The sequence below is a fragment of the Methylorubrum sp. SL192 genome (assembly GCF_026672325.1).
GTDB classification, from domain to species: Bacteria; Pseudomonadota; Alphaproteobacteria; order Rhizobiales; family Beijerinckiaceae; genus Methylobacterium; species Methylobacterium extorquens.
In genome coordinates this window covers 291,973-349,643 of record NZ_JAPPQV010000003.1, presented here as the reverse complement: position 1 = coordinate 349,643, position 57,671 = coordinate 291,973, and the positions used below count along the sequence as shown (strand labels likewise).

Genomic DNA, 57,671 nt, shown 5'->3' with positions numbered 1-57,671 from the left:
GTAGGGGCTCGTCATGGGGGCGCAGGCCGTCTTCGTCTTCATCGGTGGCGGGTTCGGCGCTCTCACCCGCGAATTCCTCATGCTGCTGATCCCTCAGCACAGCGGCGCCTTTCCGCTCGACATCTTCACCGCCAACGTCGTCGCCTCGTTCTGCCTCGGCGCCGCCTTCGAACTTCACCGCCTGAACCAAGTCTCGGACGAGTACCTGCTCCTGATCGGCACGGGCTTCGCTGGCGGAATGTCGACGTTCTCGAGCTTCGTCTACGGCATCACTTCCGAAGCCGCGTCGCCGGGCCAAGCCGGTCTTGCCGTCCTCTACTGTTTGTCCAGCCTGATCGTCGGCTACGCCGCGATCTGGCTCGGAATCGCATCCGGGAAACGCCTGCGCCGCGCGTGAGCGCGCTCCGTTGGGAGAGACGAATGATCCTCGTCGAACACAAACTCGGTCATCTCGGCGATCCGGTCTGGCAGGAGCGCGCGGGGCAGGCGCGCATCGATCCGCTGGTGCTGGAGCAATGGGAGGCGCCCAAGAGCCGCCTGCGCAAGGCGACCGAGAGCGGGATCGAGCTGGCGATCTCGCTGCCGCGCTCCGAGCACCTGCATGACGGCGACGTGCTCCACTACGACGCGGCGCAGGGGCTCATCGTCGTGGCCCGGATCGCCCTCAAGGAGGTGCTGGTCATCGAGCTGGAGGGGCTGGAGAGCCTCGCGCCGCACGAGATCCTGCGCGCCTCCTTCGAACTCGGGCACGGCCTCGGCAACCAGCACTGGCCCGCCGTGATCAAGGGATCGACGGTCTACGTGCCGCTTTCGGTCGATCAGAAGCTGATGGCCTCGGTCATGCGCACGCACGCCTTCGCCCATGTGAAGACCCGCTTCGCCCCGGGCGAGGAGGTGGCGGCCCAACTCGACGCGAAGGAGGTCCGGCTGCTGTTTGCTGGCGCCGACGCCACCCCGCATCACCATCACGACGGTCACGAGGCTGCACAGGCCCATGACCCCCATGATCACCACGACCACCCTGATCACGCGCACGATCATGGTCACCCGCACACTCATCACCACCATGATCCGGTGGCGTGATGCGGCACGGTGAGCCGAGGGCCCGTCTCGCACCGCGCGGCATGGCTCATCTCGCGCGCCTGCTGCAATTCTCGGATTCGACGCTGCCGATCGGCTCCTTTGCCTTCTCGAACGGCCTCGAATCCGCGCTGCAGACGGGGATCGTCACCGACGCGAGCAGCCTGCTGCATTTCGTCGAACTCGTCCTGCACCAGAACGCCCGGGTGGACGGCGTCGCGCTGCTGCACGCCCATCGCGCCGCCCTGGCGGAGGACTATTCCGGCATCGTCACGGCCGACCGAGAATTGCTCTGCCGCCGCGTCGGGGAAGAGCAGCAGCTGATGCTGACGCGGATGGGCAAGAAGCTCGCCGAGCTGGCGCTCAAGATCGGCCCCTCGCCGGTGCTGGAGCGCTGGCTCGCGGATATCCGGTCGGACACCACCCCCGGCTGCCTGCCGATCGGTCAGGCGATCACCCTCGCACATCTCGGCGCGGACGAGACGGACGCCTTCGTCGTCCACCAATACGGCATGGCCTCGATGATCCTGAGCGCCGCGCTTCGGCTGATGCGGATCGACCATTTCGAGACCCAGCGCATCCTGTTCGCCGCCCAGGGCCGCGTCGAGGACGACTACCTCGCGGTGCGCGATCTTGCCCTCGACGAAATGGCCGCCTTCGCGCCGGTCTTCGACGTGCTCGTTGCTCATCACACCACGGTCCATGTCCGCCTGTTCATGAATTGAGTGCGGCAAAGGAAATCGAGATGAAGAAGATCACCCGTATCGGCATCGGCGGCCCGGTCGGATCCGGCAAGACGGCTGTTATCGAGACCATCACGCCGCGCCTGATCGCGCTGGGGATCAAGCCGCTGATCATCACCAACGACGTCGTCACGACGGAGGATGCCAAGCAGGTGCGCCGGACTCTCCACGGCGTGCTGATCGAGGAGAAGATCGTTGGCGTCGAGACCGGGGCCTGCCCACACACGGCGGTCCGCGAAGATCCGTCGATGAACATCGCCGCGGTCGAGGAACTCGAAGACAAGTATCCCGACAGCGACGTGATCCTGATTGAATCCGGCGGCGATAACCTCACGCTCACCTTCAGCCCGGCGCTGGCGGACTTCTACATCTACGTGATCGACGTCGCCGCCGGCGACAAGATCCCGCGCAAGAACGGCGCCGGGGTCTGCCAGTCGGACATCCTCGTGATCAACAAGAAGGACCTCGCTCCCTATGTCGGCGCGAGCCTCGACGTCATGGCGCGCGACTCCAAGCTCATGCGCGGCAAGAAGCCGTTCCTCTTCACCAACTGCAAGACCGGCGAGGGTGTCGACGACCTCCTCCAGCTCATTCTCGACATGGCGCTGTTCGATGTGAGGACGCGTCCTCCGCTCGCGGCGAGCGCGTGAGACCATGACCCTGCACGAGCCCCTCGGCCTCATCGACGCGGCGCGCGAACTGCGCGGTTTCCAGACCGAGCCAGCGCAGATGCGGGCGGGCGCGCCCGGCAAGGTCGGCCGCTTGCGCCTCGGGTTCTCGCTGCGCGACGGGCGCTCCGTGCTCCACGACCTCTACCGGGTCGCCCCGTTGCTGGTGCAGCAGGCGCTCTACTGGGACGAGGCGATGCCGGAACTGCCGGTCTGCCCGATCATCTCCGTCGGCGGCGGCATCCTGCAGGGCGACCGCTACACGATCGCCATCGCGGTGGGGGAGGGCGCCTGCGCGCACGTCTCGACCCAAGGCGCCAACCGCATCCACTGCATGGACGCGAACTTCGCCTCGCAGCACCAGGCCGTGACCGTCGAGGCCGGCGGCTACCTCGAATACTTGCCGGACTTCACCATTCCCTATCGCGGCTCGCGCTTCCTCTCGCGCACGGACCTCGTCGTCGCCGCGGACGCCACCCTGCTCTACGGCGAGATGGTTCTCGCCGGCCGCAAGCATCATCATGTCGAGGAGCGGTTCGGCTTCGACCTGCTGTCGATGGATGTGAGCCTGCGACGGCCCGGCGGGCATAAGCTCTTCGCGGAAAAGATCCTGATCGAGAAGGGTGATCCGACGATCGCCTTCGCGGCGGTGATGCGCGGCTTCGACGCCTTCGCCAACATCCTCTGCGTCACCCCTCCCGAGACGGCCGCCCGCATCAAGGAACGGTTCGAGCCCCATTTCCCGATCGAGGCGCCACGGGCGCTGTCCGGTGTGAGCCGCCTGCCCAACGCCGCCGGGCTGATGCTGCGCGCCGTCGGCGTGGAGAGCTACGACGTGCGCCATGAGGTTCGCCGGTTCTGGCGCATCGTGCGCGAGGAGGCGCGCGACCGGTCTCTTCCCGCCGAACCCTACTGGCGCTGAGAGAGGACCGGACCCATGCCGCGAGCGAACAGCAACCTTCTCGTCCAGTCGCTGCGCGGGACGAGCCAAGTCTTCTTCATGGAGAATGCCCTGACGGGCGTGCTGTTCTTCGCCGCGATGGCCTACGCCTCCTCGGTGACGGGCAATTGGGCCACCACGGTCGGGGCGGCGATCGGCGTCCTCGTCGCAACGCTGACCGCCCGACTTCTGGAATGCGACGACCCTTCCGTCTCCTCCGGTCTCTACGGATTCAACGGCGTTCTCGTCGGGGCCGCGCTACCGACCTTCATCGCAGCCTCGCCCCAGCTCTGGGCCTCGATCGTGATCGGCGCGGCGGCGAGCACGGTCTTCACCGCCGCCTTCAGCGCGACGCTCACCGGCAAATGGGGCATTCCCGGCTCGACCGGCCCCTTCGTGCTGACGGGCTGGCTGATGGTCGCCGCGGCCTATTCCTTCGGCGGCCTGCACGTGACGGGCGACGCCCCCAAGCTCGCGGGTGACGTCGCGCCTAACCTCACCGGCATTCCGGCGCCAATGGACCTCGTCGCGATCTTTTTCCGCAACATCGCGCAGGTCTACCTGCTGGGTAGCGCCGTCAGCGGCGTCATCATCCTAGCCGGCATCCTGATCGCCTCGGTCCCGGCCGGGATCGCCGCCGCCGCCGGATCGCTGATCAGCATGATCGTCGCGATCGCGATGGGTGCCGATCCCAAGGCCGTGAGCCAGGGCCTCTACGGCTTCAGCCCGGTCCTGACGGCGATGGCCGTCGGCGTCGTCTTCCTGACGCCCTCGCCGCGGGTGGCCGTCTATGCCGGTCTCGCGACCGTGATGACCGTCTTCGTCCAGGGCGCCCTCGACGTCATGGTCGCGCCGGCGGGCATCCCGTCCTTCACCGCCCCCTACGTGCTGACGATGTACCTGTTCATCGCGCCGAAGAAGCTGATGGCGCCCCATCCGCACGGGCCCGTCGCCGATCCCATGATCGACGATCAAGGCAAGGCGCCGGGCAAGGTTTCGGGCAAGGCACCGGTCCACGCGGCCGGAACCGCACGGTGACACCCCGGAGCGTCCTGATCCGGACCGACGATGCCGCGCATCGCAAGCGCCGACACGCCCCTCTTCCGAGAAGCACAGATCTAGGAGCACGCGATGCAAGGCATCAATGCCGGCGACACGGCCTTCATCCTCATCTGCACCGCTCTGGTCCTCATGATGACGCCGGCTCTTGCCCTCTTCTACGGCGGCCTCGTCAGACAGCGCGATGTCCTGTCCGTCATGATCCAGAATTTCGTCTGCATCGGTGTGGTCGGCGTGATCTGGGTGTTCGGAGGTTTCAGCCTCGCCTTCGGGCCTGATATCGGCGGCACGATCGGTAATTTCGCGTATTACTTCGGCATGTACGAGGTCGGCATCGAGCCAAATCCGGTCTACGCTCCCAATATCCCCTTCATCATGGTCTTTGCCTACCAGATGATGTTCGCCATCATCACGCCGGCCCTGATGACCGGCGCCTTCGTCGGGCGCTTCCAGTTCGGCGCCTACCTGTTCTTCATCACGGCCTGGACCATCCTCGTCTATGTGCCGGCCGCGCACTGGGTCTGGGGCGGAGGCTTCCTGGCCAAGCTGGGCGTCGTCGATTTCGCCGGCGGGATCGTCATTCACACCTCCGCGGGTTTTTCGGCGCTGGCGACGGCGAAGTTTCTCGGCAAACGCAGGGTGGCGGCGGGCGAATCCGAATCGGCGCCGGCCAGCCTGCCCCTGGTCGCTCTCGGCGCCGGTCTGCTGTGGTTCGGCTGGTTCGGCTTCAACGCCGGTGGCGCCTACGCGGCGGATGCGCTGGCGGCCTACGCCTTCACCAACACCATGCTCGCCGGTTCCATCGCCATGCTGGTGTGGATGTTCTGGGAATGGCGCGAGACCAAGCACCCGTCCTTTTCCGGCGTCCTCGTCGGCGCCGTGGCGGGGCTCGCGACGATCACGCCGGCCTCCGGTTATGTCGAGCCCATCGCCGCCCTGGCGATCGGCGCCATCGGCGCGACGGCCTGCTACTTTGCGAAGTACGTCCAGAAGTGGCTGAAGATCGACGACACGCTGGAAGTCTGGCGCGCCCACGGCGTCGGCGGCCTCACCGGTGCCCTGCTCATCGGCATCATGGCCAGTTCGCATATCAACCAAGTCTCGGCGAGCCTGCAGCAGTTCGGGGTTCAGCTTCTCGCCGTCCTCGTCGTCGGTGCTTATGCCTCCTTCGTCACCTTCATGATCCTGACGGGCCTGGATCGCTTCGGCACGCTGCGGGTGCCGGAAAAGATCCAGGAAGAAGGCCTCGACACGATGCTCGGCGAGCGCGCCTTCAACCTGTGGAACATGGATCGCACCCTCCCGAAGTAGCCTCGCTGCTCCGATCGACCCGCAAGGCGGGACTGAGCATCGGGGACGTCTGTCTGAGCGACGGGTGCTGACCGTGGCCTGCGAGTCGCCCAGCTGCGCAGCGGTATCGAGCCGCGGGACGGCCGAACCTGCGGCCGGGCCCTCCCGCAACGGCTGGCCCAGCGGTCCCCAGGGAAGTGCGGTGGAAACCGGGGATGATGACGCAGAACAGGAACCGCGGGCAGGCCGTGTGGCGTTCCTGGGAGCCGACCCCGGAAGTCGTTCGACGGAATAGAAATGGCACAATCCAGGACCGCCAAGCCCCGAGACGATCAGGATGCGAGCCCGGATGGGGGCGTCGCTCCGCTCGTTCCGACGGGAGCCCTGGCGGTGGCTCTACTCGGTTTCGCGCAAGCCGCGCGGCCGTTGATCCACGTGGCCCGCGACGGGCGCCGCCTCGATGAAATCGCCGCGGTCCTGCGGGCGCTGGCGCCGGAGCGGACGGTGGCCGTTTATCCCGAATGGGATTGCCTGCCCTTCGACCGCGCTTCGCCCTCGCGCGGAGTCATGGGCGCGCGCACGGGCGTGCTGCGCTGGCTGACCGACGACCGGGCACAACCGGACATCATCCTGACCACCGCCCCCGCGCTGCTGCAGCGTGTGCCCCCGCCGGAGACGTGGGACTCCGCCCATATCGAGCTGCGCGTCGGCGAGCCGCTCGATTCGGAGCAACTGACGGCGCAACTGGCACGGCTCGGCTATATCCTCGACGATCGCGTCGATGAGCCCGGCGAGGTGGCGGTCCGGGGACGGACTATCGACGTATTCCCGGCCGCCGCACCGCTTCCCTGCCGGGTCGAGCATGACGGGGCGCGCATCACCGCGATCCGCTCCTACGATCCGGTGTCGCAGCGCTCGCGCGTCGAAACCGAGCGGCTGGTGATCGATCCGGCGACCGAAATCATCCTGGACCCGGATTCGAGTCTCGCCCTGGAGCCCTTCACCGGGCAGGAGCACCGGCTCGCCCGGTTCTATCCCGCGCTCGTGACCATGCTCGATTACGTGCCCGAGGCGCGCCTCGTGGTCGAGGCCGGGGTGGAGGAGCGGGCCGCGGCGTTCTTCGAGCAGATTGCCGAGGGCCGCGAGGCGGAAGGGGCGATGTCAGCTTCCGGCAGCCGACGGGATGACCGATCCCAACAGACGCCCGCACCGGATCTCTATCTCGCGCCCAAGGAATGGGCGAAATTGGTTGAGGCACGCAGCCTCGCGGCGGCGACGAGCGCCGAGGCGGAGCGGATCGCAGGGCCGGTTTTCGTCCGCGAGCGCCGCCCCGAGGCCGCCTTTGCCAAAGCCCTTCGCGCCGCGCTGAAAGCGGGCGAGCGCGCCGTGCTTGCCGGTCCCAAGGCGCCACTGCGCCGTCTCGTGCGGGCGGCCGCCGCGGCCGACGAGCGAACCGTGCGCCTGATCGATGGCTGGGCCGAGGTCGAGGCGGCGGAGCCCGGCGCGATGCTGGCGATCGAGATGCCGGTCGAAGCAGGGTTTAGCGTGCCGCAGGCCGGGGCGACGGTGATCGCCGCGGCCGATCTGTTCGGGCCTCTGGCGGCGGGCGCGGGTCGGCGGGCCGCCGTGCTGCCGATCGGCGAGGTCGAACTGCGGGTCGGCGACGTGGCGATCGACCGCGATCACGGCCTGTGCCTGTTCGAGGGGCTGGAGGCGATCCGCGCTAGCGAAGAGGACGAGGAAGACGCCCTGCGCCTGCGTTTTGCCGATGATGCCATCCTCATGGTGCCGGTGAGCCAAGCGGACCGGATCTGGCGCTACGGCTCGGAGGCCGAAGCCGTGACCCTCGACCGGCTCGACGGCGGCACCTGGGCCCGGCGGCGCCTGGAGGCAGAGGCGACGCTCGCCAAGGCGGCGCGGGCGATGCTGAAGGCCGCGCAGGAGCGCCGGGAGGCCCACGCCCCGCAGATCATGCCGCCCGAGCGCGAGATGGAGCGCTTCGCGGCCGGTTTCGGCTATCCGCTCACCGGTGATCAGGCCGGGGCGGTGGAGGAGACGCTGGCCGACCTCGCCCGCGAGATGCCGATGGACCGGCTCGTCTGCGGCGATGTCGGCTTCGGCAAGACCGAGGTGGCCCTACGCGCCGCGGCGGCGGCGATCTTTGCCGGACGGCAGGTCGCCGTCATGGCGCCGACCACGGTGCTGGTGCGCCAGCATGTCGAGACGTTCCGGCGCCGGTTTGCCCGGTTCGGCATTGAGGTGGCGCATCTCTCGCGCCTCGTCTCCCCCGCCGAGGCAAAGCGGGTGAAGCAGGGCTTGGCCGATGGCAGCGTCCGCCTCGTCGTCGGGACCCAGGCGCTCGCCGGGCGCGGCGTGTCGTTCCACGATCTCGGCCTTGCCATCATCGACGAGGAGCAGCGCTTCGGAGCCAAGACCAAGGCGAGCCTGCGCAAGGCGGCGGGCGACGCTCACATCCTCACGCTAAGCGCGACACCGATCCCGCGCACGCTCCAGGCGGCGATGGTCGGCCTGCAGAGCCTCAGCGTGATCGCCACGCCCCCGGCGGTGCGCCAGCCGATCCGCACGGTGATTGCCCCGTTCGAGGAGACGACGCTGGCCGCGGCTTTGCGGCGCGAGCACCGCCGCGGCGGACAGAGCTTCGTGGTCTGCCCGCGGATCGAGGACATCGCGCCGATGGCCAAGCGTCTGCGCGCGCTCGTGCCGGGGCTCGACGTGGTGACGGCGCATGGCGAGATGAAGCCCGCCGAGATGGACGACGCGATGGTCCGCTTCGCCGACGGCAAGGGCGATGTGCTGCTCGCCACCAGCATCATCGAGAGCGGGCTCGACGTGCCGCGGGCCAACACCATGCTGGTCTGGGACGCGGAGCGGTTCGGCCTCGCGCAACTGCACCAGTTGCGCGGCCGCGTCGGGCGCGGGCAGCGGCGCGGGGTGGTGTACCTGTTCGGGCATCCCGACAAGCCGCTCAGCCCCTCGACGGAGAAGCGGCTGCGCACGCTGGAGGCGCTCGACCGGCTCGGGGCGGGCTTTGCCATCTCCGCTCGCGACCTCGACCTGCGCGGGGCGGGCGACCTCGTCGGCGACGACCAGTCCGGCCACGTCAAGCTCGTGGGGCTCGGCCTCTACCAGCATCTGCTGCAACTGGCCCTGCGCGCGGCCAAGGGCGAGGCGGCCGAGGATTGGAGCCCAGAGGTGCGGATCGGCCTGAACGGCCGTGTGCCCGCCGACTACATCCCCGAACCCGAAATCCGCCTGAGCCTCTACACGCGTCTCCTGCGCCTGCGCGCCGAGGCCGAGATCGATGCGCTGCGCGACGAGATCGAGGACCGCTTCGGGCCGCTGCCGGAATCGGTGGACGCGCTGTTCACCCTGGCGCGTCTGCGGATCGGATGCCTCGCCCTCGGCATCATCCGCCTCAGCGGCGGCCCGCAGGGGATCGCGGCCGATTTCCATCCAGACCGGCAGGCACCGGTGATCCCGGTCTCCGACGAGATCACGGTTCGGGATCGGCGCATCGTCATCCGCGGGGGCTGCGACGACGCCGTCGAGCGCGGCGCACGCGCCGCCGTTTTCCTGCGCCGTCTCCAGGACGCCCGAGACCGGCGTGGCTGATCGGTAATCCAGGAATGGAAGCCCTCCCGGTTGTCGAAACCGGGAGGGCACGAGGCGGGGGAAGGCCGCGTCTTTGGGACGAGGGCTAGCCCGGAGCGAGGCCGAGGAGGGTGCCGAGCGGGACGACGAGGGTGGCGCCGGCGTAGAAGCCGTCCTTGGCCCGCCGCGCGGTGAAGGGGTTCCAGAACGAGTTCGGGTTGACCACGTACTGGACCACCGGCTCGATGATCACGCCCGCGCCGACATCGAAGTGCGCGTTGGCCTCGAATACGAACTTATCGCGCGAATACGGGGCGCCCGAGCCGCCCGAGATGAAGTTCGCGTCAGACAGGAACTGCGTGTAGTTCTCCGACAAACGCTGCCAGTTCATCTTCAGGCCGTAGCTGTCGTTGGGCCGGCTCTGGTCGGGCGCGTCGAGGCGCACGCCGACGAACGAGTTGAAGCGGATCGGCACCGTCGGGTCGAACGAATAGCCTGTGCCGGTATAGAGCGAGATCGCGGTCGGGTGCGGGTTGGCGACCAGGCCGCCATCGGCGCGCCAAACCGTCTGCGTGCCGGTGAGCACGATGCCGGACGTGCCCGATTTCTGCAGCACCGGGGCGCCGGGGTTCAGGCCCTTCGAGGTGCCGAACACCGTCTTGAAGTTGTCGTCGTGATCGGCCGTGTTGAAGAAGCCGGTGAGCGAGGCGCGGCCGGGATAGGCGGTCATGGTGTAGTCGGTCTTGGTGCCGATCTCGGTCATCACCAGCGCGCCCGAGAGCCGCTCGTAGCCGAAATCGTAGCCCGACAATGCGTTGGTGCCGGGGTTCACGGAGAAGGCGCCGGCCTGGACGTAGCTGGTGGGCGAGAGCTGGTAGGCGGCGTTTGCCCCCCAGACCGCGTAGAGCGGCGAGGTGAAGCCGGCATTGATGTAGAACAGGTCCTGGAAGCAGGAATTGATCGAGTTGCACGGCGGCAGGCCGTAGTAACGATCGGGGTGGGTGCGGCCGACCTCGATGACGAAGCGGTCGTCGAGGAGCTTCTGCTGGTAGGTGAGCAGCGAGAGGCGGTTGTTGTTGGGGTTGAACGGCGGCTGGTAGCCGACCGTGGTGTCGCCGATATCGGCGGCCATGTTGAGGTTGCGGACGTTGCCGAAGAAGGTCTGCGTGAACTTGATGGTGCCGCCACTGATGTTGGCGATGCGCTGCATGTCGGCGGTCATGGAGAGGACGAAGTAGGTCGAGTTCGACTGCTCTCCGGTGCGCAGGCCGGCCGAGGGGTTGGCCTGGTAGAAGTTGTAGATGTTGATGTCGAAGGTGAGCCCGCGCTCGGCCATGTGGGTGGCCCAGGGCGCCAGCGGGCCGACGCGAACGGGATCGCTGGGTTTCTCGGCGATGCGCGGATCGGTGCGCGGCTGGGTTTGATCGTTGAACTGGCCCACCGGTGAGGGCTGCTGCGCGGAGACGCTCACGGGCAGGCCGAAGGCCAGGGCGCCGAGGAGCGTGCCGGCCGCCCATGCCATTCGTCCGGGCTGAGCCGATCCCCGTTCCATTCCGTGTCCGCCGCGTCGCATCTTACATTCCCCTTGCATTGCCGGTTGCGGCCAAGACTTCTTGTGACCAAGACTTCACTGATCTTTGGAGTTGTCGTGCTGTGCAATGCACAACCGTACCGCCCCAGGATCCGCATGGCTGCCGAACGCTCCGCAAAAGCCGTTCCACAGCCGATGACCGGTTTATGGATTTGATCGGATGACCGGTTGCCATTGGTCTTGGCTCCCGACCCGTCTGATTCCGTTGCAGTATGATCAAACCTCACGCTTTTGCGTATTTTTTGATCATAACTCTCTTGCTCTACTAGGCTGACACTCGCGAACGCACACGGTCAACTCCCAATTTGGTCTTTTTGGATTTTGCGGCATCCGGCTTGCAATGAGGCCACGGACGCGGCGCAGGGGTGACCTGACCAGCTGGCTCTGGACTGGGCTGATCAAGCTCAGACGATGAAAGGTCTGGAACGCGAGAACGCTCGGCTTCGTCGGCGAGTAGCCGCTCTATCTCTGAAGAAGCAGGTGCTGGCGGACGTCGCCTCGGGACACTGGTAGCCCCCGAGCGACGCAGGCAGGCGGTCGGTGGTGTCCGAGGGAAGTACGGTCTCTTACGACCATTACGCCTGCCGGATCGGCGGCAGCGCCGGGGTCCGCAGCGCTACGTGCCCACCGGGCCGGCCGACGCGGATGGGCTGACCCGAGCCATCGTCGCCCTGGCGTCCGAGTACGGGCGCGATGGCGACCGCCGTGTCAACGCGTTGCTGGACGCGGCCGGCTGGCCGGGGGCAAGGACCGGGTTCAGCGCATCTGGCGTCACGAGGGGCCGCGCTCCGTGCCGATGACCGGCACGCCAAGACTCGCGCTTCGGAAATGCGCTGGCGAGAGGGACCGGCTCGAAAGGGCGGACCCGCGCCGGCTCAGGAGCGACCACGGTCTCAGCCCCTCCAACTGGGCCGTGATCGAGAGCGTGTTCGGAGCCGGCAGCCGCGGGCGCTTGGCCCGCGCGCGGCTCTGATCCCGGCGGCGTCAGCCGCCGAACTGGGGCAGCACGCGGCGGCCGAAGGCGTCGATGAAAGCCTCCTGACGGGTGCCGACCTGATGGACGATGATCTCGGCAAAGCCCATCTCGGCCAGTTCCGCGAGCCAGGCGGCATGCTGCCCGAGATCGTCCGAGATCCGTACGCAGGCATGCATGTCCTCGGGGCGGACGAAGCGGGCGGCGGTCTCGAAATCTTCCGGGCGGCGCATCTCCCAGTTCACCTCGCCCTCGATGGCGTTGCTCGACCATTGCGCATGCGCCTCCGCGAGCGCACGGGCCGGGTCGGGGTCCCAGCAGACCTTGGTCTGGAGGAAGACCGGCTTGCCCGCGCCGCCGCCCTCGCGGAAAGCCTCGACCACCGGGCGCAGCTTGTCCGGCTCGATCCCCACCGTGACGAGGCCGTCGGCCCAGGCGCCGAGGGCGCGAGCGGTCGCCGCGGTGGCGGCCCCGCCGATCAGGAGCGGCGGGGTCTTGGGCCGCGAGTAGAGCTGCGCGTCGATCACCGTGACGCGGCCGCGATGGGTCACGGTTTCGCCGGCCAGCAGCGCCCGAATGACCGCGGCGCATTCGGCGAGCCGCGCGTTGCGCTCGGCCTTCTCCGGCCAGGGCAGGCCGGTGATGTCCTCGTTGAGGCGCTGGCCGCTGCCGAGCGCCAGCCACAGCCGCTCGGGAAACATCTCGGACAGGGTCGCGGCCGATTGCGCGAGCACGGCGGGATGGTGGCGGTAGCCCGGCGCGGTGATGATGCCGAACGGAAGCCGCGTCGTCGCCAGGGCCGCCCCGAGCCAGGACCACGCATGGCCCGAATGCCCCTGCACGCGGCTCCACGGCTTGAAGTGCTCCGAGGACATGGCGCAGGCGAACCCCGCTTCCTCCGCTGCCCGCACGTGGCGCAGGAGGGCGGAGGGGGCGTGCTGCTCGTGTGAGGCGTGGTAGCCGATACGCGTCATTCCGGTTCTCACTCTCCCGCCTCGGCCCCGTCGATACGGGGCGCCCGGCGCGAATCCGTCTCACGCAGGGAGCGGTCGGCGTAGGTGCCCTGCACCGCTTCGCGCCCGCCATGCTCGTAGAGGTCGAGCATCAGCGCGCTGTGGATGAAGCCGAGATGGCTGAAAGCCTGCGGAAAGTTCCCGAGGAAGGTGTCGTCCTCCGCGATTTCCTCGGCGTAGAGGCCGACATCGTTCTGTAGCGCGCGCAAAGCCTGGAAGCGTGTGCGCGCCTCCTCGTCCCGTCCGAGCCAGAGCAGGGCGTCCACGAGCCAGAAGGCGCAGAGCAGGAAGGTGCCCTCGTGGCCAGGCAGCCCGTCGTCGTTCTTGTAGCGGTAGACGAGGGGGCCGTGGCCGAGGCGCTCGATCACCACATCGACGGTGCGAGCGAAGGCCGCTTCGTCCACGGGGAAGCCGACCATCGGCGCGATCAGGAGGGCGGCATCGACGTCGTCGCCGCCGATATATTGCGGATAGTATCCATCGCGGTGGATCGCCTCGCCGTTGACGCAGGCGACGATCCGGTCGCGCTCGCGGCACCATTCCTCGCGCTCGCCGAACAGGTGGATCGCCCGGTCGAGGGCGACCCAGTTCATGATCGCCGCGTGCAGGTAGCGCTCCTCGGGCTTGCGCGGCTCCCACAATCCGGCATCGGGCTCGTGCCAGTGGGCCGCCGAGACGTCGGCGAGCCGCGCCCCGTGCTTGCGCATCGCCTCCGGCATCGTCCCGCCCAAGCGCTCGTAGAGGTAGAGCAGGTCGAGCACTTGGCCGTAGGCGTCGGCCTGATGCTGCTCGGCCGCCTCGTTGCCGTGGCGCACCGGGGTGCTGCCGCGCCAGCCCTCGAAGTGCTCGATCTTGATTTCCTCGAGCTCCGCCTCGCCCGAGATGCTGTAGAGCGGCTTCAGGCGGCTCTCTTCCCGCTCGCACAGCTCGGTGACGAAGCCGAAGAAGGATTCGGCCTCGCGGCTCATCCCGAATTTCTTCAGCACGTAGAAGGACAGGCAGGCGTCGCGGATCCAGCAGAAGCGATAGTCCCAGTTGCGGATACCGCCGATCTCCTCCGGCAGGGAGGTGGTGGCCGCGGCGATGATCGCGCCGGTGGGCTCGTAGGTCAGGGCCTTCAGCACCAACGCCGAGCGCATCAGTTCGTCCGCCAGCGGCCCGACATAGGCCGCGTCCTCCGTCCACAGCACCCAGGCGCGGCGCGTCTCCTCCATCAGGATGCGGGCGTCCGGGCAGGTGTCGGGGGGCGTGTCGAGGTAGAGCGCGAAGCTGCAGGCCTGCCCGCCCTCCAGGGTGAAGCGCGCGGCGGCCAGCTCGCCCTCCGCGGCGAACGCGGCATCCGCGACGAGGCCGGGGCAGCCCGGCGCGGTGACGCGGTGGCCCTCGACGGCAAGCGGCGCGAAGTCCTCGGCGAAGCCTGCGAGGGGGCGGTACTCGGCGATCATCGAGACGCAGCCCGACACGCCGGTGACGAGGCGCACCAGAAGCGGCCGGCCCGCGCCGCCCTCCGGCCCGACCATGAAGTCGTGAAGCGTCACGAAGCCGGTCTGCGTGGTGAAGGTGGTCTCGAGGATGTTGCTGCGGCTCAAGTATTGCCGCACGGTCTCGAAGCGCTCGGTCGGCCGGATCGTGAAATGACCGCCGCGCGTCTTATCGAGCAGGCGCGAAAAGGAGGGGTCGGCGTCGAAGCGCTCGAGGCAGGCCCAGTCGATCCCTCCGTCGCGCGCCACCAGCGCGCAGCCCTCGCAATTGCTGAGGAGCGCATAGGCCTCGATCGGCTGATAGGGGCGGGTCTGCGGATCGGACATCGTCTCGGACATGGTCGTTCCTGGGGCGCCGCAGGCCGGCCGCCCGGTTTCGGGGCTCGAGCGCATTCCGACGACGTGGTGGCCGGTTCGTCGAAAGAATGCGCGTCAAAACAAAGAGCGAGAGGCGCCGGCCTGATGTCATCAGGTCGGAGACGGCCCTGGGATGAGGTCAGGCGCCGAGGCGGAAGGCCGGCTCCAGCAGGCCGCGGACGCCGATATCCACGAGCAGGGTGCGCCCGTGCTCGGGGTCCTCCGCCCGGGCGGCCTCGTCCATGCCCTCGTAGGCCGTGGTCAGGAGGAGCCGCTCGAGGTCGCGGCCGGCGAAGGTCGGGCAGGTGGGCTGGCGCGCCGGGACGGACACGGTGCGCACCCGCTCGCCCGCCGGGCTGTAGGCGTCGAGGCAGGCGCCGCCGAAGCGCGCGGTCCAGATCAGCCCCTCGGCGTCCACCGCCGCGCCGTCGATCCCGCCCTCTCCGTCGCTGTGATCGTAATGGGTCTCGGGCGCGCTCGCGGGCAGGCCGGTGGCGGGGTCGAGCGCGACGCGGCGCAGGATGCCCTCGTCGGTATCGACGAAGTAGCCGGTCGCGCCGTCCGGCGAGAAGGCGATCCCGTTGGGGATCGACAGGCCGGAGAACAGCCGCGTCACCCGCGTGCCGGCAACGTGGTAGATCGCGCCGCGTCCGGTCTTGGCGTCCCGGCCCATGGTGCTGATCCAGAGCGCGCCGCTCGGATGGACCCGGCCGTCATTGGAGCGCGTGCCGGCATCCTCCGCTTCCAGCGGGCAGAACAGGCTCAGTTGCCCGTCACTGATCGTGCGGATGTAGAGCCCGTCCTCCGCCGAGAGGAGTTGCCGCTCAGCGTCGATGGCGGCGACGTCGCTCGCCATGAACGGCAGGGCGTGCAGCTTCGCCGGGCCGGCGCCCTCGCTTAGGGGCAATTCGAACAGGCGGTTCTCCAGGATATCGACCCACCACGCCGTGTCGGTCGCCGGATCGTAGCTGGGCCCCTCGCCGAGATGGCAGCGGGACGAATCGAGGACGCGGATCGACGGAGATGCGGCCAAATCGGGACATTCCTCTGAAATCAACGACCGTTGACGTCTGTCGAAAAGAGAAGTTCCGCGGTTCTGCGAAGACTTAGGCCATGATCTGAGCTTGCCTGTGCTACGTCTGGGGCGGAATTTTCATCCGCTCTATCGTGCATTTGGGGCTATGCAGCCTACGGCCGGGCCCTTCCGCCGTCGCACTCGCCCCGGCGGGTTTCAGCGCCTAGAACGCTTCGCGAGCGCCCGCTCACGGGCGCGAGAGGACTGACGCAATGGACATGCAGGCTCCGCCCGGCCACGCGGCGCCGCGCTTGGTGCCGCCTGTGCCGGTGCCGCCGGAACAGGAATTGCCGACCCTGCGCTTCATCGCGGCAATGCGGGTCAACGGGATCGCGTGCTGGCCGGCCTCCGCCTACGAGGCGCCCTTGCGCCGCCGCCGGCTGCTCGGGCGCACGCGCTTCACCGTCAGCGATCCGGACCTCGTGCGGCACGTGCTGGTGGACAACGCCGCCAACTATGCCCGCACCCCGATCACCATCCGCATGCTGCGGCCGATGCTCGGCGACGGCCTGCTCATCAGCGAGGGGACGGCGTGGCGCCACCAGCGGCGCGCGCTGGCGCCCGCCTTCACCCCGCGGGCGGTGGAGACGCTGGTGCCCCACATCCTGTCGGCGAGCGACGAGGCGGTGACCGCCCTCGAAGGCCCGGCGGCCCAGGGACCGGTCGATCTGTTCGCCGCGCTCCAGCGGCTCGCCCTGGAGATCGCCGGGCGCACCATGTTCTCCGTCGGCATGGCCCGCCACGGCGACCGCCTGCGCGGCTTCCTCGAAGCCTACGCCGCGCGGCTCGGGCGCCCCCACCTGACCGATCTGGTCGTGCCCTTGCGCTTCGCCACGCCGCTCGACCGGGCCCGCGCCCGCTTCCGCCGCGACTGGGTCGGCTTCCTCGATGAGGTCATCGCCGACCGCGACGAGGGGCAGAGTGGGCGTCACGTCGGAGGCCATGGCGGGGGCGAGGCGCGCGACCTGCTCGACCTGCTGCGGGCCGCCCGCGATCCCGAGACCGGCCGGGGCTTCTCGCATGAGGAGCTGCGCGATCAGGTCGCCACCATGATCCTGGCCGGGCACGAGACCACGGCGGTGACCCTGCTCTGGGCCTGCACCCTGCTTGCGCTCGCGCCGGAAACCCAAGGAGCCGTGGCGGCGGAATCGGGGAGCGCGGACAAACCGTTCACCCGCGCGGTGATCGAGGAGACGATGCGGCTCTACCCGCCCGCCTTCGTGCTGGCCCGCCGCGCGCTCGGTCCGGACGAACTGGCCGGCGAGGCGGTCCGGCCCGGCGACAGCGTGACGATCTCGCCCTGGCTGCTGCACCGGCACCGCAAGCTGTGGCGCGACCCCGACGCCTTCGATCCGAGCCGCTTCCTGCCCGGCGCGCCGGCGGTGCCGCGCTTTGCTTACCTGCCGTTCGGGGCGGGGCCGCGGGTCTGCATCGGCGCGGCCTTCGCGCTCACCGAGGCGACGCTCGCGCTGAGCCGTATCGTCGGGCATTTCCGGATCGAGCGGGCGGACACGCGCCCGGTGCTGCCGGCGGCCGTGGTGACGACCCAGCCCGACCACGCCCCCGCCTTCCGGCTGACGCGGCGGGTTTGAGCGCCCCCGCGTTCTCAAAATCCACCGAGGCGGAGAGCGGCACCGTCCGCGGCGTTCCTTGGGCGAGGATGCCGCGCCCTGTCGTCGCCCCGTCGTTGTTGCCCGTCACGTTGCTGACGTTCGCCCGCAGCGTCAGCGGCCTGTCCCGGAGTGGTGGCACGGCATGGCCGAGCGCTTCGTCCAGACGTCCTTGCGCGAATGGGCGCCTGTCCGTCCGCCAACAAAAAGACCTGCGGCACCCGTTCGGGGCCGCAGGTCGTGGTTCGTCCGGAGGACCGGCGGGTCAGGCGATGGCGCGCTTGGCCTTCGCCTTCGGCTTGATGACCGCATCGACGGGGAATTCGATATCGACGCCGAGCGTCGAGACGCCTTCGCCCCGTTCCAGCTTGATCTGCACCTTGTCGCGCTCGACCGTGACGTGCTTGGCGATCACGTTCAGGATCTCTTCGCGCAACGTGATGATCAGGTCGGGCCGCCCGTTCTCCACGCGCTCGTGCGCGAGGATGAGCTGAAGGCGTTCGCGGGCGACCGAACCGGAGCCGCGCGGCTTGAGGAAGGTCAGGACACTCATGCGGCCCTCCGTGTGAACAGCTTGTTGATCAGGGATTTACGGTCGGAAGGGATCGCCATCGGCACGGTCTCGCCCTTCAGGCGACGCACGGCATCGATGTAGGCGCGCGAGGGCGCGCAGAGCGGGTTGTTGAGCGTCACCGGGCAGCCGACATTCGAGGCGCGCAGCACTTCGAGGCTCTCCGGGATGATGGCCAGCAGCGGGATCGAGAGGATCTCGAGCACGTCGTCGACCTTGAGCATGTCGCCACGGTCGGCGCGGGCCGGGTCGAAGCGGGTCAGGATCAGGTGCTTCTCGATTGTGTCGCCGCGCTCGGCGCGGACGGTCTTGGAGTCGAGCAGGCCGATGATCCGGTCCGAGTCGCGCACCGAGGAGACCTCGGGGTTCGTCACCACCACGGCCACGTCGGCGTGGCGCATGGCGAGCTGGGCGCCGCGCTCGATGCCGGCGGGGCTGTCGCAGACGATCCAGTCGAACTTCTCGCGAAGCTCGCCCATCACCCGCTCGACGCCCTCGTCGGTGAGCGCGTCCTTGTCGCGGGTCTGCGAGGCCGGCAGCAGGGAGAGGTTCTCGAGGCGCTTGTCGCGGATCAGCGCCTGCGGCAGCTTGGCGTCGCCGTTGGTGACGTTGATCAGGTCGTAGACCACGCGGCGCTCGGCGCCCATGATCAGGTCGAGGTTGCGCAGGCCGACGTCGAAATCGACCACGCAGACCTTCTCGCCGGCCTGCGCCAGCGCCGCACCGAGCGCTGCCGTCGTGGTGGTCTTGCCGACGCCGCCCTTACCGGACGTGACACAAAGAACCTTGGCCATTCTCGTTTCCCCTTAACCCAAGGCTGCAATTTTGATCGCGCCGCCGTCGGACCAGATCTGGACCGCTTGACCGCGCAGGTGAGTGCCCATGTCCTCGGCCGTGCGGACGAGGCGGTCGATGCCGAGAAGCTCGGGCTCGAACTTGCGGCAGTAGATGCGTGCGCGAGGGTTGCGGGCGGCGCCCGCGATGGCCCGCCCGCGCAGGGCGCCGTAGACGTGGATGGAGCCGCCCGCGAGGATCTCGGCGCCCGAGGACACCGAGCCCATCACGGTCACGTCCCCCTCGCGGTGGATGATGCTTTGGCCCGAACGCACCGAGCCCTCGATGGTGAGGGACGACACGCCCGGCTTCTCTTCCTCGAACGCCGGCGCTTCGAAGACGTCGCCGGCGGGGCGACCGCCGACGAGACGCGGCGGCAAGAGCGAGGGCAGCGGGGCCTCCGCACCCTCGATGCCGAGGATACGGAGCTTCCGGGCCGACAGCTCGGCGATCAGGGACTCCAACTCGGACGGCGCGGCTTTGAGGCCGGCGACGTCGAGGATCACGGCCCTGTCGTCGAACAGCGTGGCCGATCGCTTCAGGGCTGCGTCCAGGAGGGCGAGCCATTCGGCGAGGGGGGCTTCCGGCACCAATGAGACGGCGCGGAACACGCGGCCTCGCAGGGGCAGAGAGGGGCGGGTGGGAGCGGGGCTGGTCACGGGCGTTGACGTTTCCTTACCGACACGCCCATTGACCGCCGGGATGGTTACCGGGGAGTTAATTTTTACGCGCACCGGGCAAGAATTGCCGGGCAGGATTTTTCCGGTCCTCCCCCGCCGCCCGGAAAAGCATCGTCGGGCCAAAGGTTTGGCCGAAATATACCGGGTGGAAACAATCCTTAAGCCGGCCTGTGCCCGTGGGATCGCTGGATCCTGTGATCGGCGCGAATCAAGCCGACGGTCCCGGCTTCGCTACGATGGCACGCGATTTTTGGTGCAACCCCGGATTAACGGGGCCTTAGGCGCGCCGTGACCATCATTTGTTTAAGCGCCGCCCCCGTGCAGCGCATTTGACCCCGCGGATCAGCGCAATGCGTGCCATCGCCAACCTTTCCATTATCGCCAAACTCGTCGTCGTCTTCGCGCTCGTCATCCTCGCCGTTTGCGGCTCCACCTTTGTCAGTTGGCGTAGCCTCGGCACGATCGAGGAAACCAACCGCTGGCGCGACCACACCTACCAAGTCCTCCTGGATCTCGACCGGCTGACGGCCAGCATGGTGGATCGGGAGACGGGCCTGCGCGGCTACCTCGTCTCGGCCGACCCTGCCTTCCTCGAACCGTTCCACGCCGGAACCCAGCACTATGCCGAGGCGCTGGGGCGGCTGCGCAGGCTCGTCTCCGACAACGCCGAGCAGCTTCGCCGACTCGACGCCCTCGATACGGCCGCGGGCCAGTGGAGCCGCGATGTCGCCGAGCGCGAGATCGCGCTGATGCGTGACGAGGCGACCCAGGCGCAGGCGCGCCGGATCGAGGCATCCGGTGCCGGCAAGAGCGCCATGGACACGGTGCGCAAAGTCGCCGGAACGATCGCTGACACCGAGCGGGCCCTGCTGGAAACGCGCACCCGGATCGCGGAGGAGGCCGCGACGGCGTCTCGCTTCGCCGTCGGCGCGGGCCTCGCGGCGCTGCTGATTGTCGCCGGCCTCGGCATCCTGCTGCTCAACGGCTTCGTCGCACGCCCCATTCGCCGCATGACCGGGCTGATGAGCCGCCTCGCGGAGGGTGATGCGAGCGTCGAGATTCCCTTCCGTGAGCGCCGCGAGGAGGTCGGGGCGATGGCGAACGCGGTTCAGGTGTTCAAGGACAACCTGATCCGCACCCGCGCCCTGGAGGACGAAACCGCCCTGGCGCGGGCCGGTGCCGAGGTGCAGCGCAAGGCGGCGATGCGCGACATGGCCGACAACTTCGAGCGCGCGGTGAGCGGCATCGTCGGCACCGTCTCTGCGGCCGCCACCGAGTTGCAGGCGACCGCGCGGAGCATGGCCGGCACCGCCTCGCAGACGGCCGACCAGTCGAACGCCGCCGCCGCCGCCGCGGAAGAGGCCGCCACCAATGTTGGCACGGTCGCCGCGGCGGCCGAGGAGCTTGGCGCCTCGGTGCAGGAGATCGCCCGGCAGGTCACCGGCTCGACCACGCTGGCGCAGAAGGCCGTTGTCGAGGCCGAGGGCACCGCGCAGCTCGTGCAGGATCTCAGCGTCGCCGCCGCGCGGATCGGCGATGTGGTGGGGCTGATCTCCACCATCGCCGGCCAGACTAACCTGCTCGCGCTCAACGCCACCATCGAGGCGGCCCGCGCCGGCGAAGCGGGCCGCGGCTTCGCCGTGGTTGCCGCCGAGGTCAAGGAACTCGCCAACCAGACTGCGCGCGCCACCGACGAGATTTCGGGGCAGATCGGACAGGTCCAGGCCATCACCGGGCAGGCGGTCACGGCCATCAGCGATATCGCGGCCCGCATCCGCGAGATCGACGGGCTGGCCGGCTCGATCGCCGCGGCGGTGGAGGAGCAGGGCGCGGCGACCCAGGAGATCGTGCGCAACGTCTCCGAGGCATCCGCCGGCACCGGTGCGGTGACGGGCAACGTTGCGAGCGTCGCAGTGGCGGCCGAGGAGACCGGGGCGGCCGCGAACAAAGTCCTGACGTCCGCCTCCGAGCTGTCGCAGCAATCCGAGCGGCTCGACGGCCAGGTCCGCCACTTCCTCGAGACGGTACGGGCCGCCTGAGGCGAGCCGGGAACCCCATCGCCCCGGCTGACCGGCGTGATGGGGTTCCGAACGCCCCGTTCGTGAGGGACGCCGCATGAAAAAGGCCCCGATGCGTTCGCTGCATCGGGGCCTTTTCGTTTTGGAGGATGAAGCGGGGCTGTTAGCCCGTCAGCGCTTCCTTCGAACGCTCGAAGCGCTTGCGCTCGTTCGGGTCGAGGTGGATCTTGCGCAGGCGGATCGACTTCGGCGTGACTTCCATCAGCTCGTCGTCCTGAATCCAGGCCAGCGACTTCTCCAGCGTCATCCGGATCGGCGGCGTCAGACGCACGGCCTCGTCCTTCGAGGTGGTGCGGATGTTGGTGAGCTTCTTGCCCTTGAGCACGTTCACCTCGAGGTCGTTCTCGCGGTTGTGCTCGCCGACGATCATGCCCTGATAGACCTTGGCGCCGGGCTCGATCATCATCGGGCCGCGGTCTTCGAGGTTCCACATGGCGTAGGCCACGGCCTCACCCTTGTCGTTCGAGATCAGCACGCCGTTGCGGCGGCCGGCGATCTCGCCCTTGTAGGGCTCGTAGGCCTTGAACAGGCGGTTCATGATCGCGGTGCCGCGGGTGTCGGTCATCAGCTCGCCCTGGTAGCCGATGAGGCCGCGGGTCGGAGCGTGGAAGACGAGCCGGAGACGGTTGCCGCCCGAGGGCCGCATCTCGATCATCTCGGCCTTGCGCTCGGACATCTTCTGCACGACGACGCCCGAATACTCCTCGTCGACGTCGATCACGACCTCTTCGACCGGCTCCAGGATCTCGCCGGCCTCGTCCTTCTCCAGGACGACGCGCGGACGCGACACGGCAATCTCAAAGCCCTCGCGGCGCATGGTCTCGATCAGGATCGAGAGCTGCAGCTCGCCGCGGCCGGAGACGTAGAACGAGTCCTTGTCGGCGGCTTCCTCGATCTTGAGCGTGACGTTGCCCTCGGCCTCCTTGAACAGGCGGTCGCGGATCATGCGGCTCGTGACTTTGTCGCCCTCGGTGCCGGCCAGCGGCGAATCGTTGACGATGAAGGACATGGTGACGGTCGGCGGGTCGATCGGCTGGGCCTGGATCGGCTCGTTGACGGCCGGATCGCAGAAGGTATCCGCCACGGTGCCCTTGAGCAGACCGGCGATGGAGACGATGTCGCCCGCCTCGCCGATATCGATCGGCGCGCGCTCCAGGCCGCGGAAGGCCAGGATTTTCGAGACGCGACCGGTCTCCACGACCTTGCCGTCGCGCGAGAGCACCTTGATCGACTGGTTCGGCTTCACCGTGCCCGAGGCGATGCGCCCGGTGATGATGCGGCCGAGGAAGGGGTTGGCTTCGAGCAGGGTGCCGAGCATCCGGAACGGACCGTCCTCGACGCGGGCCTGCGGCACGTGCTTGAGCACGAGATCGAACAGCGGCGCGAGGCCGACATCCGGCGAGGCGTCCGGCGAATCGGCCATCCAGCCGTTGCGGCCCGAACCGTAGAGGATCGGAAAATCGAGCTGCTCGTCGGTGGCGTCGAGCGCCGCGAACAGGTCGAACACCTCGTTCACGACCTCGTTGATGCGCGCATCCGGACGATCGACCTTGTTGATGGCCACGATCGGGCGAAGGCCGATCTTGAGCGCCTTGCCGACCACGAACTTGGTCTGCGGCATCGGGCCCTCGGCGGCGTCGACCAGCACGATCACGCCGTCGACCATCGAGAGGATGCGCTCGACCTCACCGCCGAAATCGGCGTGGCCGGGAGTATCGACGATGTTGACGCGGGTATCCTGCCAGACGACCGAGGTCGCCTTGGCCAGGATCGTGATGCCACGCTCCTTCTCGAGGTCGTTGGAGTCCATCGCCCGCTCCTCGACCCGCTGGTTTTCGCGGAAGGTGCCAGACTGCTGAAGCAGCTTGTCGACCAGCGTCGTCTTGCCATGGTCGACGTGGGCGATGATGGCGATGTTGCGCAGCTTCATCGGAGATCTCGAGCCGTTCGGAAACTTGGAGCCCGGCCATAAAGCGCCGTGTCGCGGGCCGTGTTTCGACGGTCGTGACGCCAGGGTACGGATTCGGGCGGTATCGCGTCGCAATATAAGGTGTCGCCCGATCCGGCAAGTGCGCGCGGCGCCGTGGCGGTTGCGGGAGCCATGCCTTCACCCCGTGGCAAGGCCGGCCAAGGCATGACGCGCGTTCGATCGTGCCTTGATGTCGGACCTCTGTGGGGCGTGGTCGGCCTGGATGGACGGCGTGCCGGCGTTTTCGCTCCGGTTAAGCCCTGCGGGACGGTGATTGAAGATGCCGCGTTGGCGATGGTTGATGGCGCAGGTCGTGCGGCGCCTCTGGGTGCGCGCCACGCTGATCGGCTCCGCAGGGGTGCTGGCGGCGCTGCTGGCGGCGGTGGCCGAGCGCTATCTGCCCTGGACGGTGCCGGGCGCGATCAGCACCGATGCGCTCGACAGCATCCTGACCGTCATCGCCTCCAGCATGCTGTCCGTCACCACCTTCTCGCTCAACGTCATGGTGTCGTCCTACGGCTCGGCCACGAGCAACGTCACGCCCCGCGCGACCAAGCTCCTCATCGAGGACCGGGTGACCCAGACCGTCCTCTCGACCTTTCTGGGGTCCTTCCTCTTCGGCATCGTCGGCCTCGTCGTCTTGAAGACCGGGGCCTATGGCGAGAGCGGGCGCACCATCCTCTTCGTCGTCACCATCGCGGTCATCGTTCTGATCGTCGTCGCGCTGCTGCGCTGGATCGATCATCTGACGCGCCTCGGCCGCGTAGGGGAGACGACCGACCGGGTCGAGACGGCGGCGCGTACCGCGATCGAAGCGCGGCTGCGCGACCCCTATCTCGGAGGCCGACCGCTGCGCGATCCCGACCGTCGGATTCCGGCGGGCGCCGCGGCGGTGACGGTGGATGCGATCGGCTACGTTCAGCATATCGACATGGCGGCCCTGTCCAAGATCGGCGAGGCGCACGACATCGAGATCTTCGTCGCGGCGACGCCCGGGCGATTCGTCCACCCGGAGACGCCGGTGGCCTGGATCGGCCGGCCGGAGGCCGGGGAGGACGGGGACACGCTGCGCCGGACCGTCGGCGAGGCGTTCTTGGTCGGGAACGAGCGTGCCTTCGATCAGGACCCGCGTTTCGGCCTCGCGGTGATGAGCGAGATCGGTTCGCGCGCCCTGTCGCCCGCGACCAATGATCCCGGCACCGCGATCGACGTGATCGGCCGCTCGACCCGCCTCGTCAGCCTCTGGGTGCGCGGCACGACCGCTCCTGAGGAGGACGAGCCGAAACATCCGCGCATCCATGTCCCGCCGCTCGACACCGCCGACATGTTCGAGGATGCCTTCATGCTGATGGCCCGCGACGGCGCGGGGCTGATCGAGGTCCAACTGCGCATCCAGAAGGCGCTGCTGGCCCTGAGCCGCATCGGCGGGGAGGCATCCCGGGCTGCCGCGCTGCATCAGTCGCGCATGGCCCTGGAGCGCGCCGAACTCGCGCTCACGCTCGAGGCCGACAAGATCCGGCTGCGCGTGGCGGCCGGCGCCGTCGAAGCCGTCGATGCGAGCCCGGCCTGAGGGCGGCGCTCACCCCGGTCTCGCGCCGTCGAGGCGTTTGCTGTTGAGGACGCCGCACCCCCGCGCGGCGCGGCGCGCGATCTGCCATAAGCTGTCGGGCATGATCCACACGCTGCGACGTTGCCCGTGACCGACCGTCCTCCGATCCGCTTCCGCGGCCGCTCCTTCCTGGCGATGGTGCTGGCCCCCGTGCCGCCGATCGATCAGTGGCTCGCCGAACTCGACGCGCTCAAGCGGCGCGCGCCCGCCTTCTTCTCGGTGCGGGCGATCATCCTCGACGTGACCGGCCTGCGCTTCGAGCGCTCGGACCTCGCCCATCTCTGCGAGGAATTGAACCAGCGCTCCATCACCATCCTCGGCATCGAGGGGATCGGGCCGACCTCGCTCGGACCCGGCTTCCCGCCGCCGCTGGTGGGGGGCAAGCCGGTCGAGGACATCGCGCCCCCCGAGCCCGGCGCCGCCGGGGCACCCGCTGCGGCGGACCACCCGTCCGCACCGGCTTTGGTGGCATCCGCGGCCCCGGCCCGGACGCGCTCCTTCGTGCTCGACGCGCCGGTGCGCTCGGGGCAGGTGATCCAGCATCTCGACGGCGACGTGACCGTGATGGGTTCGGTCGCCTCGGGGGCGGAGGTGATCGCGGGGGGCTCGATCCACATCTACGGCGCCCTGCGCGGCCGGGCGATCGCGGGGGCGGTGGGTGATCCGGGCGCCCGCATCCTCACCCGTAAGTTCGAGCCGGAACTCGTCGCCATCGACGGTCTTTACAAGACCGCCGACGATCTCGGCGGCGCCCGCTGGGGTCAGTCGGTCCAGGCGCGGCTCGAAGGCGACGCCATCGTCCTCGTGCCGCTCGACTGACGCCCCGTTTTCGGCACGCGCCCGCCGGCTGCGGCCGTCCATCACAAAGGCGTGCGGATGGCGGGCATCCGCCGCCTCGACGGCCTAGGTGGCGGAAATCCGCCGCCCGTCGTTCGGTTGTGATCGGGGAGAGCCCGAGAAAACCCTTTTCGAACAAGGGATTGCACGAAGATTAGCGCTTCCTGCATGGCTGGCATGCGCTCTGCAAAGGGGACCGGACTATCCGCACCGGCCGCAGAGCCGGGCCATCCGGGAGAAGCCCCTTGCTCGAACGCCTCCGTCTCACGCGTCGCGGCCTTGCCATGCTCGCCGCCGCGACCGCCGCATCGCTCGCCCCGCTTCCGCTCTCCGCGCAGGAAGTGGTGCGCGTCGGCAACCTCAAGCTCGCCCACTTCGCCGGCGTCTCCTACGTCAAGGAGATCGCCAAGACCTGCGGCCTGACCGTCGATCTCAAGATCTTCGCCAAGGGGCCCGACATCATGCAGGCGATGCTCGCCGGCGAACTCGATGTCGGCGCCACCGCCTCGGAAGCCGCGATCTCGGCCCGCGGCAACGGCGCACAAGTCTTCATCGTCGGCGGCTTCGCCAAGGGCGGCGCCCGCCTGCTGGCGACACCGGAATCCGGCATCAAGTCGGCGGCCGACCTCAAGGGGAAGAAGGTCGGCGTCACCCGCGGCTCGATCCAAGAGGTGCTGCTCGGCGCCGAGATGGCCAAGCAAGGCCTCAAGGCCCGCGACGTCAACCTGATCTATCTCGGCTACCCGGATCTCAACCAGGCGCTGCTGCAGAAGCAGGTCGATGCGATCATGCAGACCGAGCCGCAATCGGCCCAGGCCATCGCCCGCGGCTTCGGCGTCGAGGTGATCAAGCCCTACGACACCCCGGTCGGCTCGCCGATCCGCACGCTGGTGATGACGGAGAAGTTCTACGGCGAGAAGAAGCCGGTCGCGGCCAAGTTCATGGAGTGCTTCGTGAAGGCGCAGAAAACCTTCATGGACGATCCGAAGGCCGCCGAGACCTTCGTCACGCAGGACGTGTTCAAGGGGCAGGTCACCGCGGCGGAGTTCCAAGAGGCGCTCGCCAACTCGCCCTACACCCTGGAGATGAGCGCCGACCACATCCAGAGGACCACCGACGTCATGGCCGAGCACGGCATCGGCAAGATGTCGAAGCCCGCCAAGGCCGTCGACTGGGTGAAGCTCGACCTGCTGGAGGCCGCCAAAGCCTCCGCCGGCACGAACTGAGGAGGGCTTCCCGTGAACGCCTTACGTCTCAAACCCCTGGCCGAGGGGATGGCGGTTCCCGTCGCCATCCTCGTGATCTGGCAGCTCGCCTGCACGGCCGGGCTCGTCAACCCGATGGTGCTGCCCTCGCCCGCCGCGGTGGCGGTGCGTTGGTGGGCCTATCTCGCGCCGCTCGAAGCCTATGATCCCGAGCACGGATCGTGGTTTGCTTGGCTCTTCTCCGGCGAGATGCTGCACGACGCGATGGCCTCGCTCTACCGCGTCGTCGTCGGCTTCGCCGTCGGTGCGGGGCTCGCCCTGCCGCTCGGCCTGTTCATGGGCTCCAGCGACCTGATCTACCGCCACATCAACCCGTTGATGCAGGTGCTGCGGCCGATCCCGCCGATCGCCTACATCCCGCTCTCGATCCTGTGGTTCGGCCTCGGCAACGCGCCCGCCGTGTTCCTGATCGCCATCGGCGCCTTCTTCCCGGTGCTGATGAACACCATCGCGGGCGTGCGGCATGTGGACGGGATCTATATCCGCGCCGCCCGTAGCCTCGGCGCCAGCCGGATGACGATCTTCCGGCGGGTCATCCTGCCGGCCGCCACCCCCTACATCCTGTCGGGGGCGCGGATCGGCATCGGCACCGCCTTCATCGTGGTGATCGTGGCCGAGATGATCGCGGTCAATAACGGCCTCGGCTTCCGCATCCTGGAGGCGCGCGAATATTTCTGGTCCGACAAGATCATCGCCGGAATGCTGACCATCGGCGCGCTCGGCCTCGTCATCGACATGGCGGTGAGCCGCCTGAACAATCACCTGCTCCGCTGGCATCGCGGCCTGGAATCGTGAGGTCTCCCATGTCCGCGCAACTGCATCCCATCGAATCCGTCACCCAGGACGCCGTCCCGGTCGCGCCTCCGGTGACCTCCGCCGCCCCATCCCAGGCTTCGCCGCACATCGTGGTCTCGGGCGTGGACAAGATCTTCCCCGTCCCCGGCGGCGAGGTCGTCGCCCTCAAGGACATCGATTTCACCATCAACCGCGGTGAGTTCGTCTGCCTGCTCGGCCCGTCCGGCTGCGGGAAGTCGACGCTGCTCAACGCCATCGCCGGCTTCTCGCACCCGACCCGCGGCGGCATCGACGTCGAGGGCCGCACGGTCGCCGCGCCCGGTCCCGACCGGGGCATGGTGTTCCAGGAATACGCTCTGTTCCCCTGGATGACGGTGGCGCAGAACATCGCCTTCGGTCTGGAGATCAAGGGCATGTCCCGCGGGGCGATCCAGGCGCGGGTGGCCGAGCTCCTCGACATGCTCAAGCTCGCCGAGTTCCGCGACCGCTTCCCCAAGGACCTGTCCGGCGGCATGCGCCAGCGCGTGGCGATCGCCCGCGTGCTGGCGCTGGACAGCCCGGTGATGCTCATGGACGAGCCGTTCGGCGCACTGGACGCCCTGACCCGCCGCTCGCTGCAGGACGAGCTGCTGCGGATCTGGGCGGCGACGGGCAAGACCATCGTGTTCGTCACGCACTCGATCGAGGAATCGATCTATCTCGCCGACCGCATCGTCGTGCTGACCTACCGTCCCGGCACGATCAAGCGCGACCTGCGGGTCGAGCTGCCGCGCCCGCGCGACAGCGCCTCGGCCGCCTTCAACGCCCTGAAGCGCGACCTCTCCGCCCTCGTCACCGCGGAGCAGCACCGGTTCGAGCAGGTGGAGTTGAAGGGGCTGACGACGGATTGACGCCGAATCCGGACGGGACCGCCAACACGGTTGGCGGTCCCTGCTCGCGGCAATCATCCTGTTGCAGTAATCCTGTTCACGCCCTCATCCTGAGGTGCCCGCACCAGCGGGCCTCGAAGGGTCCTCCAGATCCCGCGTGATCCCTGGAAGACCCTTCGAGGCCTTTCCGCTTAAGCCTCTCGGGATGCGGACGGAGCACGGGAACAGCCCGTCTCCATATTCAGTCTGGAGCGCGCCGGCCCAAACCGGCGAACCGAACCGCCATGCCCATCCCCCGCGCCACCGCCGCGCGCGTCCTCATCCTCGCTGCCCTCGCGGTTGCGGCCGTCTTCGCCGTACTCAAGGCGGGGGAGGTGACGGAGGCCCGCGTGGCCGAAAGCCTCGCGGGCGACGCGCGCCAGCGGGCGGAGATCTACGCCCAGAGCCTGGAGGGCGCCATCGAGCGGTTCGGCTTCCTGCCCGCCGCCGCCGCCCTCGATCCGCGGGTGCGGTCGTTGCTCGCCGCCCCCGACGATCCGGCGCAGGTCGCGACCGTCAACGCCTATCTTCAACGGCTGAGCCGCGAGGCGGGGGCGGGTGTCGTCTACCTGCTGATCCCGTCCGGCCTGACCATCGCCGCCTCGAACTGGGATACGCCCCAGACCTATGTCGGCCAGGACTTCTCCTATCGTCCCTACTTCACGGAAGCGCGCGGCGGGCGCACCGGACGCTTCTACGCGATCGGGACGCTGACCGGCGTGCCCGGCTATTTCATCAGCGCCCCCGTCGTCATCGACGGCACGGTGCGCGGCGTGGTGGCGACCAAGGTCAGCCTCGACCCGCTGGAGACGATCTGGCGTGAGGGCACCGACCGCGTGCTGGTGGCCGACGAGAACGGCATCGTCTTCCTCGCCTCCGATCCGGCTCTCAAGTTCCGGGCGACGAAGCCGCTCGACGCCGCCGCCCGCGCCGGCATGGAGCGGACACGCCAGTATGGGCGCGACGACTATGCCCCGATCGATCTCGGCCGGACGGAGACCGTCGGCGGCGTGCCCCTGGTCAGCCGGTCGGAGGCCGCGCCGCAGACCCCCGCGCTGTTCGAGGAGGCGAGCTTGCCGGCCTATGGCTGGACGCTGCTCCTCTTCGCCGACGCCGCGCCGGTGGCCATCGCCGGGCGCAGCGCCCGGGTCGGCGCGATCCTGGCGCTGGTCGTGCTCGGCCTGATCGGCCTCTACGGCCGCCAGCACCTGCGGCGGGTGCGCGAGAACCGCGCGGCGCAACGCGCGCTGGAGGCCGCGGTCGCGGCCCGGACCGCCGATCTCAGCGCGGCCAACCTCAAGCTCGCGGGTGAGATCGAGGAGCGGACCCGCGCCGAGGGCGACTTGCGCGAGACGCAAGGGGAGCTGGTCCAGGCGGCGAAGATGGCGACCCTCGGCCAGATGGCGGCGGGCATCACCCACGAACTCAACCAGCCGCTCGCCGCCATGCGGGGCTTGGCCGACAATGCCTCCGCCTTCCTGCGCCAGGGCCGGGAGGCGGAAGCAGCCGCCAACCTGACCCGGATCGTCTCCCTGGTGGACCGGCTCGGCAAGATCACCGGACAGTTGCGCAGCTTCTCCCGTCGCTCGGGGACGGAGCGGGTCGCGGTCGATGTCGGCGTGGCGGTCTCGGAGAGCCTCGCCATCCTGTCCTCCCGCATCCGCGACGCGGGGGCACGGGTGACGACCGATCTCGACCCGGCGGCGCGATGGGTGGTGTTCGAGCCGATCCGCCTGTCGCAGGTGCTGGTCAACCTCGTCGGCAACGCCCTCGATGCGGTGAAGGGGCGCCCCGGCGCGGAGGTCGCGGTGCGCGCCTGGGCCGGGGAGGGGCAGGTCGTGCTCAGCGTCGAGGATAACGGGCCGGGCCTCGACGCGGCGGCGCTGGCGCGCCTCTTCGAGCCGTTCTTCACCACCAAGCCGGCAGGGGAGGGGCTCGGCCTCGGCCTACCGATCTCGCTCGCCATCGCCCGCGAATTCGGGGCGAACCTCCAGCCCCGGCCGATGCCCGGCGGCGGTCTCGCCTTCGACCTCGTGATGGAGGTGGCCAAGGAAGCGATCAAGCAGGACGCAATCAAGGAGGCCGCGGATATGCCCCCGCCGGAGAGGATGCGCCATGTTTCCTGAGGCCGAGCCAGCCGCCGCGCGAGTCGTGCTGATCGACGACGAGGAGATGGTTCGGCTCGCCATGGAGCAGGCGCTGCAGCTCGCCGGCATCGCGGTCGAGGCTTTTTCCAGCGCCGAGGCGGCGCTGCCGGCCATCGGGCGCGGCTTTTCCGGCATCGTCGTGAGCGACGTGCGTCTTCCGGGCCGCGACGGGCTCGAACTTCTCGCCGACATCCGCCGCCGCGACCCGGAATTGCCGGTGGTGCTCGTCACCGGCCACGGCGACATCGCCATGGCGGTCGCCGCCATGCGTGAGGGCGCCTACCACTTCATCGAGAAGCCGTTCGTGAACGATGCCTTCGTCGAGGTGGTCCGTCGCGCCCTGGAGAAGCGGGCGCTGGTGATGGAGAATCGCCGCCTGCGCAATGCCCTCGATCGCGGCGACGCGCCGGGCAGCGCGGTGGAGCGCTGCCTCGTCGGCCAGTCGCCGGCCCTGCGGCGGCTGCGCGACGACATCGCCTCGCTCAGTTCGGCCGCCGCCGACGTGCTGGTGCTCGGCGAAACCGGGGCGGGCAAGGAGCAGGTCGCCCGCGCCCTGCACGAGGGCGGCGCGCGGGCGGCGAAACCCTTCGTGGCGATCAATTGCGGCGCCATCCCCGAGAGCATGTTCGAGAGCGAGATGTTCGGCCACGAAGCCGGCGCCTTCACGGGGGCGGGCAAGCGCCGCATCGGCAAGGTCGAGCACGCGAGCGGCGGCACGCTGTTCCTCGACGAGGTCGAGAGCATGCCGCTGGCGCTCCAAGTGAAGCTGCTGCGCGTGCTGCAGGAGCGGCGCGTGGAACGGCTCGGCTCCAACACCAGCGTGCCGGTGGATCTGCGGGTGGTGGCGGCCACCAAGGAAGATCTCGACGCACTCTCGGAGGCGGGCCGCTTCCGCCGCGACCTGTTCTTCCGCCTCAACGTGGTGACGCTGACCCTGCCCCCCTTGCGCGAGCGCCGCGAGGACATCCCGCTGCTGTTCGAGCGCTTTCTCGTCCAGGCGGCGGTGAAGTACCAGCGCCCGGTGATCGAGGTGCCGCCGTCCTTGCGCCGCTCGCTGATGCTCGCCGACTGGCCGGGCAACGTGCGCGAACTCAAGAACGCCGCTGAGCGCTACATCCTCGGCTTCCTCAGCCCGGACCTCGCCGGCGGCCCCGGCGCGGCGCCGAGCCTCGACGCCCTGCTCGACCGGGTGGAGCGCCTCGTGATCGAGGATGCGCTCAAGGCCTCCGGCCAGCGCATCGCCGAGGCGGCGCGGACGCTCGGCCTGCCGCGCAAGACGCTCTCCGACCGCATGCGGCGTCTCGGCTTGAGCGCGGGCGACTGATGTCCTTCGAACACGAGACCGAGCCCATGACGCACGATTCCGGCTGGCCGCCGCTCATCCTCGCCAACGCCCCCAACGGCGCCACCCGCAGCAAGGCCGACCATCCGGCGCTGCCGATCACGGAACGCGAGATCGCCCGCACCGCTGCCGAGATCGCGGAAGCGGGTGCCGCCCTGATCCATGTCCATGTCCGCGACGCGCAAGGCCGCCACCTCCTCGACGCGCAGGCCTATCGCGCGGTCACCGCCGCGATCCGCGCCGAGGTCGGGGATCGCCTCGTTGTCCAGATCACCTCGGAGGCCGCCGGGCGCTACGAAGCCCCGGAGCAGATGGCGGTGGTGCGCGCGACCCGCCCCGAGGCGGTGTCGCTGGCTTTGCGCGAGATCGTGCCCGATGCCGGGGCCGAGACCGCGGCGGCCGCGTTCTTCACCTGGGCGCGGCGGGAGCGCGTCCTCCTCCAGATCATTCTCTACGAACCGGCCGAGGTCGCCCGCTACGCCGATCTCAAAAGCCGCGGCGTGCTCGGCGAGGGCGGGGATTTCCCGCTCTTCGTGCTGGGCCGCTACACGCCCGGACAGGTCTCGCGGCCCGCCGACCTGCTGCCCTTCCTCGCCGCTTCGGGGGAGGGGGTGCCGCTCTGGTCGATCTGCGCCTTCGGCCCGCGGGAGAATGCTTGCGCCCTCGTCGCGGCGGGCCTGGGCGGGCATGTGCGCGTCGGCTTCGAGAACAGCCTGCTCGCGCCCGACGGCCACCCGGCCGAGAGCAATGCCGCCCAGATCCGCCGTGCTGCGGAGGGGGCCCGCCTGCTCGGGCGCCCGCTGGCCGATGCCGACACCGCGCGGGCGCTGATGGCCTGACCGAGTCCGGGCCTCCCCGGACGCCCGATCCGGCGCTGACGCGGGACCGGTTCGCATCGGCGACATTTTGCGGCCCGGTTCGTGAGGCTGTGCTTGATACCAGGCCGGCATCTACTTCGGCGGCGGCGCTCCCAACCGGCTTGAAATGTGGATTTGTGCGAAGAGGATTTTTAATCCCGCATTTTTTGACGGAACGCAGATATTTTTAGTCTGTTGTTTTTGGATTAAACTTGTAACAAGTCTCGAGTTTTATCAATTGATCAGCTGAAGCTCGGCTTCTCCCCCCTGGGTCGACCCTCCATGAAGGTGGCTCAACGAGCAAAGCGTGCCGAGTCGAGGACGGCGGTTCAGGCGCGAGTTCCGGGGGAATCGACTTGAAATTCGGACAGAAAGTGCGCCGCGCCGCACAGGTCGTCACGTCTGTTTGCGTAGCGGGTGCTTGCCTGGCTGGGGCGTCTTCCTCGGCCCTGGCCCGCTCCGCCGCCTTGCCCGGCATCACCGTCGGCCTTCCGACGGGCTGGCAGGTTCCGGAGGGCGTTCAGATGGCCCTCACGACGAGCTTCGCCGAGCGCAGCACGCAGCCGCGGGACAACCAGGGCAACAACAACCTCGTCGTCTTCCTCTGGGCGACGCCCTGGAAGGTGCTGGGCGGACAGTTGCGGTTCCTTCAGTCGTTTCCGTTCAACGCGGCCAGCCCGCAGGGAGGTCCGTGGCAGGCAGGCCTCTATCAGCCGCTGACGACGGCCCAGATCGCCTGGAAGATCAACGACAACCTCGGCGTCAGCTACTTCCTCGGCGGCTTCTGGCCCAGCGATACGCTTCTGGCACTCCGGTCGGCCTCGATCGCGCAGCGCTTTGCGATCAGCTATGTCGGCGATGGCTGGAACGTGACGGCCAACCTCCATTACGGCACGATGCTGGCAGAGAATTCGCCGACCAACGTGCACTATTCCGACTACCTCAACCTCGACCTGACCGCGACCAAGCGGTTCGGCAAATGGTCGTTCGGTGCCGTCGCCTTCGGCTCGACCGACCTGCCGACGAACCGGCGGGGCTACCGGCCCGGCGGACAGGTCGCCATGGGCCCGCTCGTCGCCTACGCGTTCGATAAGTTCACGGTCCAGTCCTTCGTCACCCGCGACATCGCCCAGCGCAATCTCGGTGGCGAGGAGACGCGCGCTTGGCTGCGCTTCCTCGTGCCGCTCTGGCGGCCGGATAAGGGGGAACAGGTTCCGAACCGCGTCCTCGTTCGGCGCAACAGCGCCGCCGGGCCGGCGATTGCCGGCCAGTGACGATCCGGCCCGCCTCAGGCGGCCCGGACACCGTTTAGCTTGAGGTTCTGGCGTGGCCGCTCTCGGAGAGCGGCCGCGCCGGCGCCGTGTGATGGGAGCGCAGGCGGAAGCCGAGGATCAGCAGCATCACGCCGAAGGCCACCGCGTAGGCGCCGAGCCACCACGTCAGCACCAAAGCCGACATGCCGGGATTGATCAGAAGCGCGATCCCGAACAGCACCGAGACGGCGCCGCCGAGGCCCAGCCACCAACGCCCGTAATGCGGATGGAGGCGGAAGGCCGCCGCGATCATCAGCCCGCCCGAGAGCAGGGCCCAGGCGGCCACGAGAAGCACGAAGGCCCAGACGGCGGCGGCCGGCACCAGAAACGCCGCGACACCGACCACGATGTCGAGCAGACCCTCGAGCAGCAGGAAGCCCCAGCACTCGTGTTGCCGTGCCGCCCGCACCGCCGCGGCGATGCCGAAGAAGCCGTCGACCAGCATGTAGGCCGCGAAGAACAGCACCAGCGAGAGCACGAAGGCCCCCGGCGCCACGAAGGCGATCGCTCCGAACAGGATGGCCAGCGCCCCGCGCAGGGCCACGAGCCACCAGTTGCGGGCCAGGACGGCGCTCATCGCGTCGAGGCGGTCCGATCCGGTCGGCGGCGAGCCGGACGGATGGGTTGCTCCGGATGTCTCGGGCGTTCCAGCCATCTTACGCTCCTCCGGCAAGGTTGGGCACAGTCGGGCAAGGTCGGCGATGGCGGCGCAGCGGCCGGATCGGGCCGGGCACACGCGTCCCATCGGTTGTGCAACGCAACTTAGAGCTGCCTGTTCCCCGCTTCGTGATAGAGGGCTGGGGCATGAAGCCAATTCGCAAGTGTCCGTCTTCAGGTCCGTCGGATCGTTTGCGGATGATGTGCGTATCCAAGCCGCTTCGGTGGGAGTCGATAGCGGCGATCTTGCCGCTCGGTACGCCGCTTGCTCGCTCCTGAATTCGCGGGCCCCGGCATCAGGATTGGATGCGGGAAGCGACATCTGCGGGGTTCTCGGATTCTGCGCCAGGAACCTTTCGTGGCGTTTCCAGCGATCCCACGCGTGATCGGAGGCTCTGCCGTGTCCCGGCTCGACTGACGCGGCGTGCCCCCTCGCATTTCAACCAGGGAAGCGCCCGCTCTCATGCAAGCATGGCGACGGCCCGCGCCACGCCGATGGCTTCGCGGGATCGCCCGAAGATGGCAGAACTGTCCGACGGGAGCTTAGGCTTCTCTGCGAAGGCCGGGACGGGGATGCCGGACCCCGACGGCGCGAAAGGACGCGACATGACGGTGTCGAACGACGACGAGTTGGCGAGGCTGAAGCAGATCGGCCGCATCGTGGCCGATACGCTGGCCGTGATGGGCCGGGCGATCGAGCCCGGCATGACCACGCGCGAACTCGACGACGTCGGGCGGGCCTTCCTGGAGGCGGCCGGCGCGCGCTCGGCGCCGGAGGCGGTCTACGCCTTTCCGGGCGCGACCTGCATCAGCGTCAACGAGGAAATCGCCCACGGCATCCCCGGCGCGCGCCGGATCGCGCCGGGGGATTTGGTCAATATCGACGTCTCGGCGCAGCGGGACGGCTACTTTGCCGATACGGGCGCCTCCTTCGCCGTGCCGCCGGTGACGCGCGCGGTCGAGCGGCTGTGCAAGGACGGACGCCGGGCGATGTGGGCGGGCCTGCGTCAAGTCGGCGCCGGCAAGCCGCTCTCAGGGATAGGCCGGGCGGTGGGCACCTTCGCGCACAAGAACGGCTACACGCTGGTGCGCAACCTCGCGAGCCACGGCGTGGGCCTGTCGCTGCACGAGGAGCCGACCGAGATCGCGACCTGGCCCGATCCGTCCGAGCGCCGGATCATGCGCGACGGCATGGTCTTGACCGTCGAGCCGTTCCTGTCGCTGGGCGCGGATTTCGCTGAGGACGGCGACGATCCCTGGACCCTCTACAGCCGGCCGCGCGCCCTCACGGTCCAGTACGAGCACACCGCCGTCGCCACGCGCAACGGTCCGCTGATCCTCACCATGCCGGGGGCGTAGCGCAAGAGAGCGTCGCCAGAGCGTCGCCCTGGATGTCAGGTCGAGGACGCCGCTCTCCGTTTTCGATTCCGCATCATCCCGAAACCCGGCAACCACCTTTCGGGACGAGGCTCGTCACTCAGCCCGCATTCGCGTCGAGCCAGCGCTCGGCGCCCGAGAGGTCGTAGCCGTGGCGGGCGCCGTAGGCCGCCACCTCGTCCCGGCCCAGGCGTCCGGCGAGCACTTCGCCGATCACCCAGAGCGTCAGCGAGCGCGTGCCGCTGCGGCAATGGGCGACGACCGGGCCCGGTGCCGCCTCGACCGCCGCGTGGAAGCGCTCCACCGCCTCGCGGGTGAGGGTGGGGCCGGTCACCGGCAGATCGAGGTAGCGCAGGCCCGCCGCCTCCGCCGCCGCGCGCTCGGCTGCCGCGCCGGGCTGGCCCGGCTCCTCGCCATCGGGACGGTTGTTGATGAGGAGGCGCACGCCCTCGGCCCCGAGCGCCTCGATCTCCCCGAGGCTCGGCTGGCCGGCTACGGAGAGCTTGGAATCGATGGTTGTCCGCTTCATGCCGCCCACCCGTGTCGCCGTCTGAGCTTCGGGCGTAGCCTGCACCGTTTGCCGCAACAAGGCGCTGCGCGCGATCAAGCCGGCGCACGTGACGCGGGGCCCCGGCGGGAGCCGTGCGGCTTCCCGTCCGTTTCCCTGGCGCCCGGCACGACCGGGCCACTGAACGGAGACACGCGGTGGTGGGGCGGCGCGCCCGTCGCTGGCGCGACGCGGATCCCGAGACGCACGGACCGAAGCCGGCGGCCACGCCGGTCTGCCCGCTCTGCGAGCGGCCGATTCCGGCCCATGCGCGTCAGAGCCTGCATCACCTCACGCCGAAGATGAAGGGCGGCGCCCACGGGGCGACCGTGCGGCTCCATCAGATCTGCCACTCGGCGATCCATGCTCGCTACAGCGAGGCCGAGATCGCCCGGCGGCTCGCCGAGGTCGAGGCGCTGCGCGCCGATCCCGAGATCGCCCGCTTCCTCGACTGGGTGCGCGGCAAGCCCGACGATTTCCACGCCCCGACGCGCAAGACCCGCGACCGGCGTGGCGACGGGGGCGTGCGGCGGTAGGGCGAGACCCACTCGGCCGAGCGGGCATCGCCGGCTCCGATGTTCCGGCGGGGTGCCCGAGTGACCTCGCGAGTGATCTCGGATGAGCCGTGCGTGTCGCCCTATGCCGCCTCGTGCGTCGGCGCCAATTCCGTGTCGAGCCCGGCGATGGCGCGTTCCAGCGCCGCGAAGCAGTCCGGATCGAAGGCGGTGCCGACATCGCCGCGCATGATGGCGAGCGCCTTCTCCACGGGCATGGCCTTCCGGTAAGGCCGGTCCGCGGTCAGGGCGTCGAACACGTCGGCGACCGAGACGATCCGTGTCTCGGGCGCGATCGCCTCGCCCTTCAGCCCGCGGGGATAGCCCCTTCCGTCGAGCCGCTCGTGATGGCCGCCCCCGATCCGGGCGATCTCGTGGAAGGCGGCCACCCGCGTCAGGATCGTCTCCGACATCGAGGCGTGGTTGCGCATGTCCTGCCACTCTGCCTCGTCCAGCTTGCCGTTCTTGTCGAGGATCGCGTTCGAGACCCCGAGCTTGCCGACATCGTGCAGCAGCGCGGCCCGCTTCAGCCAGCGTCGGCGCTCCGGCGTGTAGCCGAGTTCGGCGGCGACCATGTCGGCATAGACCGCGACGCGCTCCGAATGGCCCGAGGTGAACGGGCTCTTGGCATCGATGATCTGCGCGAAGGCGCGGGCGATGTCATCGAGGTAGTCTTCGTCCACCACGATCGGGCTGCGGGGCGCCAGCGCGAACACCGCCGCCTCGACTCCGTCGGAGGCCAGGGTCTGCCAGAAGCCGGGGGCGGCCGCGGCCGCCTCGAAGCAAGCCACGATCTGCGGATCGAACCATGTGCCGGCGCGCGCCCGCACCTCGGCCAGGGCCGCCGCGCGGCCGGCGGAGGCGTGGAAGACGTCGACCACCTGGGCGAGCAGCGCCACGCGGGCATAGAGCGGGATCGCGGGACCGGCGAGCCGATCGGGCCGGCCGCCGCCGTTCCAGTGCTCGTCGAGGGCGTGGATGGCTTCGCAGACGCTGGCCGGGAAGCGCAACTGCCGGGCGATCTCGGCGCCGCGCTGACACCGGGTCTGGATCAGTTCGTCGACGATCGTACCCCCGTTCTGCAGGATGTTGAGCACCGCCCGGAAACGGTCGGCCAAGCCGGCCTTGAGGCCCGTATGCGAGAAGACGAAGCCCAGAACCTTCGGCAGGCTGTCGCTGACCGTCTTGAAATCGCGCTTGAAGCTCAGGTCGTCCGACAGGTAGAGTTCACAGATGCGCGCGGCATTGCTGGAGCAGCCGAGATCCTTCAGCATCACGGTGTGGTAGAGTTCCCAGAGTTGCAGCTCGGGCAGGCCCATCTGCCGGCCGATATGGAAGCCGATCCAGGTCGCGCGCACGCAATGCCCGACGGGTTGGCCCTCCGTCAGATCGAGGGCGTGGCTCAGGGCGCCGAGAATCTCCGAAAGTTGGACGGTCTGCTCCCCCTCGCTGCCCGACACGATGTGCATGACTTCCCCCACCCGTCCTCTTGCTCTTCGGCCGGAACACTGCTTGCAGAGCCTGATGAAAGCGTTGCGCCGCGACGGCGACCCGGCCGGATGGTGAACGGCCTCTGCGTGTTACTGCATCCGCAGGTTTGCCGGGGGCGAATACGGCGTTTCAGCCGAGGGCGTGGCAACCGGTGGGAAATGCCCGGCCGTGTTGCTGCGGTATTAACCGCATGGCGAGATCTCCGGGCCGTGATCGCGGGCGCTTAACGCTTCGGCGCCACCATCAGGGCTCGATCCCGCCCGCACCAGGTCCGCCCGCCATGACCGCAGCGCCCTCCATAGCGTCCACCGCGGCCACCCGCCCCCTTCGCCCGCTTCCCGAAGAGGCCGCCCGGCTCGCCTGGGTCGATGTCGCCAAGGGCCTTTGCATCATTCTCGTCGTGATGATGCACTCGACGCTCGGCACCGGCGAGGCCCTGGGCGGCGAGGGCTTCCTGCATACGGTCGTCGAATTCGCCAAACCGTTCCGGATCCCCGACTTCTTCCTGCTCTCGGGGCTCTTCCTCGGCCGGGTGATCGACCGCGACTGGCGGCTGTTCGCGGACCGGCGCGTGGTCCACTTCGCCTATTTCTACGGGCTGTGGGTGGTGATCCAGTCGCTGTTCAAGGCCGGCTCGATCGTCGGCGGGGCGGACGGGAGCGCGGAGAAACTCGCTGCCTTCGGCCTGCACCTCGCGGAGGCGCTGGTGGTGCCCTACTCGACGCTGTGGTTCGTCTACCTGCTCGCGGTGTTCTCGGTGGTGACGAAGCTGCTCCACCGCCGGGTGCCGCCGGCCCTGCTGCTGGTCGCGGCGGCCGTGCTGCAGATCCTGCCGACGAGCGGCCTGCCGGAACTCTTGGACGAGTTCTGCGAGCGCTACGTCTACTTCCTGGGCGGCACCCTCTTCGCCGAGTGGATCTTCCGCTTCGCCGACCAGGTGCGCGAGCGGGCCGGCCTCGCGGTCGCGGGTCTCGCCCTGTGGGCCGTGCTGGAGGCCGTGTTCGTGTTCACGCCGACAGGAATCGAGGCGCTGCCGACGCTCGCACGCCTGCCGGTGGTCAGCCTGGCGCTCGGCACGGTCGGCGCGCTCGCCATCGTCGCCTTTGCCGGGCTGATGACCCGTGCGGGCGGCCCCGTCACCGCGGCGCTGCGCGCCTGCGGCGAGCGCTCCATCGTGATCTATCTCGGCTTCTTCCTGCCGATGGCGCTCACCCGCACCCTGATCGCCCGGTTCAATGACGCCCAGCCCGATCTCGCCCTCGATGTCGGGCTCGCGAGCCTCGTCGTCACCGTGGCGGCGGTGACGGTGCCGCTGGCCTTCGAGCGGCTGGTACGCGGCACCCGCCTGAATTTCCTGTTCCGGCGCCCGGCCGCCTTCCACATCGCACCGGCACCGGCCGCGCCGGCACGCCTGCGGCCGGCATCGGCCCCGCGCGAGGCATGAGCGGACGAGCCTCGGCGGAACCATCCTGCCCCGCCCGCCGGTTTGCCCCCTTTGGCCCGCTTCTTCGTGCGGGCGCGATCGGGAGGACAGGGGCATGGTGCAGGAAGCGTCCGACGTCGGACATGCGGTGAGCGGCGATCCCGCCCAGGTGGTTCTCGACGCCCCGCGGGACCGCGCCTACTGGGCGCGCCGGTTCGAGGTGCCGGCGGAGCAGGTGCAGGCGGCGGTCGAGGCGGTGGGTTCCGATGCCGCCCGGGTCGCCGCCCATCTCGGCAAGCCCTGGCCCTACGAGAAGAGCGGCATCGTGTGAGGCCGCGGGGGCGGGGCGATCCCCGGCCCAGCGAAAGCCTCGTCCTGGATCCTCGTTTCAGGACGAGGCTTCGGGCTCCCGCGCCGACCTCGGCCGCTCAGCCCTGATGCGCATCCGCATCCCGGCTCGCTTCGAGATGGTCGAGGAGCTGGCGCTCGTAGGCGATCAATTCGCGCCCGCGCTTGATCGCGCGGTGATACTGGCGCGCCGAGAGTTCGTCCTGAATGGCGAGGATGTAGGGCGCCATGCTCGGCGAAGCCTTCATGATCTCCGTGGCCTGGCGCACGAACAGATCCTCGGCCTCAGGCGGGTTGTCGGCGAGATAGATGAACTGGAGCGTCACGCAGAGGCGCTTGGCGGCGGTGTCGGCCTCGGTCTCGGTGATGATCTCGCTCTCGCGCAGGAATTTGCACTGGTTCTCGATCACGAAGGTCGAGCGGCGGTCGCCGTTGCGGATCAGCGCGCCGTTGATGATCAGCCGCTCCTGGGGCTTGAGCTCGATGCGCAGGGCCATGGTGGACAGTTCCTTGGTGGGACGAAGCGAAGCAAAGGTCGTGATGTTCTCTTAACCACGAAGGCAAGGCTTTGCGCGAATCTTGCGTTTGACGGGCGAAAGCGGCGGAATCGGACGGTTGGATTAAGGTCTCGGCAAGGCGCGGGGTGGAGTGTCAGGGTGTCGCCAAAAAGGCGGTATCAAGACCCACAAGGATCGCCCCCATGTCCTCCGGCATCACGCTTTCGTCCGCCACCCGTCAGAACCTGCTCTCGCTGCAGGACACCTCGGCCCTGACGGCCACCACCCAGAACCGCCTTGCCACCGGCCTCAAGGTTTCTTCCGCCCTCGATAGCCCCGTCAACTTCTTCACCGCGCAGAACCTGTCGAACCGCTCGACTGATCTGGGTGGCCTGCTCGACGGCATCTCGAACGGCGTCCAGGCGATCCAGGCCGCCAACCAGGGCATCACCTCGATCCAGAAGCTGATCGACTCGGCCAAGTCCACCGCCAACCAGGCGCTGTCGACGCAGATCACCACGACCGGCACCGCAGCCACCGACTTTGCCGCCAGCACCACGTCGGCGACGACCGTCAGCTTCTTCGTCAACGGCACAAGCAAGACGGCGACCATCGCCACCAGCTCGACGATCGACGCGGCTATCACTTCGCTCAACACGGCGGCCGGCTCGACGATGTTCTCCAAGGACACGACCGGCAAGAAGATCGTGCTGAACGCCAGCTCGGCGGTCGAGTTCGCGACGACGGGCAGTCAGACGGCTCTGGGCTTTGACGCCGGCACGGGCACCGCCACGGCCGATAAGTACGGCACCGGCAACACGGTCGCGGGCAACAGCGCCAACCTGACCATCTCAGGCGTGGAGACGCGTGCGAAGCTGGCCGAGCAGTACAACAGCCTGCTGACCCAGATCACGCAACTGGCCAAGGATTCGAGCTTCAACGGCACGAATCTGATCAGCAACGGTGACCCCTCGAACAAGCTGCACATCGCCTTCAACGAGAAGGACACCTCGAACCTCGACGTCCAGGGCAAGGATCTGACGGCCGACGGCCTTAAGCTGACCTCGATCACCGGCAACTCGGGTGCGACGGCGAATGGCCAGGGCAACTTCCTGCTCGACACGGACATCAAGGGCACTCTGACCAAGCTGACTTCAGGCTCCGATACCCTGCGTACGGCGAGCTCGACCTTCGGCTCGAACCTCTCCGTGGTGCAGAACCGGCAGAGCTTCTCGAAGAACCTGATCAACGTGCTCGATACCGGTGCGGCGAACCTGACCAACGCCGACCTCAACCTGGAAGCGGCCAACTCCCAGGCGCTCTCGACCCGTCAGTCGCTGGGCATCTCGGCGCTCTCGCTCGCCAACCAGGCGCAGCAGAGCATCCTTCAGCTCCTGCGCTGATCGCGTTCTCTGAGACGTACCACACCAGCAAAAGAGACGGTCGGGACCTTGTTCCGACCGTCTCCTCATTCCAAACTCGAAAATTATCTGGCCGAGAAGAGATCGTTAACGCTAAAGAAACCCTGGGCGTGGTGAATTAACCCTAATGCCGGATCGGTATCGATCTGAACGGGGTTGTTACCCATGTCTTCAAGCGTCACGCTTTCCGCCGCCACTCGTCAGAACCTGCTCTCGCTGCAGGACACCTCGGCTCTGACGGCCACCACCCAGAACCGGCTGGCAACGGGATTGAAGGTCTCGTCGGCCCTCGATAACCCGGTGAACTTCTTCACCGCGCAATCTTTCAACAGCCGATCGGGCGATCTCAATTCGCTGCTCGACTCGATTTCGAACGGCATCCAGACGATCCAGGCGGCCAACCAGGGCATCACCTCGATCCAGAAGCTGATCGACTCGGCCAAGTCCACCGCCAACCAGGCGCTGTCGACGCAGATCACCACGACCGGCACCGCAGCCACCGACTTTGCCGCCAGCACCACGACGTCGACTTCCGTCAACTTCTTCGTCAACGGCGCGACCAAGACGGCGACCATCGCCACTAGCTCGACGATCGATGCGGCCATCACCGCGCTCAACACGGCGGCCGGCTCGACGATGTTCTCCAAGGACACGACCGGCAAGAAGATCGTGCTGAATGCCAGTTCGGCGGTCGAGTTCGCGACCACGACCGGCCAGACGGCTCTAGGCTTTGCCGCCGGCACGGGTAGCGCCACAGCCGACAAGTACGGCACCGGCAACACGGTCGCGAGCAACAGCGCCAACCTGACCATCTCAGGCGTGGAGACGCGTGCGAAGCTGGCCGAGCAGTACAACAGTTTGTTGATCCAGATTACGCAGCTGGCCAAGGATTCGAGCTTCAACGGCGTGAATCTGATCAGTAACAGTGACCCATCGAACAAGCTGCACATTACCTTCAACGAGCGCGACACCGCCAATCTCGACGTCCAGGGCAAGGATCTGACGGCCGACGGCCTGAGCCTGACCTCGATCACCGGCAACTCGGGTGCGACGGCGAACGGCCAGGGCAACTTCCTGCTCGACACCGACATCAAGGGCACGCTGACCAAGCTGACTTCAGGCTCCGACACCCTGCGCTCGGCGAGCTCGACCTTCGGCTCGAACCTCTCCGTGGTGCAGAACCGGCAGGACTTCACCAAGCGGCTCGTCAACATCCTTGATACCGGCGCCTCGAACCTGACCAACGCCGACCTCAACGAGGAGGCGGCGAACTCCCAGGCGCTCTCGACCCGTCAGTCGCTGGGCATCTCGGCGCTGTCGCTCGCCAACCAGGCGCAGCAGGGCATCCTCCAGCTCCTGCGCTGATCGGCATCGATCGTCGCAGGCGGGTGGGTTTCGGGGGCGATCGCGCGAAGCGGTCGCCCCTTTTTCGTTGGAGGGGCTGGCGTCCACACCCGACGGCGGCGCATCCCCGCCCCGTGGCGTCCGGGCGAGCCTGTCCATAAATCAGCCGCGTTGTGCGCCGCTTGATCGGCCCTGGTACGCTCTTCGTCGCGTGCCGGCCGGGGACCTCAACCGCTCGATGAACGCCATCCTGATCAAGCTGTTCGCGACCGCGCTGACCCTGTCCCAGGTCACGACGCGGCCCGACGCGGTGCGGACCCAGTTCGACCCGGCCAAGGATGGCGGGCAGGTCGTTGCGATCCTGCGCGATGGCTGCGCCCACATGCGCAAGTCCTTCGACATCGAGGACATCAATCTCGACGAGCTGATCTCCACCGCCATGGAGGATCCGAGCGCGGTGGCGGGCGACAACGCGCCCAAGATCCTGCACGGGCTCGACATCGCCGAGCTGAACACGAGCTACAAGCAATTCTGTAAGGGCGAGAACCCGGCCAATTCGCCTTTCGAGGCGGCGGCGGTGATCGCCTTCTACAACAACGCCGTGAAGGACCTGCCCTCGGCCGAGGCCCTGCGCGACATCAAGCTTCCCAGCGCCAGCGTGATCCTGGATGCGGCGGGCAAGCCCTATTCCGAGACCTTTGAGACGCATGGGCGCCGCCTCGTCGTGCCGATCGAGGGCGTGCCCGACCTCGTGCAAAAGGCCTTCGTCGCGGCCGAGGACAAGCGCTTCTACCAGCACCATGGCATCGACGAGCGCGGGGTGATCCGCGCCTTCGTCGGCAACCTCGCCTCGCCGGGGCGCCCGGCAGGCGGCTCGACCATCACGCAGCAGGTGGTGAAGAACCTCTCGGTCGGCGACGACGTCACCTACGAGCGCAAGATCCGCGAGATGATCGTGGCCTCGCGGCTGGAGCGGCTCCAGACCAAGCCGCAGATCCTCGGGCTCTACCTCAACGGGATCTATCTCGGCCGCGGCGCCTACGGCATCGAAATGGCGGCGCGCTCTTGGTTCGGGAAGTCGGTCGGCGCGCTGACGCTGCCCGAGGCCGCGTTGCTCGCCGGCCTGCCGAAGGGCCCGAACTATTACAGCCCCGACAAATATCCGGAGCGGGCGCGGGAGCGGCGCGCCTACGTGCTGAGCCGGATGAAGGAAGAGGGCACGATCACCGAAGCGCAGATGAATGCGGCGCTGGCCTCCGATCTCGGCATCAAGCCGCCGGATGCCGCGCGCCAGGATTCCGGCTTCTATCTCGTCGATCACGTGGCCCGCGAGACGCGCACCTTCGCCGGGCTCGAAACGCTCACCAACGCGAGCTACACCGTGCGCGCCACGGTGAATGCCGGCCTGCAAAGCGCGCTCGAAGCGGCACTGCAGGAGGGTCTGGCGGCCTACGAGCGCGGCACCGGCCGCGCCCGCTACGAGGGGCCGGAACTGAACCTGTCCGAGGCGATCAAGCGCATCGAGGCCGCCGCGCCCGCGCCGGAGCCCGTCGCCGAGCCGGCGCCCGCGCCCGAGGCGAAGAAGGGCGTGCGGAAGGCGGCCGTGGCGAAGGCGCCGGCCAAGCCCACCGTCCAGCCCGCTTGGCAGCGCGCGCTCGTCTCCGCCCGGCCGCCGCTCTACGACGTACGCTGGCCGCTCGCGGTGGTGCTCCAGACGGGCAAGAACGGCACCAAGGTCGGCCTGCCCGACGGCCGGGTCGCGAGCCTGGAGCCCGGCCCCGCGCGCGGAAAGCTTCAAGTGTACGATGCCGTCCGGGTGCGCCTGCGCGAGGGCAAAGGCAGCCTCCGCGCCGAGCTGCGCGTGCGCCCCACTGTCCAGGGCGCGGCCATCGTCTTGGAGAACCGCACGGGCAAGATCCTGGCGATGAGCGGGGGCTTCTCCTATCCGCTGAGCCAGCTCAACCGGGTGACGCAGGCCGTGCGCCAGCCGGGCTCGACTCTGAAGCCGTTGACCTACCTCGCCGCGCTGAACGCCGGGCTCCAGCCCAACACCCTGGTGATGGATTCCGCCGTGACCCTGCCGCCGATCGGCGGGGTCGGCGATTCCTGGTCGCCCAAGAACTACGATGGCGGCGGCTCCGGGGCGACGACGATCCGGCGCGGGCTCGAATTCTCGAAGAACCTCGTCACGGCCCGCCTGCTTCAGGGCGGCATCGCGGCCAAGGCGCCCGACAGCCTCCAGCGGGTCTGCGACATCGCGCTGGAGGCCCAGCTCTACGCCGAGTGCGAGCGCTACTATCCCTTCGTGCTCGGCGCCCAGCCGGTGCGGATGATCGATCTGGCGAGCTTCTACGCGGCGATCGCCAACGAGGGCGCGCGCCCGAGCGCCTACGCCCTGGAAGCGGTCGAGCGCGACGGCAAACCGCTCTACCGCCATCCCGACAAGGCGCCGGTGCGGATCGGCTCGGCCGACCGGGTCGCGTTCTACCAGCTCAAGACCATGCTCCAGGGCGTGACCCAGCACGGCACCGCGGCCGCGCTCTCCGGCATCTCGGCCTATGTGGCCGGCAAGACCGGCACCTCGGAGAACGAGAACGACGCGTGGTTTGCCGGCTTCTCGAACGAGATCACCGTTGTGGTCTGGGCCGGGTACGACAATGCCGACGGCGTGCGCCGCACGCTCGGCCGCGGGCAGACCGGCGGCCACGTCTCGGTGCCGATCGCGCGGGCGATCTTCCAGGCGGCCTGGGCCAACGGCGTGGCCCGCACGCCGCTGGCGCCCCCCTCTCCGGAAGCGAAGGCGCTGATCGCCGACCTGCCGATCGAGCCGAGGAGCGGCCAGCGCGTCGCGGGCGGCGGCTTCATCGAGCATTTCCGCCTCAAGGGGGGGCAGGTCGCCGACACGCAATACGCGCTGGTGCCCCGCGACACGCTCTACGCCATGCGTCCCGATGCGGAGGACGGCGATTACGCCAACGCCGAGGACGGGGCGGACGTGGCCGGCGACCTCTTCGGCAACCTGCCGGGCGGGCGCCGGTCCACCGAAGACCCGTTCGCGCAGCGGCGCAGCGCCGAGACCGATTCCGGCCGGACAGCCGACCCTTGGGGCCTGCGCCGCGACCGCCGGGAGGAGCCGCAGGCTTGGCCCGGCCGCGACCGCTACGGGCAGGTCAACCCGGTGCCGTTCGGCTCGCCCTTCGACGACGAAGGCGACACCCGCACGCGCCAGCGCCGCCGCGATCCCGACTACCTGTTCGGCGACGACCCGGGCTACTGAAGCTGCGCCCTTCGACGCCTTCCCTCATCGACTCCTTCGAGGTCCGCTTTGCCCAGGCAGTTTCCGGCCGCCCTTGTCGTCGCGCTCGCGCTGGCCGTGCCGGCCCAGGCGCAGGAGGTGGCGAAAGATCTTCCCAAGGATCTCCCCAAGGATCTTCCCAAACCCGCTGCCCTGGTCTCCGACCGGGTCAAGGACGTGCCGGCCCTGACGCCCGGCGACGCCGCGAGCCTCAAGCCCGGCACGGTGCTGTTCAGCGACCACCGCGAGGCGGCTTCGACCAATCCAGAGAGCGGGCTGATCGCCTTCGACGCGTGGCGCAAGGCACGGGCCGCCGAGGCCGCGGCGCTGAGCCCCTGGCCCGGCTATACCGAGCCCGACTACACCCAGACGGTGAACGGCGTCGCCAAGCCGCGCCACGAGACCCTGAAGGTCTACGTCGCGGAAGGCCGCTTCGTCGTGGCCAAGCCGCCCTCCGCCATCGACCTGTCGGCCTTCGCCAATCTCGACTTCCTGGCCAAGATGGACCCGGTGATTCGCCACAAGCGGCTCGAACCGGCGGAGGTGACGCCGACCAAGGACCCGGCCGCTGCCTTTGCCAAGCGCCCTGACCGGCCCTGGTGCGGGGCGGGCGGCGTGTGCATCGAGTCGCGCTACGATCTCGAGGGCAAGCTGCCGCTCGGCGTGAAGCTCGCCAACAAGCTGGAACTCGGCAGCTCGAAGAAGGTCGCGGAGTTCGTCTCGTTCCAGAGCGAGCTGCGGGTGCTGCCGCCGGCCGAGGCGGCGGGTCTTGCGGCGCTCACGAAGATCGACACGCCCGTGGCGGGTGGGCTCGAACAGACGATCTTCTGGGTCAATCAGATCCTGCGCTTCGGCAAGTTCCTGGCGGTGATGCAGCCGGCCCCCGACGATCCGAACCGGACCGTGGTGACGACCTACATGGCCCTGGCCATCAAGGCCGACGTGCTGGAGCGCAAGCAGGAATATGCCCGCGTGCCGGTGCTGAAGAACCTGCTGCCGGTGCAGGTGCTGATGGGCAATTCCTCGTTCAACACCGGCACCTCGATCAGCGCTGGCGTGCCGACCTACGCCCGCAACCGCATCGTCGCCTTCGCCGACGCCCTGGCGAAGCGGTGACGCGTACCTGCCGGTGTCACCTGTTTCTCACAAAAGTGTGAGCAGGAGAGAATCTGTTACCGGAAGAGCACAGACACGCTCTGGTATATTGGATAAAGTACAACGACTCGTTCCTGAGACCGCGAGTTACCTCAGCCGGCGCGCCCCCTAGGCGCGCCGCTTTTTGTTGGGCTTCGAGCCCGGCCTCACCGTGATCGAGCAGCCGGTGGCCGAGATCGGCGCCCAGGCGATGCGCCTGTTGTTCGAACGGACCGCACATCCGGACCAGCCGGTGCGCGAGGTGACGCTGAGCGGGCGGGCGGTGCTGCGGGGCTCGACGCGACGGGGGTGAGACGGCTTACCGCTCGGTCAAAGCGGTCAGCCGTCTCTGCAAGCTCGCGCAGCGCCCGAGCGGCCTGCGAAATCGGCTTATGCGAAGCAATCCGTCGGATCTCGTACGAGGGGCGCTGACGCTCCTCAATGCGCCTCTGCGGGCGAATGCGCCTGCGCGGCCGCGACCCGGTCCGACGCCTCGGAATGCGCGGCGGGCTTGCGGCGCGAGAAGGTGAGGATCAGCACCGGCAGCACGAGCAGGATCAGCAGGGGCGCCAGCGCCATGCCGCCCACCACCACCAGCGCCAGCGGCTTCTGCACCTGCGAGCCGACGCCGGTGGAGAAGGCTGCGGGCAGAAGGCCGACGCCGGCCACGACGCAGGTCATCACCACGGGGCGCATCTGCGTGTAGCAGGTGCGCAGCATCGCCGGCACGCGCTGCACGCCTGAGGCGAGGAGGTCGTTGTAGAAGGACAGCACGATGATGCCGTCCATCACCGCAATGCCGAGCAGCGCGATGAAGCCGATCGCCGCCGAGACGCTGAACGAGGTGCCGGTCAGCGAGAGCGCCAGGATGCCGCCGGCCATCGCCATCGGGATCACGCTGAGCGCGAGCAGCGAATCCACCACGGACGAGAAGTTCATGAACAGCAGGATCGCGATGATGCCGACCGCGATCGGCACGGTCACGGAGAGGCGGGCGATCGCGCCCTTCATGTTGTTGAACTCGCCGACCAGCTCCAGCCGATAGCCCGGCGGCAGCGTCACCTCGTTGGCGACGCGGGCGCGCGCCTCCTCGATGGTGCTGCCGAGGTCGCGTCCGCGCACGGAGAACTTCACCGGCAGGTAGCGCTCCTGCGCCTCGCGATAGATGTAGGCGGGGCCGGAGACGAGCTCGACCCGCGCCACCGCGCTCAGGGGGAACTGCACCGGCGCGCCGTTGGCCGGGCTCTGGCCGGCGATGCGCAGGTTGGCGATCGCCTCGATGCTCTGGCGGAACTGGGGCTGGAGGCGCACCATGATCGGGTAGTGCCGCTCGGAGCCGGGATCGTAGAGGTCGCCGGCCGAGTCGCCGCCGATGGCGGTGCGCACCGTGGTGTTGATGTCGCCCGGCGTCAGGCCGTAGCGGGCGGCGCGCACCCGGTCCACGTCGATCTCGATGGTCGGCTGGCCGAGCGACTGGAACACCGCCAGATCCTCGACGCCGCGGACCGTGGAGAGCACCTTCATCACGCTTTTCGCGCTGTCGGTGAGCTTCTGCAGGTCGTTGCCGAAGATCTTGAACGAGTTCTCGCCCTTGATGCCGGAGACCGCCTCGGCGACGTTGTCCTGAAGGTATTGCGACAGGTTGAAGTCGACGCCGGGGAAGGCGGCCTGAAGCTTGTGCAGCATCTCCTCGGTGAGCTTCTCCTTGTCCACGCCGGGGCGCCACTGTTCGAGCGGCTTCATCGGCGCGAAGAACTCGGCGTTGAAGAAGCCGGCCGCGTCGGTGCCGTCGTCCGGGCGCCCGTGCTGCGAGACCACGCGCTCGACCTCGGGCAGCGAGGCGATGATCTTGCGCATCTCGTTGACGTAGCCGTTGCTCTCCCGCAGCGAGATCGTCGCCGGCATGGTGGCGCGGACCCAGAGATTGCCCTCTTCGAGCTTCGGCAGGAACTCCGAGCCGAGATTGCGCGCAGCCAGCCCGACGCCGACCGCGATCAGCGCGACGCAGGCCACCGTGACGAGCCGGGCGCCGAGCGCCGCGCGCACCGCCGGGCGGTACATCCAGTCGAGGGCGCGCACGAGGATCGTCTCCTTCTCCTCGATATGCGCGGGGAGAAGGTAGGCGGCGAGCGCGGGCGTGACGGTGAAGGTGGCGATGAGGCCGCCGAGCAGGGCGTAGGCGTAGGTCGTCGCCATCGGCCCGAAGATGTGGCCCTCGACGCCGGTGAGCGTGAAGAGCGGCAGGAAGCCGGTGACGATGATCGCCGCGGCAAAGAAGATCGATCGGCTGACATCGCTGGCCGCGAGCGCGATGCGGCCCGATTTCGCGTCGAGCCCCGGCGGCGGGTAGCCGGGGATGCCGTGGCCCGACAGGCGCCGGAAGATCGCCTCGACCATGATGACGGTGCCATCGACGATCAGGCCGAAATCGAGCGCGCCGACCGAGAGCAGGTTGGCGGATTCATCGCGCGCCACGAGGATGACGACGGCGAAGAACAGGGCGAACGGGATCGTCGCCACGACGATCAAGGCCGAGCGCAGGTTGCCGAGGAACAGCCACTGGATCGCGAGGATCAGCAGGATGCCCACCACCATGTTGTGCAGCACGGTGTGGGTGGTGACCGCGATCAGGTCGGCGCGGTCGTAGATGCGCTCGATCTTGACGCCCGGCGGCAGGATGCCGGCGGCCTCGATCTTGGCGACCTCCACTTTTACGGCTTCGATCGAGGGCGTCGACTTCTCACCGCGGCGCATCAGGACGATGCCCTGGACGATGTCGTCCTCGTCGTTCATCCCGGCGATGCCGAGCCGCGGCTGGTGGCCGATGGTGACGGTGGCCACGTCCTTGACCAGCACCGGCGCGCCGCCGACCTGAGTCAGCACCGTGCCGTTGATATCGTCGATGTCGCGGATCAGGCCGACCGCGCGCACCACCGCCGACTGGCCGCCGATGGCGACGCGGTTGCCGCCGACATTGAGGTTGCTGTCGTTGAGGGTCTTGACCACGTTGGCGAGGGAGAGGCCGTAGGCCATCAGCCGGTCGAGATCGACCGAGAGCTCAATGGTCTTGGTCTTGCCGCCCCAGCCGATGGCGTCGATCACGCCGGGCACCGCGCGGAAGCGCTTCTTCAGCACCCATTCCTGAAGCGTGCGCAGGTCGAGCACGCTGTAACCCGGCGGCGCCGTGAGCTTGTAGCGGAAGATCTCGCCGATTGGGCTGATCGGCGAGATGGTGGGCTTGGCGCCGGCCGGCAGCGGATCGAGCTGCTGCAGGCGGTTCAAGACCTGCTGCTCGGCCTGGAGGTAGTCGAACTCGAAGCCGAACTGCAGCTTCACGTCGGACAGGCCGTAGAGCGAGATGGTGCGAACCTGTTTGAGGTTCGGCATGCCCGAGGTGATCCGCTCGATCGGGATCGTGACGTAGCGCTCGATCTCCTCGGCCGAGAGGCCGTCGGTCTGGGTCACGACATCGACCATTGGCGGGGTCGGGTCGGGATAGGCCTCAATGTTGAGGTTCTGGAAGGCGGCCAAGCCGCCGACCACGAACAGCACGAAAGCGAGGATGACGAGGGGCCGTTGCCGGAGCGCGAGCGCGACGATGCCGTTCATGGGGGCGGTTCCAACCTCGCGCCGTCGGGCGCGGCCGGGGACGGCCCCGGCTCGGAATGCTTGTTTTCGCGGGAAGCGGTGGGCCGGGCTCTCAGCCGGGCTGGTCGGTCATGCCGTCGATGAACAGGGCGCCCTTCGAGATCACCCGCTCGCCGAGCGCGAGCCCTTCCGTGACCTCGATGTCGTTGCCGTCGAGGAAGCCGGTCTTGACCGCGCGGCTCTCGACGGCGTTGCCGGCGCCGAGCACCCAGACTCGCGCCTTGTCGCCCTCGAAGATCACCGATTGGCGCGGCACGGCGCGGGAGACGGTCTCGCGCTCGTTGATGATGTGGACGCTGGCATACATCTCGGGCTTCAAGAGCCCCTTGGGATTGTCGACCTCGGCGCGCACGACGATGCGGCGCGTGGCGGGATCGACCGAGGCGCCGATGTAGTTGATCCGGCTCTCGAAGGTCTGGTTCGGGTAGGCGAGCACCCGGAAGCGGATGCGCTCGCCGAGATCGACCTTGGCCGCGTCGGTCTCGCGCAACTGCGCGACGATCCAGACACGACCGAGATCACCGATGAGGTAGGAGGGGTCGGAGCCGCCGGTGTTGATGTACTGGCCCGGGCCGATCTTGCGCTGGATCACGGTGCCGGAGAGCGGCGCGTTGATCGTCGTCTCGGGGTTGATTGCGCCCTTGGTCTGGAGCGCCTTCATGTCGTCGTCGGCGAGCCCGAGGATGCGCAGGCGGTTGCGCACCGCCTCCAGGCCGACCTCCGCCGTCTTGGCGTCGTTCTGCGCCGTCGTGAGGTCGTTCTGCGCGGTCTGCAATTCCTTCAGCGTGGTCACGCGGGAATCGTAGAGGTCGTGCAGGCGCTTCTCGGTGTTGGTGGCGTAGGAGAGCTGCGAGCGCGTCTTGTTGAGCACGTTCAGCGCCGCGAGGAAGTCGTTCTGCGCCTGGACCATCTCGTTGGCCTGGAGCGAGAACAGCTTGTCGCCCTGCCTCACCCGCTCGCCGGAGCGGGCGAAGATGGTGATGACCCGGCCGGCATAGGGCGAGAAGACGGGCGTCGCGCGGTACTCGTCGACGCTGATCTTCCCCTCGGTGGCGATGTCCTCGTAGAACAGCCGCTGCTCGACCGCCACGGTGGTGACGGTGGCAAGCTGGCTCTCGGTGAGCACGAAGCGCCCCGGTGCGGTGGCCGTCACGGCGGCCGGCATCGGCACGGCGGCATCGACTTCCTTCGGGCGGCCGTACCAGAGGGCGGCCGCCGCGCCTGCCCCCAGCACGCACGCAACGAGAAGTTGCGTGCGCAGCCGCATCCTATGCGGCGTCAGGTTGTCGTCGTGCGCCCCGCCCATCGTCGTCCCGTTCCGCTTCGACCCAGCGCCTCGATGTCACGACGGGCGCGCTGCGCGCCGGTTGATTCGGCTTTCGCTTGCGCGCAACCGAAGCTCCCGAATTACGCCGTTACCGTGGCGGCTTGACCGGGGTATGACGGGATCGGTTTCTTACAAATGAAACAACAGCGCTGATTTTACGCGCGGGCGGGATTTTTTTCGATTGTTGCTCGTATGGCGTCCTCGCCGTGGCCGCGAGGCGGTGACGCGAACCCATCGCGTGACGTCTCCGGAGAGAGGGGCCCGGATCGTTTCGGCCCCGACTCGCGACGGCGAGGAAAGGGGACGAGCCCGTCATACCAAATCCGGTTGATCCCTTCGGGATGGCGGATTTGGGCTTCGCTCAAGCGCCGCGCGGGCTTGCTGATACGGTCCCCGCTTTGATCAAGCGGCGACCGTCTCAATCGTCCATCTTCAGCGCGGCGATGAAGGCCTCCTGCGGGATCTCCACGCGGCCGAACTGGCGCATGCGCTTCTTGCCTTCCTTCTGCTTGTCCAGAAGCTTGCGCTTGCGCGAGATGTCGCCGCCGTAGCACTTGGCGGTCACGTCCTTGGACAGCGCGCGGATGGTCTCGCGAGCGATGATCTTGCCGCCGATCGCCGCCTGGACCGGGATCTGGAAAAGGTGGCGCGGGATCAGGTCCTTGAGCTTCTCGCACATCGCCCGGCCGCGCGACTCGGCGCGGGTGCGGTGGACGAGCATCGAGAGCGCATCGACCGGCTCGGCGTTCACCAGGATCGACATCTTCACGAGGTCGCCCTCGCGGTAATCCGAGACGTGGTAGTCGAACGAAGCGTAGCCCTTCGAGATCGACTTCAGGCGGTCGTAGAAATCGAACACCACCTCGTTGAGCGGCAGGTCGTAGACGACCATGGCCCGCTTGCCGACGTAGTTCAGGTCGATCTGGATGCCTCGCCGGTCCTGGCACAGCTTCAGCACGCCGCCGAGATACTCGTCGGGCGTGAGGATGGTGGCGCGGATCCACGGCTCCTCGACCGTCTCGATCTTCATCGGATCGGGCATGTCGGCCGGGTTGTGCAACTCCTTGAGCTCGCCGTCGCGCATCAGCAGGCGGTAGACGACCGACGGCGCGGTCGAGATCAGGTCGAGGTTGAACTCGCGTTCCAGGCGCTCCTGGATGATCTCGAGGTGGAGCAGCCCGAGGAAGCCGCAGCGGAAGCCGAAGCCGAGGGCGGCCGAGGTTTCCATCTCGTAGGAGAAGCTGGCGTCGTTCAGGCGCAGCTTGCCCATGGCGCCACGGAGCGATTCGAAATCGGCGGCGTCCACGGGGAACAGGCCGCAGAACACGACCGCCTGAACCTCCTTGAAGCCCGCGAGCATCTGCGTGGTCTGACGCTTGTCCTCGGTGATGGTGTCGCCGACGCGGGTGTCGGCCACCTCCTTGATCGAGCCGGTGAAGAAGCCGACCTCGCCGGGGCCGAGTTCGCCGATATCGGCCATCTTCGGGCGGAACACACCGATGCGATCGACGCCGTAGGCGGCGTCCGCGCCCATCATGCGGATGGTCATGCCCTTCTTGAGCACGCCGTCGATGATGCGCACGAGCACGACGACGCCGAGATAGACGTCGTACCAGCTATCGACCAGCAGGGCCTTGAGCGGCGCCTCACGGTCACCCTTCGGCGCCGGCAGGCGCTTGACGATGGCTTCCAGCACCGCCTCGATGTTCAGGCCGGTCTTGGCCGAGATCGGCACGGCCTCGGAGGCGTCGAGGCCGATTACCTCCTCGATCTGCTCCTTGACCCGGTCCGGCTCGGCGGCCGGCAGATCGACCTTGTTGAGGACGGGCACGATCTCGTGGTTGGCATCGAGCGCCTGGTAGACGTTGGCCAGCGTCTGCGCCTCGACGCCCTGGGAGGCATCGACCACCAGCAGCGAGCCCTCGCAGGCGGCGAGCGAGCGCGACACCTCGTAGGCGAAATCGACGTGGCCGGGCGTGTCCATCAGGTTGAGGATGTAATCCTTGCCATCCTCCGCGCGGTATTCCAGTCGCACGGTCTGGGCCTTGATGGTGATGCCGCGCTCCTTCTCGATATCCATCGAGTCGAGCATCTGCTCGCTCATGTCGCGTAGCGCCACAGTGCCGGTCGTCTGAATCAGCCGGTCGGCGAGCGTCGACTTGCCATGGTCGATATGCGCGACGATCGAGAAGTTGCGGATGTTGTCGATGGTGCGGGTGGTCATCGGGGTCTCCGGCACGGCGGTCCCGTCGCGGGGCTGACGCGGCGCACGGCAGGTTTGTCGGGATTGTCCGGGGCGGAGATAGCAGCGGCGGGCACGCACGCCAAGGCGGGGGTGCGCCGCGCGCTTACCGTTGTTGGCGCCGCGTGCCTGCCGAACGAGTTCAGGTCGGCCCGTCGGGAGCGGGTGCGGCCTCGGCCGCGGAGCCGGCCCGCGCTGCGGCCGCCATCGCTACGAGGCTCTTGCGCAAGGTGCCCATGTCGCGCACCGGTTCGGGGTAGGGCACCCGTGCCGTGCGCTCGCCGGCCATCAGGTCGAGCCCCTCCGGGTCGAGCCCGGTGAGCCGCCAGCCGCTGCCGGGCTCGCCGGCGCCCGCGGCGTAGAGGGCAAGGGCGTCGGCGTGATCCGCGTTCATGTGCTCGACGGCGCCGCGCTCGCCCGCGACGATGGCCTCGGCGCCGGCCAGGTCGAGGAGCAGTTCCTGCGGCGTCAGGGTCGCCGCCTTGGCAAAGCCGCCGTTGAGGTGGCCGGCCGTGGGGGCGAGGGTGAAGAAGCCGAAATCGGGGAAGTCGGCGTAGAGCTTCGCCTTCGGGTGGCGGGCCAGGAAGCGCTCGCGGATCCGCGGCTCGTCGCAGCGCGCGGCGCGGCCCGTCACGGTCAGGCGCGGATGGGCCAGCGGATCGCCCTTGCCGCCCACCGAGAACAGCAGCGAGGCGCGCGGGTCGTGATCGAGGTTGCGCGTATGCGCTGAGAGACGCGAGAGCAGCATCACCGGCGTGCCGTCGCTGTCGGTGGCGAAGGTGACGAGGGAGGCAAAGGGGGTGCCGTCGGCCGCATCGATCGTGGCGAGCGCGCCCGATCGCACGCTGCGCAGAAGATGCCGGGCGAGCCCGATTGCGTCGAACGGGGCTTCCGAGGCGGGCAACGGTTCGGCCGGCCGGCGCCGTTCCCCCGCGGGCGGCATCGCATCGTTGGCCATGAAAGCATTCCTCCCCGGTTTCGGGTCGGAGCATAGCGCGGCCCGCGGTCGGTGCAGAAGGGTCCGCGGCACGGACGGGCGCGGCGCGTTGTCCGCCCTGCCGTCCGTCAAAGCTGTTTTGGCCGGCGGGCGCGGATGTCCACGACGCTCATCGTGCCGAGGGGGAGGGGATTGCCGAAGCCGTCCACGTAAAAACGCTCGTGCAGACCCCTTGTCCAAGCCGTCCGACACGGCCAAGCTTAGACTGCCGCTCGCTTTTTTCGAACGATGGTCGTAAAGGACGAGACCCTCCGCACGGCTGGCGGTCCCCGATTTGCGGGTACCGAGCCTCACCGTTGCGGGCCCCGCCAAGGACGCGCCAGGGGCGGCGCGCGCGCCGTCAAGTCAGGGAAACTGCATGCCCACGATCGCCCTCGTCGACGACGACCGCAACATCCTGACCTCCGTCTCGATCGCGCTGGAGACCGAGGGTTACCGCATCCAGACCTACACCGATGGCGCCTCGGCGCTGGACGGTCTGCGTCACTCCCCGCCCGATCTCGCCATCTTCGACATCAAGATGCCGCGCATGGACGGAATGGAGCTTCTCAGACGCCTGCGGCAGAAATCGGACCTTCCCGTGATCTTTCTCACCTCGAAGGACGAGGAGATCGACGAGCTGTTCGGGCTCAAGATGGGTGCGGACGACTTCATCCATAAGCCGTTCTCGCA

The 57,671-nt window shown here is 68.5% G+C and carries 46 protein-coding genes and 1 pseudogene (2 of these 47 only partly in view); 31 read left to right on the top strand and 16 right to left on the bottom strand.

The annotated features are described in order from the left end of the window. The 9 genes from OVA30_RS02535 to OVA30_RS02495 all read left to right on the top strand — a co-directional run. Positions 1-4, top strand: partial view of a fluoride efflux transporter FluC gene (locus OVA30_RS02535; RefSeq protein WP_268174499.1) — the 3' portion only. The gene continues 380 nt to the left of window position 1, outside the view; only the last 4 of its 384 coding nucleotides appear in the window; its start codon lies off the left edge, out of view; it ends in the stop codon at positions 2-4. Positions 5-13: 9 nt separating this feature from the next. Further along, positions 14-397 (top strand): fluoride efflux transporter CrcB, encoded by a 384-nt coding sequence (crcB, locus tag OVA30_RS02530; protein ID WP_268174498.1) that lies wholly within the window; start codon positions 14-16, stop codon positions 395-397. A 23-nt stretch (positions 398-420) separates the two neighbouring features. Further along, on the top strand, positions 421-1,083 hold the full coding sequence (gene ureE / locus OVA30_RS02525; protein WP_268174497.1) for an urease accessory protein UreE: 663 nt from the start codon (positions 421-423) through the stop codon (positions 1,081-1,083). Positions 1,084-1,124: 41 nt separating this feature from the next. Next, positions 1,125-1,805, top strand: coding sequence for an urease accessory protein UreF (locus OVA30_RS02520; protein WP_268174496.1), 681 nt, complete (start codon positions 1,125-1,127; stop codon positions 1,803-1,805). Between the two features lie 20 nt (positions 1,806-1,825). Next, positions 1,826-2,473, top strand: a complete 648-nt coding sequence (gene ureG, locus OVA30_RS02515) for an urease accessory protein UreG (protein WP_076640549.1) — start codon at positions 1,826-1,828, stop codon at positions 2,471-2,473. 4 nt (positions 2,474-2,477) lie between these two features. Beyond that, the gene (locus OVA30_RS02510) at positions 2,478-3,413 is read left to right on the top strand and encodes an urease accessory protein UreD (protein ID WP_268174495.1); all 936 of its coding nucleotides are present in this window, start codon (positions 2,478-2,480) and stop codon (positions 3,411-3,413) included. Between the two features lie 15 nt (positions 3,414-3,428). Further along, positions 3,429-4,469, top strand: coding sequence for an urea transporter (gene yut / locus OVA30_RS02505; RefSeq protein WP_268174494.1), 1,041 nt, complete (start codon positions 3,429-3,431; stop codon positions 4,467-4,469). A gap of 93 nt (positions 4,470-4,562) precedes the next feature. Next, complete coding sequence (locus OVA30_RS02500; RefSeq protein WP_268174493.1) at positions 4,563-5,801, top strand: ammonium transporter; 1,239 nt, start codon at positions 4,563-4,565, stop codon at positions 5,799-5,801. Positions 5,802-6,077: 276 nt separating this feature from the next. Further along, positions 6,078-9,413, top strand: coding sequence for a helicase-related protein (locus OVA30_RS02495; RefSeq protein WP_268174492.1), 3,336 nt, complete (start codon positions 6,078-6,080; stop codon positions 9,411-9,413). Between the two features lie 85 nt (positions 9,414-9,498). Here the strand turns inward: OVA30_RS02495 and OVA30_RS02490 are convergent, their stop codons facing one another. Further along, positions 9,499-10,914, bottom strand: a complete 1,416-nt coding sequence (locus tag OVA30_RS02490) for a carbohydrate porin (RefSeq protein WP_268174491.1) — start codon at positions 10,912-10,914, stop codon at positions 9,499-9,501. A 465-nt stretch (positions 10,915-11,379) separates the two neighbouring features. On the opposite strand from OVA30_RS02490, the pseudogene OVA30_RS02485 reads away from it, so the two are divergent. Next, a pseudogene (locus OVA30_RS02485) lies at positions 11,380-11,872 on the top strand (IS3 family transposase); the annotation flags it as partial. 95 nt (positions 11,873-11,967) lie between these two features. On the opposite strand, the gene OVA30_RS02480 reads toward OVA30_RS02485, so the two are convergent. The 3 genes from OVA30_RS02480 to OVA30_RS02470 all read right to left on the bottom strand — a co-directional run bounded on the left by OVA30_RS02480 (position 11,968) and on the right by OVA30_RS02470 (position 15,840). After that, positions 11,968-12,930, bottom strand: coding sequence for a TIGR03885 family FMN-dependent LLM class oxidoreductase (locus OVA30_RS02480; RefSeq protein WP_268174490.1), 963 nt, complete (start codon positions 12,928-12,930; stop codon positions 11,968-11,970). 8 nt (positions 12,931-12,938) lie between these two features. Beyond that, positions 12,939-14,789: a glycoside hydrolase family 15 protein gene (locus tag OVA30_RS02475; RefSeq protein WP_268174489.1), complete on the bottom strand. Its 1,851-nt coding sequence runs from the start codon at positions 14,787-14,789 to the stop codon at positions 12,939-12,941. A 157-nt stretch (positions 14,790-14,946) separates the two neighbouring features. Next, positions 14,947-15,840: an SMP-30/gluconolactonase/LRE family protein gene (locus tag OVA30_RS02470; protein WP_268174488.1), complete on the bottom strand. Its 894-nt coding sequence runs from the start codon at positions 15,838-15,840 to the stop codon at positions 14,947-14,949. 254 nt (positions 15,841-16,094) lie between these two features. Here OVA30_RS02470 and OVA30_RS02465 point away from each other — a divergent pair, with 254 nt between their 5' ends. Beyond that, positions 16,095-17,474 carry a cytochrome P450 gene (locus OVA30_RS02465; RefSeq protein WP_268174487.1) on the top strand — a complete coding sequence of 460 codons (1,380 nt, stop codon included), beginning with the start codon at positions 16,095-16,097 and terminating at the stop codon, positions 17,472-17,474. Between the two features lie 283 nt (positions 17,475-17,757). Here OVA30_RS02465 and minE read toward each other — a convergent pair whose 3' ends face one another. Genes minE through minC (OVA30_RS02450) form a run of 3 tightly spaced genes read right to left on the bottom strand, consistent with a single transcriptional unit; the run spans position 17,758 to position 19,508 of the window. Continuing rightward, entirely contained in the window at positions 17,758-18,045 is a 288-nt protein-coding gene (gene minE / locus OVA30_RS02460; protein ID WP_003602598.1) for a cell division topological specificity factor MinE, read from the bottom strand. Continuing rightward, positions 18,042-18,857, bottom strand: a complete 816-nt coding sequence (gene minD / locus OVA30_RS02455; protein WP_003602600.1) for a septum site-determining protein MinD — start codon at positions 18,855-18,857, stop codon at positions 18,042-18,044. Before minD ends, minE begins: the two co-directional genes overlap by 4 nt. Before the next feature lie 12 nt (positions 18,858-18,869). Beyond that, positions 18,870-19,508, bottom strand: a complete 639-nt coding sequence (minC, locus tag OVA30_RS02450) for a septum site-determining protein MinC (RefSeq protein WP_238508878.1) — start codon at positions 19,506-19,508, stop codon at positions 18,870-18,872. A gap of 419 nt (positions 19,509-19,927) precedes the next feature. Here minC (OVA30_RS02450) and OVA30_RS02445 point away from each other — a divergent pair, with 419 nt between their 5' ends. Then, positions 19,928-21,616, top strand: coding sequence for a methyl-accepting chemotaxis protein (locus tag OVA30_RS02445; RefSeq protein ID WP_268174486.1), 1,689 nt, complete (start codon positions 19,928-19,930; stop codon positions 21,614-21,616). Positions 21,617-21,758: 142 nt separating this feature from the next. Here OVA30_RS02445 and typA read toward each other — a convergent pair whose 3' ends face one another. Then, positions 21,759-23,585 (bottom strand): translational GTPase TypA, encoded by a 1,827-nt coding sequence (gene typA, locus OVA30_RS02440; protein WP_238508823.1) that lies wholly within the window; start codon positions 23,583-23,585, stop codon positions 21,759-21,761. 340 nt (positions 23,586-23,925) lie between these two features. On the opposite strand from typA, the gene OVA30_RS02435 reads away from it, so the two are divergent. The 9 genes from OVA30_RS02435 (at position 23,926) to OVA30_RS02395 (ending at position 34,658) form a co-directional block, all read left to right on the top strand. Next, entirely contained in the window at positions 23,926-25,194 is a 1,269-nt protein-coding gene (locus OVA30_RS02435; RefSeq protein ID WP_268174485.1) for a DUF2254 domain-containing protein, read from the top strand. A gap of 126 nt (positions 25,195-25,320) precedes the next feature. Beyond that, on the top strand, positions 25,321-26,052 hold the full coding sequence (gene minC, locus OVA30_RS02430; protein ID WP_042509148.1) for a septum site-determining protein MinC: 732 nt from the start codon (positions 25,321-25,323) through the stop codon (positions 26,050-26,052). Between the two features lie 263 nt (positions 26,053-26,315). Further along, positions 26,316-27,296: an ABC transporter substrate-binding protein gene (locus OVA30_RS02425; protein ID WP_268174484.1), complete on the top strand. Its 981-nt coding sequence runs from the start codon at positions 26,316-26,318 to the stop codon at positions 27,294-27,296. A gap of 12 nt (positions 27,297-27,308) precedes the next feature. Continuing rightward, positions 27,309-28,130, top strand: a complete 822-nt coding sequence (locus OVA30_RS02420) for an ABC transporter permease (RefSeq protein ID WP_003602620.1) — start codon at positions 27,309-27,311, stop codon at positions 28,128-28,130. An 8-nt stretch (positions 28,131-28,138) separates the two neighbouring features. Next, positions 28,139-29,020 (top strand): ABC transporter ATP-binding protein, encoded by an 882-nt coding sequence (locus OVA30_RS02415; protein ID WP_003602621.1) that lies wholly within the window; start codon positions 28,139-28,141, stop codon positions 29,018-29,020. Positions 29,021-29,283: 263 nt separating this feature from the next. Next, positions 29,284-31,164, top strand: coding sequence for a sensor histidine kinase (locus tag OVA30_RS02410; protein WP_268174483.1), 1,881 nt, complete (start codon positions 29,284-29,286; stop codon positions 31,162-31,164). Next, positions 31,154-32,509, top strand: a complete 1,356-nt coding sequence (locus OVA30_RS02405; RefSeq protein WP_268174482.1) for a sigma-54-dependent transcriptional regulator — start codon at positions 31,154-31,156, stop codon at positions 32,507-32,509. The genes OVA30_RS02410 and OVA30_RS02405 overlap by 11 nt, the downstream gene beginning before the upstream one ends. Next, positions 32,509-33,366, top strand: coding sequence for a 3-keto-5-aminohexanoate cleavage protein (locus tag OVA30_RS02400; protein ID WP_268174481.1), 858 nt, complete (start codon positions 32,509-32,511; stop codon positions 33,364-33,366). Before OVA30_RS02405 ends, OVA30_RS02400 begins: the two co-directional genes overlap by 1 nt. A gap of 374 nt (positions 33,367-33,740) precedes the next feature. Next, positions 33,741-34,658: a transporter gene (locus OVA30_RS02395; RefSeq protein WP_015950169.1), complete on the top strand. Its 918-nt coding sequence runs from the start codon at positions 33,741-33,743 to the stop codon at positions 34,656-34,658. A gap of 34 nt (positions 34,659-34,692) precedes the next feature. Here OVA30_RS02395 and OVA30_RS02390 read toward each other — a convergent pair whose 3' ends face one another. Next, positions 34,693-35,352 carry an HdeD family acid-resistance protein gene (locus tag OVA30_RS02390; RefSeq protein WP_268174480.1) on the bottom strand — a complete coding sequence of 220 codons (660 nt, stop codon included), beginning with the start codon at positions 35,350-35,352 and terminating at the stop codon, positions 34,693-34,695. 608 nt (positions 35,353-35,960) lie between these two features. Here OVA30_RS02390 and map point away from each other — a divergent pair. Then, positions 35,961-36,713 carry a type I methionyl aminopeptidase gene (map, locus tag OVA30_RS02385; protein ID WP_268177445.1) on the top strand — a complete coding sequence of 251 codons (753 nt, stop codon included), beginning with the start codon at positions 35,961-35,963 and terminating at the stop codon, positions 36,711-36,713. Positions 36,714-36,831: 118 nt separating this feature from the next. Here map and OVA30_RS02380 read toward each other — a convergent pair whose 3' ends face one another. Then, entirely contained in the window at positions 36,832-37,260 is a 429-nt protein-coding gene (locus OVA30_RS02380; protein WP_012252894.1) for a TIGR01244 family sulfur transferase, read from the bottom strand. A 176-nt stretch (positions 37,261-37,436) separates the two neighbouring features. On the opposite strand from OVA30_RS02380, the gene OVA30_RS02375 reads away from it, so the two are divergent. Further along, entirely contained in the window at positions 37,437-37,814 is a 378-nt protein-coding gene (locus OVA30_RS02375) for a restriction endonuclease (protein WP_003600426.1), read from the top strand. 101 nt (positions 37,815-37,915) lie between these two features. Here the strand turns inward: OVA30_RS02375 and OVA30_RS02370 are convergent, their stop codons facing one another. Then, positions 37,916-39,301 (bottom strand): HD-GYP domain-containing protein, encoded by a 1,386-nt coding sequence (locus OVA30_RS02370; RefSeq protein WP_268174479.1) that lies wholly within the window; start codon positions 39,299-39,301, stop codon positions 37,916-37,918. 302 nt (positions 39,302-39,603) lie between these two features. Here OVA30_RS02370 and OVA30_RS02365 point away from each other — a divergent pair, with 302 nt between their 5' ends. Next, positions 39,604-40,767: an acyltransferase family protein gene (locus OVA30_RS02365; RefSeq protein WP_268174478.1), complete on the top strand. Its 1,164-nt coding sequence runs from the start codon at positions 39,604-39,606 to the stop codon at positions 40,765-40,767. A gap of 94 nt (positions 40,768-40,861) precedes the next feature. Then, positions 40,862-41,077: a DUF3606 domain-containing protein gene (locus OVA30_RS02360; protein ID WP_012252891.1), complete on the top strand. Its 216-nt coding sequence runs from the start codon at positions 40,862-40,864 to the stop codon at positions 41,075-41,077. 97 nt (positions 41,078-41,174) lie between these two features. Here OVA30_RS02360 and OVA30_RS02355 read toward each other — a convergent pair whose 3' ends face one another. Then, the gene (locus tag OVA30_RS02355) at positions 41,175-41,591 is read right to left on the bottom strand and encodes a flagellar biosynthesis repressor FlbT (protein WP_003600422.1); all 417 of its coding nucleotides are present in this window, start codon (positions 41,589-41,591) and stop codon (positions 41,175-41,177) included. Between the two features lie 203 nt (positions 41,592-41,794). Here OVA30_RS02355 and OVA30_RS02350 point away from each other — a divergent pair, with 203 nt between their 5' ends. From OVA30_RS02350 to OVA30_RS02330, 5 genes are all read left to right on the top strand, one after another. After that, positions 41,795-42,994 (top strand): flagellin N-terminal helical domain-containing protein, encoded by a 1,200-nt coding sequence (locus tag OVA30_RS02350; RefSeq protein WP_003600419.1) that lies wholly within the window; start codon positions 41,795-41,797, stop codon positions 42,992-42,994. Between the two features lie 183 nt (positions 42,995-43,177). Beyond that, positions 43,178-44,377, top strand: a complete 1,200-nt coding sequence (locus OVA30_RS02345; protein WP_268174477.1) for a flagellin N-terminal helical domain-containing protein — start codon at positions 43,178-43,180, stop codon at positions 44,375-44,377. Between the two features lie 217 nt (positions 44,378-44,594). Next, positions 44,595-47,633, top strand: a complete 3,039-nt coding sequence (locus tag OVA30_RS02340) for a penicillin-binding protein 1A (RefSeq protein ID WP_268174476.1) — start codon at positions 44,595-44,597, stop codon at positions 47,631-47,633. A 48-nt stretch (positions 47,634-47,681) separates the two neighbouring features. Continuing rightward, on the top strand, positions 47,682-48,767 hold the full coding sequence (locus OVA30_RS02335) for a hypothetical protein (protein ID WP_082291026.1): 1,086 nt from the start codon (positions 47,682-47,684) through the stop codon (positions 48,765-48,767). A gap of 166 nt (positions 48,768-48,933) precedes the next feature. After that, the gene (locus OVA30_RS02330; RefSeq protein WP_268174475.1) at positions 48,934-49,098 is read left to right on the top strand and encodes a substrate-binding domain-containing protein; all 165 of its coding nucleotides are present in this window, start codon (positions 48,934-48,936) and stop codon (positions 49,096-49,098) included. 125 nt (positions 49,099-49,223) lie between these two features. Here the strand turns inward: OVA30_RS02330 and OVA30_RS02325 are convergent, their stop codons facing one another. From OVA30_RS02325 to OVA30_RS02310, 4 genes are all read right to left on the bottom strand, one after another. Next, positions 49,224-52,394: an efflux RND transporter permease subunit gene (locus OVA30_RS02325; RefSeq protein WP_268174474.1), complete on the bottom strand. Its 3,171-nt coding sequence runs from the start codon at positions 52,392-52,394 to the stop codon at positions 49,224-49,226. A gap of 91 nt (positions 52,395-52,485) precedes the next feature. Continuing rightward, positions 52,486-53,739, bottom strand: coding sequence for an efflux RND transporter periplasmic adaptor subunit (locus OVA30_RS02320; protein ID WP_015821866.1), 1,254 nt, complete (start codon positions 53,737-53,739; stop codon positions 52,486-52,488). A 439-nt stretch (positions 53,740-54,178) separates the two neighbouring features. Beyond that, the gene (gene lepA, locus OVA30_RS02315; RefSeq protein ID WP_012752292.1) at positions 54,179-55,984 is read right to left on the bottom strand and encodes a translation elongation factor 4; all 1,806 of its coding nucleotides are present in this window, start codon (positions 55,982-55,984) and stop codon (positions 54,179-54,181) included. A gap of 160 nt (positions 55,985-56,144) precedes the next feature. Beyond that, a complete protein-coding gene (locus OVA30_RS02310) occupies positions 56,145-56,960 on the bottom strand; it encodes a HugZ family pyridoxamine 5'-phosphate oxidase (RefSeq protein ID WP_268174473.1) in 816 nt (271 codons plus the stop codon). Between the two features lie 397 nt (positions 56,961-57,357). Between OVA30_RS02310 and OVA30_RS02305 the strand changes: the two genes are divergently transcribed. Beyond that, on the top strand, positions 57,358-57,671 hold the 5' portion of the coding sequence (locus OVA30_RS02305; RefSeq protein WP_003606011.1) for a response regulator transcription factor. 400 nt of this gene lie beyond the right edge of the window; the window shows 314 of its 714 coding nt (coding positions 1-314); its start codon is at positions 57,358-57,360; its stop codon lies off the right edge, out of view.

Excerpts from the sequence above, each read along its gene's own strand:
- crcB (WP_268174498.1), top strand. The coding sequence starts at position 14 with ATGGGGGCGCAGGCCGTCTTCGTCTTCATCGGTGGCGGGTTCGGCGCT.
- ureE (WP_268174497.1), top strand. The coding sequence starts at position 421 with ATGATCCTCGTCGAACACAAACTCGGTCATCTCGGCGATCCGGTCTGG.
- OVA30_RS02520 (WP_268174496.1), top strand. The coding sequence starts at position 1,125 with ATGGCTCATCTCGCGCGCCTGCTGCAATTCTCGGATTCGACGCTGCCG.
- ureG (WP_076640549.1), top strand. The coding sequence starts at position 1,826 with ATGAAGAAGATCACCCGTATCGGCATCGGCGGCCCGGTCGGATCCGGC.
- OVA30_RS02510 (WP_268174495.1), top strand. The coding sequence starts at position 2,478 with ATGACCCTGCACGAGCCCCTCGGCCTCATCGACGCGGCGCGCGAACTG.
- yut (WP_268174494.1), top strand. The coding sequence starts at position 3,429 with ATGCCGCGAGCGAACAGCAACCTTCTCGTCCAGTCGCTGCGCGGGACG.
- OVA30_RS02500 (WP_268174493.1), top strand. The coding sequence starts at position 4,563 with ATGCAAGGCATCAATGCCGGCGACACGGCCTTCATCCTCATCTGCACC.
- OVA30_RS02495 (WP_268174492.1), top strand. The coding sequence starts at position 6,078 with ATGGCACAATCCAGGACCGCCAAGCCCCGAGACGATCAGGATGCGAGC.
- OVA30_RS02490 (WP_268174491.1), bottom strand. The coding sequence starts at position 10,914 with ATGGCATGGGCGGCCGGCACGCTCCTCGGCGCCCTGGCCTTCGGCCTG.
- OVA30_RS02480 (WP_268174490.1), bottom strand. The coding sequence starts at position 12,930 with ATGACGCGTATCGGCTACCACGCCTCACACGAGCAGCACGCCCCCTCC.
- OVA30_RS02475 (WP_268174489.1), bottom strand. The coding sequence starts at position 14,789 with ATGTCCGAGACGATGTCCGATCCGCAGACCCGCCCCTATCAGCCGATC.
- OVA30_RS02465 (WP_268174487.1), top strand. The coding sequence starts at position 16,095 with ATGGACATGCAGGCTCCGCCCGGCCACGCGGCGCCGCGCTTGGTGCCG.
- minE (WP_003602598.1), bottom strand. The coding sequence starts at position 18,045 with ATGAGTGTCCTGACCTTCCTCAAGCCGCGCGGCTCCGGTTCGGTCGCC.
- minD (WP_003602600.1), bottom strand. The coding sequence starts at position 18,857 with ATGGCCAAGGTTCTTTGTGTCACGTCCGGTAAGGGCGGCGTCGGCAAG.
- OVA30_RS02445 (WP_268174486.1), top strand. The coding sequence starts at position 19,928 with ATGCGTGCCATCGCCAACCTTTCCATTATCGCCAAACTCGTCGTCGTC.
- typA (WP_238508823.1), bottom strand. The coding sequence starts at position 23,585 with ATGAAGCTGCGCAACATCGCCATCATCGCCCACGTCGACCATGGCAAG.
- OVA30_RS02435 (WP_268174485.1), top strand. The coding sequence starts at position 23,926 with ATGGCGCAGGTCGTGCGGCGCCTCTGGGTGCGCGCCACGCTGATCGGC.
- OVA30_RS02415 (WP_003602621.1), top strand. The coding sequence starts at position 28,139 with ATGTCCGCGCAACTGCATCCCATCGAATCCGTCACCCAGGACGCCGTC.
- OVA30_RS02410 (WP_268174483.1), top strand. The coding sequence starts at position 29,284 with ATGCCCATCCCCCGCGCCACCGCCGCGCGCGTCCTCATCCTCGCTGCC.
- OVA30_RS02405 (WP_268174482.1), top strand. The coding sequence starts at position 31,154 with ATGTTTCCTGAGGCCGAGCCAGCCGCCGCGCGAGTCGTGCTGATCGAC.
- OVA30_RS02400 (WP_268174481.1), top strand. The coding sequence starts at position 32,509 with ATGTCCTTCGAACACGAGACCGAGCCCATGACGCACGATTCCGGCTGG.
- OVA30_RS02390 (WP_268174480.1), bottom strand. The coding sequence starts at position 35,352 with ATGGCTGGAACGCCCGAGACATCCGGAGCAACCCATCCGTCCGGCTCG.
- map (WP_268177445.1), top strand. The coding sequence starts at position 35,961 with ATGACGGTGTCGAACGACGACGAGTTGGCGAGGCTGAAGCAGATCGGC.
- OVA30_RS02380 (WP_012252894.1), bottom strand. The coding sequence starts at position 37,260 with ATGAAGCGGACAACCATCGATTCCAAGCTCTCCGTAGCCGGCCAGCCG.
- OVA30_RS02370 (WP_268174479.1), bottom strand. The coding sequence starts at position 39,301 with ATGCACATCGTGTCGGGCAGCGAGGGGGAGCAGACCGTCCAACTTTCG.
- OVA30_RS02365 (WP_268174478.1), top strand. The coding sequence starts at position 39,604 with ATGACCGCAGCGCCCTCCATAGCGTCCACCGCGGCCACCCGCCCCCTT.
- OVA30_RS02360 (WP_012252891.1), top strand. The coding sequence starts at position 40,862 with ATGGTGCAGGAAGCGTCCGACGTCGGACATGCGGTGAGCGGCGATCCC.
- OVA30_RS02355 (WP_003600422.1), bottom strand. The coding sequence starts at position 41,591 with ATGGCCCTGCGCATCGAGCTCAAGCCCCAGGAGCGGCTGATCATCAAC.
- OVA30_RS02350 (WP_003600419.1), top strand. The coding sequence starts at position 41,795 with ATGTCCTCCGGCATCACGCTTTCGTCCGCCACCCGTCAGAACCTGCTC.
- OVA30_RS02345 (WP_268174477.1), top strand. The coding sequence starts at position 43,178 with ATGTCTTCAAGCGTCACGCTTTCCGCCGCCACTCGTCAGAACCTGCTC.
- OVA30_RS02340 (WP_268174476.1), top strand. The coding sequence starts at position 44,595 with ATGAACGCCATCCTGATCAAGCTGTTCGCGACCGCGCTGACCCTGTCC.
- OVA30_RS02325 (WP_268174474.1), bottom strand. The coding sequence starts at position 52,394 with ATGAACGGCATCGTCGCGCTCGCGCTCCGGCAACGGCCCCTCGTCATC.
- OVA30_RS02320 (WP_015821866.1), bottom strand. The coding sequence starts at position 53,739 with ATGGGCGGGGCGCACGACGACAACCTGACGCCGCATAGGATGCGGCTG.
- lepA (WP_012752292.1), bottom strand. The coding sequence starts at position 55,984 with ATGACCACCCGCACCATCGACAACATCCGCAACTTCTCGATCGTCGCG.
- OVA30_RS02310 (WP_268174473.1), bottom strand. The coding sequence starts at position 56,960 with ATGGCCAACGATGCGATGCCGCCCGCGGGGGAACGGCGCCGGCCGGCC.